The organism is Sporolactobacillus inulinus (assembly GCF_006539285.1).
GTDB lineage: Bacteria > Bacillota > Bacilli > Bacillales > Sporolactobacillaceae > Sporolactobacillus > Sporolactobacillus inulinus.
This window is the reverse complement of sequence record NZ_BJMS01000010.1, coordinates 1-56,742: the sequence shown is the minus strand read 5'-3', so window position 1 is coordinate 56,742 and position 56,742 is coordinate 1. Positions and strand designations below refer to the sequence as shown.

Annotated in this window: 55 protein-coding genes and 1 riboswitch; of the genes, 39 read left to right on the top strand and 16 right to left on the bottom strand. The window is 43.6% G+C overall.

Going from position 1 to position 56,742, the window contains the following annotated elements; genetic code table 11:
- Positions 1-49 precede the first annotated feature (49 nt).
- Positions 50-460 carry a DUF2871 domain-containing protein gene (locus SIN01_RS02340; protein WP_010027677.1) on the bottom strand — a complete coding sequence of 137 codons (411 nt, stop codon included), beginning with the start codon at positions 458-460 and terminating at the stop codon, positions 50-52.
- A 153-nt stretch (positions 461-613) separates the two neighbouring features.
- Here SIN01_RS02340 and SIN01_RS02335 point away from each other — a divergent pair, with 153 nt between their 5' ends.
- The 5 genes from SIN01_RS02335 (at position 614) to plsX (ending at position 4,873) form a co-directional block, all read left to right on the top strand.
- Complete coding sequence (locus tag SIN01_RS02335) at positions 614-1,513, top strand: ABC transporter ATP-binding protein (protein WP_010027675.1); 900 nt, start codon at positions 614-616, stop codon at positions 1,511-1,513.
- Entirely contained in the window at positions 1,506-2,750 is a 1,245-nt protein-coding gene (locus SIN01_RS02330) for an ABC transporter permease (RefSeq protein ID WP_047035612.1), read from the top strand. The genes SIN01_RS02335 and SIN01_RS02330 overlap by 8 nt, the downstream gene beginning before the upstream one ends.
- Positions 2,751-3,033: 283 nt before the next feature.
- Positions 3,034-3,363, top strand: coding sequence for a PadR family transcriptional regulator (locus SIN01_RS02325; RefSeq protein ID WP_029548310.1), 330 nt, complete (start codon positions 3,034-3,036; stop codon positions 3,361-3,363).
- Positions 3,363-3,680 carry a permease prefix domain 1-containing protein gene (locus tag SIN01_RS02320; protein WP_010026941.1) on the top strand — a complete coding sequence of 106 codons (318 nt, stop codon included), beginning with the start codon at positions 3,363-3,365 and terminating at the stop codon, positions 3,678-3,680. The genes SIN01_RS02325 and SIN01_RS02320 overlap by 1 nt, the downstream gene beginning before the upstream one ends.
- A 179-nt stretch (positions 3,681-3,859) precedes the next feature.
- Positions 3,860-4,873, top strand: coding sequence for a phosphate acyltransferase PlsX (gene plsX / locus SIN01_RS02315; RefSeq protein WP_047035614.1), 1,014 nt, complete (start codon positions 3,860-3,862; stop codon positions 4,871-4,873).
- 55 nt (positions 4,874-4,928) lie between these two features.
- Here plsX and metA read toward each other — a convergent pair whose 3' ends face one another.
- Positions 4,929-5,837, bottom strand: coding sequence for a homoserine O-acetyltransferase MetA (metA, locus tag SIN01_RS02310; RefSeq protein ID WP_010026448.1), 909 nt, complete (start codon positions 5,835-5,837; stop codon positions 4,929-4,931).
- Positions 5,838-6,178: 341 nt separating this feature from the next.
- Here metA and SIN01_RS02305 point away from each other — a divergent pair, with 341 nt between their 5' ends.
- The 7 genes from SIN01_RS02305 to SIN01_RS02275 all read left to right on the top strand — a co-directional run bounded on the left by SIN01_RS02305 (position 6,179) and on the right by SIN01_RS02275 (position 15,338).
- Positions 6,179-8,356, top strand: coding sequence for a methyl-accepting chemotaxis protein (locus SIN01_RS02305; protein ID WP_010023180.1), 2,178 nt, complete (start codon positions 6,179-6,181; stop codon positions 8,354-8,356).
- A 305-nt stretch (positions 8,357-8,661) separates the two neighbouring features.
- Positions 8,662-9,843: a branched-chain amino acid ABC transporter substrate-binding protein gene (locus tag SIN01_RS02300; protein ID WP_010023179.1), complete on the top strand. Its 1,182-nt coding sequence runs from the start codon at positions 8,662-8,664 to the stop codon at positions 9,841-9,843.
- 196 nt (positions 9,844-10,039) lie between these two features.
- A complete protein-coding gene (locus tag SIN01_RS02295) occupies positions 10,040-11,032 on the top strand; it encodes a branched-chain amino acid ABC transporter permease (protein WP_010023177.1) in 993 nt (330 codons plus the stop codon).
- A gap of 9 nt (positions 11,033-11,041) precedes the next feature.
- Positions 11,042-12,328 carry an ABC transporter permease subunit gene (locus SIN01_RS02290; RefSeq protein ID WP_039744262.1) on the top strand — a complete coding sequence of 429 codons (1,287 nt, stop codon included), beginning with the start codon at positions 11,042-11,044 and terminating at the stop codon, positions 12,326-12,328.
- Positions 12,325-13,101 (top strand): ABC transporter ATP-binding protein, encoded by a 777-nt coding sequence (locus tag SIN01_RS02285; RefSeq protein WP_010023175.1) that lies wholly within the window; start codon positions 12,325-12,327, stop codon positions 13,099-13,101. The genes SIN01_RS02290 and SIN01_RS02285 overlap by 4 nt, the downstream gene beginning before the upstream one ends.
- Positions 13,094-13,816 (top strand): ABC transporter ATP-binding protein, encoded by a 723-nt coding sequence (locus tag SIN01_RS02280; RefSeq protein WP_010023174.1) that lies wholly within the window; start codon positions 13,094-13,096, stop codon positions 13,814-13,816. The genes SIN01_RS02285 and SIN01_RS02280 overlap by 8 nt, the downstream gene beginning before the upstream one ends.
- Before the next feature lie 241 nt (positions 13,817-14,057).
- On the top strand, positions 14,058-15,338 hold the full coding sequence (locus SIN01_RS02275) for a condensation domain-containing protein (protein WP_010023173.1): 1,281 nt from the start codon (positions 14,058-14,060) through the stop codon (positions 15,336-15,338).
- 32 nt (positions 15,339-15,370) lie between these two features.
- Here the strand turns inward: SIN01_RS02275 and SIN01_RS02270 are convergent, their stop codons facing one another.
- The 3 genes from SIN01_RS02270 to gpmA all read right to left on the bottom strand — a co-directional run bounded on the left by SIN01_RS02270 (position 15,371) and on the right by gpmA (position 17,919).
- Positions 15,371-15,664 carry a hypothetical protein gene (locus tag SIN01_RS02270; RefSeq protein ID WP_010023172.1) on the bottom strand — a complete coding sequence of 98 codons (294 nt, stop codon included), beginning with the start codon at positions 15,662-15,664 and terminating at the stop codon, positions 15,371-15,373.
- Between the two features lie 153 nt (positions 15,665-15,817).
- Positions 15,818-17,107: an MATE family efflux transporter gene (locus tag SIN01_RS02265; protein WP_141305926.1), complete on the bottom strand. Its 1,290-nt coding sequence runs from the start codon at positions 17,105-17,107 to the stop codon at positions 15,818-15,820.
- A 110-nt stretch (positions 17,108-17,217) separates the two neighbouring features.
- The gene (gene gpmA / locus SIN01_RS02260) at positions 17,218-17,919 is read right to left on the bottom strand and encodes a 2,3-diphosphoglycerate-dependent phosphoglycerate mutase (protein WP_010023169.1); all 702 of its coding nucleotides are present in this window, start codon (positions 17,917-17,919) and stop codon (positions 17,218-17,220) included.
- A gap of 199 nt (positions 17,920-18,118) precedes the next feature.
- Here gpmA and SIN01_RS02255 point away from each other — a divergent pair, with 199 nt between their 5' ends.
- From SIN01_RS02255 to SIN01_RS02240, 4 genes are all read left to right on the top strand, one after another.
- Positions 18,119-18,619: an Lrp/AsnC family transcriptional regulator gene (locus tag SIN01_RS02255; RefSeq protein WP_010023168.1), complete on the top strand. Its 501-nt coding sequence runs from the start codon at positions 18,119-18,121 to the stop codon at positions 18,617-18,619.
- A complete protein-coding gene (locus SIN01_RS02250; RefSeq protein WP_010023167.1) occupies positions 18,619-19,785 on the top strand; it encodes an aminotransferase in 1,167 nt (388 codons plus the stop codon). The genes SIN01_RS02255 and SIN01_RS02250 overlap by 1 nt, the downstream gene beginning before the upstream one ends.
- A 641-nt stretch (positions 19,786-20,426) precedes the next feature.
- Positions 20,427-22,310 (top strand): molecular chaperone HtpG, encoded by a 1,884-nt coding sequence (gene htpG / locus SIN01_RS02245; RefSeq protein WP_010023165.1) that lies wholly within the window; start codon positions 20,427-20,429, stop codon positions 22,308-22,310.
- A 446-nt stretch (positions 22,311-22,756) separates the two neighbouring features.
- On the top strand, positions 22,757-23,596 hold the full coding sequence (locus tag SIN01_RS02240) for a fructosamine kinase family protein (RefSeq protein ID WP_010023162.1): 840 nt from the start codon (positions 22,757-22,759) through the stop codon (positions 23,594-23,596).
- 327 nt (positions 23,597-23,923) lie between these two features.
- On the opposite strand, the gene SIN01_RS02235 is transcribed toward SIN01_RS02240, so the two are convergent.
- Positions 23,924-24,199 (bottom strand): YrvL family regulatory protein, encoded by a 276-nt coding sequence (locus tag SIN01_RS02235; protein WP_010023160.1) that lies wholly within the window; start codon positions 24,197-24,199, stop codon positions 23,924-23,926.
- Between the two features lie 200 nt (positions 24,200-24,399).
- Positions 24,400-25,290, bottom strand: a complete 891-nt coding sequence (locus SIN01_RS02230) for an SDR family oxidoreductase (protein WP_010023158.1) — start codon at positions 25,288-25,290, stop codon at positions 24,400-24,402.
- A 199-nt stretch (positions 25,291-25,489) separates the two neighbouring features.
- Here SIN01_RS02230 and SIN01_RS02225 point away from each other — a divergent pair, with 199 nt between their 5' ends.
- From SIN01_RS02225 to SIN01_RS02215, 3 genes are all read left to right on the top strand, one after another.
- Positions 25,490-25,783, top strand: coding sequence for a hypothetical protein (locus SIN01_RS02225; protein ID WP_010023157.1), 294 nt, complete (start codon positions 25,490-25,492; stop codon positions 25,781-25,783).
- Positions 25,784-26,053: 270 nt separating this feature from the next.
- On the top strand, positions 26,054-27,037 hold the full coding sequence (locus SIN01_RS02220) for a YeiH family protein (RefSeq protein WP_010023155.1): 984 nt from the start codon (positions 26,054-26,056) through the stop codon (positions 27,035-27,037).
- A gap of 116 nt (positions 27,038-27,153) precedes the next feature.
- The gene (locus SIN01_RS02215; protein ID WP_010023153.1) at positions 27,154-27,672 is read left to right on the top strand and encodes a MerR family transcriptional regulator; all 519 of its coding nucleotides are present in this window, start codon (positions 27,154-27,156) and stop codon (positions 27,670-27,672) included.
- A 36-nt stretch (positions 27,673-27,708) separates the two neighbouring features.
- Here SIN01_RS02215 and SIN01_RS02210 read toward each other — a convergent pair whose 3' ends face one another.
- Positions 27,709-28,038: a GNAT family N-acetyltransferase gene (locus SIN01_RS02210; protein WP_010023152.1), complete on the bottom strand. Its 330-nt coding sequence runs from the start codon at positions 28,036-28,038 to the stop codon at positions 27,709-27,711.
- Between the two features lie 155 nt (positions 28,039-28,193).
- Between SIN01_RS02210 and SIN01_RS02205 the strand changes: the two genes are divergently transcribed.
- Together SIN01_RS02205 and SIN01_RS02200 are read left to right on the top strand one after the other, a co-directional pair.
- Positions 28,194-28,538: a hypothetical protein gene (locus SIN01_RS02205; protein ID WP_141305925.1), complete on the top strand. Its 345-nt coding sequence runs from the start codon at positions 28,194-28,196 to the stop codon at positions 28,536-28,538.
- 194 nt (positions 28,539-28,732) lie between these two features.
- Positions 28,733-30,280, top strand: a complete 1,548-nt coding sequence (locus tag SIN01_RS02200) for an amidase family protein (protein WP_010023150.1) — start codon at positions 28,733-28,735, stop codon at positions 30,278-30,280.
- A 166-nt stretch (positions 30,281-30,446) separates the two neighbouring features.
- Here SIN01_RS02200 and SIN01_RS02195 read toward each other — a convergent pair whose 3' ends face one another.
- On the bottom strand, positions 30,447-31,343 hold the full coding sequence (locus SIN01_RS02195) for a YitT family protein (protein ID WP_010023148.1): 897 nt from the start codon (positions 31,341-31,343) through the stop codon (positions 30,447-30,449).
- A gap of 214 nt (positions 31,344-31,557) precedes the next feature.
- Here SIN01_RS02195 and SIN01_RS02190 point away from each other — a divergent pair, with 214 nt between their 5' ends.
- The 11 genes from SIN01_RS02190 (at position 31,558) to SIN01_RS02140 (ending at position 40,782) form a co-directional block, all read left to right on the top strand.
- A complete protein-coding gene (locus SIN01_RS02190) occupies positions 31,558-31,881 on the top strand; it encodes a nucleotide pyrophosphohydrolase (protein WP_010023147.1) in 324 nt (107 codons plus the stop codon).
- A 19-nt stretch (positions 31,882-31,900) separates the two neighbouring features.
- A complete protein-coding gene (gene dapB, locus SIN01_RS02185; protein WP_010023145.1) occupies positions 31,901-32,713 on the top strand; it encodes a 4-hydroxy-tetrahydrodipicolinate reductase in 813 nt (270 codons plus the stop codon).
- 43 nt (positions 32,714-32,756) lie between these two features.
- Positions 32,757-33,170, top strand: coding sequence for a methylglyoxal synthase (gene mgsA / locus SIN01_RS02180; protein WP_010023143.1), 414 nt, complete (start codon positions 32,757-32,759; stop codon positions 33,168-33,170).
- A 36-nt stretch (positions 33,171-33,206) separates the two neighbouring features.
- Positions 33,207-34,421, top strand: a complete 1,215-nt coding sequence (locus SIN01_RS02175) for a CCA tRNA nucleotidyltransferase (RefSeq protein ID WP_010023142.1) — start codon at positions 33,207-33,209, stop codon at positions 34,419-34,421.
- Positions 34,379-35,368 carry a biotin--[acetyl-CoA-carboxylase] ligase gene (locus SIN01_RS02170; RefSeq protein ID WP_010023141.1) on the top strand — a complete coding sequence of 330 codons (990 nt, stop codon included), beginning with the start codon at positions 34,379-34,381 and terminating at the stop codon, positions 35,366-35,368. Before SIN01_RS02175 ends, SIN01_RS02170 begins: the two co-directional genes overlap by 43 nt.
- Before the next feature lie 340 nt (positions 35,369-35,708).
- Positions 35,709-36,200: a cell wall elongation regulator TseB-like domain-containing protein gene (locus tag SIN01_RS02165; RefSeq protein ID WP_010023140.1), complete on the top strand. Its 492-nt coding sequence runs from the start codon at positions 35,709-35,711 to the stop codon at positions 36,198-36,200.
- 39 nt (positions 36,201-36,239) lie between these two features.
- Positions 36,240-37,424 carry a pyridoxal phosphate-dependent aminotransferase gene (locus tag SIN01_RS02160; RefSeq protein WP_010023139.1) on the top strand — a complete coding sequence of 395 codons (1,185 nt, stop codon included), beginning with the start codon at positions 36,240-36,242 and terminating at the stop codon, positions 37,422-37,424.
- Between the two features lie 31 nt (positions 37,425-37,455).
- Entirely contained in the window at positions 37,456-38,748 is a 1,293-nt protein-coding gene (gene asnS, locus SIN01_RS02155) for an asparagine--tRNA ligase (protein ID WP_010023137.1), read from the top strand.
- Between the two features lie 144 nt (positions 38,749-38,892).
- Entirely contained in the window at positions 38,893-39,591 is a 699-nt protein-coding gene (locus tag SIN01_RS02150) for a DnaD domain-containing protein (protein ID WP_047034747.1), read from the top strand.
- Between the two features lie 14 nt (positions 39,592-39,605).
- Positions 39,606-40,283 carry an endonuclease III gene (gene nth, locus SIN01_RS02145; RefSeq protein ID WP_272947197.1) on the top strand — a complete coding sequence of 226 codons (678 nt, stop codon included), beginning with the start codon at positions 39,606-39,608 and terminating at the stop codon, positions 40,281-40,283.
- The gene (locus tag SIN01_RS02140) at positions 40,258-40,782 is read left to right on the top strand and encodes a YpoC family protein (RefSeq protein ID WP_010025068.1); all 525 of its coding nucleotides are present in this window, start codon (positions 40,258-40,260) and stop codon (positions 40,780-40,782) included. Before nth ends, SIN01_RS02140 begins: the two co-directional genes overlap by 26 nt.
- A 49-nt stretch (positions 40,783-40,831) precedes the next feature.
- On the opposite strand, the gene SIN01_RS02135 is transcribed toward SIN01_RS02140, so the two are convergent.
- Together SIN01_RS02135 and recU are read right to left on the bottom strand one after the other, a co-directional pair.
- On the bottom strand, positions 40,832-43,276 hold the full coding sequence (locus SIN01_RS02135; protein ID WP_141305924.1) for a transglycosylase domain-containing protein: 2,445 nt from the start codon (positions 43,274-43,276) through the stop codon (positions 40,832-40,834).
- 82 nt (positions 43,277-43,358) lie between these two features.
- The gene (recU, locus tag SIN01_RS02130; protein ID WP_010025071.1) at positions 43,359-43,961 is read right to left on the bottom strand and encodes a Holliday junction resolvase RecU; all 603 of its coding nucleotides are present in this window, start codon (positions 43,959-43,961) and stop codon (positions 43,359-43,361) included.
- A 236-nt stretch (positions 43,962-44,197) separates the two neighbouring features.
- Between recU and SIN01_RS02125 the strand changes: the two genes are divergently transcribed.
- Positions 44,198-44,497, top strand: a complete 300-nt coding sequence (locus SIN01_RS02125) for a hypothetical protein (RefSeq protein ID WP_010025072.1) — start codon at positions 44,198-44,200, stop codon at positions 44,495-44,497.
- A 119-nt stretch (positions 44,498-44,616) separates the two neighbouring features.
- Complete coding sequence (locus SIN01_RS02120) at positions 44,617-44,997, top strand: YppE family protein (protein WP_010025074.1); 381 nt, start codon at positions 44,617-44,619, stop codon at positions 44,995-44,997.
- 1 nt (position 44,998) lies between these two features.
- On the opposite strand, the gene SIN01_RS02115 is transcribed toward SIN01_RS02120, so the two are convergent.
- Complete coding sequence (locus SIN01_RS02115; RefSeq protein WP_010025075.1) at positions 44,999-45,202, bottom strand: hypothetical protein; 204 nt, start codon at positions 45,200-45,202, stop codon at positions 44,999-45,001.
- A gap of 75 nt (positions 45,203-45,277) precedes the next feature.
- Positions 45,278-45,733 (bottom strand): hypothetical protein, encoded by a 456-nt coding sequence (locus SIN01_RS02110; RefSeq protein WP_141305923.1) that lies wholly within the window; start codon positions 45,731-45,733, stop codon positions 45,278-45,280.
- Between the two features lie 257 nt (positions 45,734-45,990).
- Positions 45,991-46,087, top strand: a riboswitch (TPP riboswitch).
- Positions 46,088-46,190: 103 nt separating this feature from the next.
- On the opposite strand from SIN01_RS02110, the gene SIN01_RS02105 reads away from it, so the two are divergent.
- The 4 genes from SIN01_RS02105 to SIN01_RS02090 are packed head-to-tail and all read left to right on the top strand — an operon-like array spanning position 46,191 to position 49,824.
- Entirely contained in the window at positions 46,191-46,787 is a 597-nt protein-coding gene (locus SIN01_RS02105) for an ECF transporter S component (RefSeq protein WP_010025080.1), read from the top strand.
- On the top strand, positions 46,774-48,252 hold the full coding sequence (locus SIN01_RS02100; protein WP_010025081.1) for an ABC transporter ATP-binding protein: 1,479 nt from the start codon (positions 46,774-46,776) through the stop codon (positions 48,250-48,252). The genes SIN01_RS02105 and SIN01_RS02100 overlap by 14 nt, the downstream gene beginning before the upstream one ends.
- Positions 48,212-49,012: an energy-coupling factor transporter transmembrane component T family protein gene (locus tag SIN01_RS02095; protein WP_010025082.1), complete on the top strand. Its 801-nt coding sequence runs from the start codon at positions 48,212-48,214 to the stop codon at positions 49,010-49,012. Before SIN01_RS02100 ends, SIN01_RS02095 begins: the two co-directional genes overlap by 41 nt.
- A 44-nt stretch (positions 49,013-49,056) precedes the next feature.
- Positions 49,057-49,824 (top strand): SDR family NAD(P)-dependent oxidoreductase, encoded by a 768-nt coding sequence (locus SIN01_RS02090; protein ID WP_010025084.1) that lies wholly within the window; start codon positions 49,057-49,059, stop codon positions 49,822-49,824.
- A gap of 51 nt (positions 49,825-49,875) precedes the next feature.
- Here the strand turns inward: SIN01_RS02090 and mbcS are convergent, their stop codons facing one another.
- Together mbcS and spoIIP are read right to left on the bottom strand one after the other, a co-directional pair.
- Entirely contained in the window at positions 49,876-51,465 is a 1,590-nt protein-coding gene (gene mbcS, locus SIN01_RS02085; RefSeq protein WP_010025086.1) for an acyl-CoA synthetase MbcS, read from the bottom strand.
- A 103-nt stretch (positions 51,466-51,568) separates the two neighbouring features.
- On the bottom strand, positions 51,569-52,657 hold the full coding sequence (spoIIP, locus tag SIN01_RS02080) for a stage II sporulation protein P (RefSeq protein ID WP_010025087.1): 1,089 nt from the start codon (positions 52,655-52,657) through the stop codon (positions 51,569-51,571).
- Between the two features lie 223 nt (positions 52,658-52,880).
- Between spoIIP and SIN01_RS02075 the strand changes: the two genes are divergently transcribed.
- Entirely contained in the window at positions 52,881-54,599 is a 1,719-nt protein-coding gene (locus SIN01_RS02075) for a methyl-accepting chemotaxis protein (protein WP_010025088.1), read from the top strand.
- An 80-nt stretch (positions 54,600-54,679) separates the two neighbouring features.
- Here the strand turns inward: SIN01_RS02075 and pepF are convergent, their stop codons facing one another.
- Complete coding sequence (pepF, locus tag SIN01_RS02070; RefSeq protein ID WP_010025089.1) at positions 54,680-56,500, bottom strand: oligoendopeptidase F; 1,821 nt, start codon at positions 56,498-56,500, stop codon at positions 54,680-54,682.
- Positions 56,501-56,742: the final 242 nt, after the last annotated feature.

Sequence of the window (56,742 nt, the reverse complement as noted above, 5' to 3'; positions counted from 1 at the left end):
AAGACACGAGCCCACCACACATGGCTGGAGATTAAGGGCCGGGTGTAGCCTAGTTTTTCTTATCAAATAACCGATCTTTAAGAATAATGAAGAAAAGGATAAGCCCTATCGATAAAATAATATGTCCCATTCCTGCGAGTCCGGCGATTGCAGGTCCTGAGGCGATACCAAGCACGTCACATGTTCCATGAATCGCCATCAAAGTAATCGTCCAGACGACACCTATATTGTAGATCCAAAAAAAGAGTGAAAACCGTTTGTTCGTACTCAGATGAAACAGTTTTTCAAGGCTGATCAAAATAAGGAAAAAGAACATACCTAAAATCAGCAAATGTGTGTGCAAAACAGAGAGCATGGATTCGCCGCTAAAGTTCATCGCCTTCGTTAATTCCCGATAATAGATTCCGGAAAGAAGGCCGGCGATCATATACCCGAGTGCTGCCGCATACAATTTTTTCATCACTAATCCTCCAAATGATTCTAGTATTCCTGATTATTATAACGCGATCCGGTCATCCGGTTGCAAGAGAATAAGTGAAATTGGTAAACTATGAAAGAATATATAGCAACAGGAAAAATAAAAAGGTAAAAATATGGAGAAGCGAGGGAAAAAATGACACTGTCTGCAGAGCATTTAACAAAGCGCTTTCAAAACTTCTTAGCAGTTGATCATCTTAGTTTCAAGGTTGAAGAAGGAGAAATTTTCGGATTGATTGGTCAGAATGGTGCAGGCAAGACGACTACCTTTCGAATGATCTTAAGCTTGCTCGCACCAACCTCCGGAAAGATTAACTGGCGAGATCATTCGATTCGCGGATTGGAACGCGATCAAATTGGTTATTTGCCTGAGGAACGCGGGCTCTATCCGAAAATGCCTGTCGAGGATCAATTAATGTTCTTCGGTCAATTACGCAGCTGGCCTAAAAAAGTACTCAAAAAAGAGATTAGTGAATGGCTTGAACGATTTGATTTAATTGAGAAACGAAAAGTGCTTACGGAGACTCTCTCAAAAGGGAATCAGCAGAAAGTACAATTGATTGCCAGTCTGATTCATAAACCGAGATTACTGATCCTCGATGAACCGTTTAGCGGGCTTGATCCTGTAAATGCCGGATTACTGAAGGATGCGGTCGTTTCTCTGAAAAAAGAGGGGACCGTGATTATTTTTTCCAGTCATCGCATGGATCATGTCGAAGAGCTGTGCGATCATATTTGTCTGCTCAAAAAGGGGAAGTCACTATTCTCAGGAGCAATTCTCGATCTGAAAAAACAATACGGGAAAATAAACTTGACCATTCGCGGGCCATATGACAAGACTGAACTCGCAGCGCTTCCAGGGGTCCAGTCGGTTACGAAAGAAAAAGAAATGTATCGTTTGCGCTTGCACCATGAACATGATGCACGGCCGATCTTTCAAACACTTGCAAAGAACGGCTTTATCGAACGATTCAGCTTAGACTATCTGTCGCTTGAGGAACTCTTTACACGAAAGGTGGCAGGTAAAGGTGAATAAATTCATTCTGCTCTTCTCTCAATCCTACACGAATAAGCTAAAGGCCAAATCTTTTCTAATTACTACGTTGATTATGCTTGCCGGAATTGCCTGTTTTTTTATGTGGCCAACGATCAGCAGCTGGTTTTCTTCTGATGATAAGCCGATGACCGTTGCAGTCTCTGATCAGACGAATGCGCAGGCAGCAACCTATTTTCACAGCAGCAAACAGATAAAATTTACACCGACAACACGTTCTGTACATCAGGAAGAACAGCGCATCGTTAAGGGAAAAACGGATGCGCTGCTTGTGCTCTCACTGGATCAGAAAGGTGCCTTACAGGCAGAACTTAAGACGAAAAATCCGCTTCAATTAACAGATCAGCAAATGCTGGAAGAACAGACCCGTGCAGCAAACCAACTGTTTACGATCCAGCAGTTAAATTTAAGCGCCGAACAGGCACAGAAAATTATGAATCAAAAGATTGAACTCCATCAAAAAGTGCTGACCAAGAATGCTGAAAATGGAAAAACAAGCGGACAAAAGTCAACGGCAACTCTTGTTTCCTATGCGGTTGCGTTTATCATCTATCTGTTTGTATTATCCTACCTGTCGATTATTTCCTCTGAGATTGCGGCAGAGAAGGACTCGCGAATTATGGAGATTATCATCTCAAGCACGTCGCCGGTTACCCATTTATTGTCCCGCGTTTTTGGTACCTTGGCTTTGGCGATGACTCAGTTTATTGTATTGATCGGTGGTGCATTACTTATGGCACGCGCGTTCCAGGACGGTAAGTACTGGGACATGGTCAGTACTCTATTGAGCGAACTGACGCTGGGCTATACAGTTTTTGCGATTCTGTTTTTCTTTCTTGCCTGTCTGCTCTATACACTTGTTGGAGCAGTGCTGGGATCGCTCGTCAATAAAGTTCAGGATGTTGGTCAAGCGGTGATGCCGGTGACGATGCTGCTTATGGTTGGCTTTTTTATCGCAATCAGCGGAATGAGTAATCCGGATACGATGCTCATCAAAATCTTCTCGTACGTCCCATTTACAGCATCGATGATCATGCCGATGCGAATTGGGGCAACCGATATGGCGCTTTGGCAGGCCTTTGTCTCGCTTGTATTCCTCGTGCTTACGATCATTGGCTTGTTCCTGTTCAGTTTGCGTTTCTATCGTGGCTCAGTGCTCACCTATAGTAACGGCTCCATTATTAAGAAAATAAAACAAGCGATACTGCTTTCAAAATAAGGATACATTCATGGATCGGGAATTAGCCCGGTCCTTTTTAATAGGTAAAAGAAGCAAAAGATTGCGAGACCAACGCGTGGGTGCTCAAGTTCCTGTACAATCGCGCTTTGTTGACGAGACATGCTGGAGTAAGCCGAGGAAACGCTCTCGGTAGCCGGAGCATATTCATTACTTGTAAATGAGATCTGCATTCGATTATTTATCTATTACTTTGACTGACAGAGTAATTCATGCTATTATTGCTACATCAGATAGAGTAATTACCGATTAAGCGGGAGGCGGTATTATTCGCAGCGATATATTACGAGGGCATCTTGACTCAATCATTCTGCGACTACTTAAAGATGGCGATTCGTACGGCTACGAGCTTTCAAAAAAAGTAAGCCGTAAAACGGAAGGGCGCTTTGAAATTAAAGAAGCGACACTTTATGCCGTGTTTCAAAGACTTGAAAAGAAGCATTTGATTGACTCTTATTATGGCGAGCATTCCCATGGTGGAAAGCGAAAATATTACCAAATTACCACACTCGGAAAAGCCTATTTTCGAGAAATGATCGATGAGTGGCGCGAAGTAAAGGAAATTGTGGACTTATTCATGGAGGAGACTGATTGATGAAACGGCTGAACATGTATCTTGACAGATTATTTGAAGATCTGCCGAACAGTGAACAAACGGTAAAAGTTAAGGAAGAAATTACGCGTGATTTAGAAGAAAAAGTAGCAGACTTAATTGAGGAAGGAAAAACAGAAGAAGACGCAGTCAATAAAGTGATTGTTGAATTTGGAGATATTGAGGAAATTAAACGCGAGATGGATCTTCCGCAGAACACATTTAATCGAAAACGTGAATTAGCGCGCATCAATCTCAATTTCTCTATATGGGGTAGTGCATTGATTATCGCATTGGCTGTGTTTATTAATTTTTACTGACCTTCATTACTGTTCCAAAAAAACTGAATCATTTTCGAACATAAAAACTTTTTTGAAACATAGTTTGGACAGATCACGTATTTAATGTTAGAGTGAGTCGAGAATCAATTTATGAACATAGGTTTTATGAACTTAAGCAATTCGGCGTGAAAAGCTGTTCTTATAAAGGAGCGAATGTAATGAGGTTAGCAATTGATGCGATGGGCGGCGACCATGCACCTGATGCGATGGTTGAAGGAGCAATCAAAGCCCTGAAGGAATTTCCTGAGCTTGAGATTACGCTCGTTGGCGACAAGGAAAAGCTGAAGGATTTGGTAGGCGAACAGGATCGCATTGACATTCTCCATACCACTGAAAAGATAGAAGGAACCGATGCACCAGTAAAAGCGGTTCGCCAAAAAAAACAGGCTTCAATGGTTCTAGCAGTAAAAGAGGTTCGCGAAAAACGTTGTGCAGCAGCCATTTCTGCGGGTAATACCGGAGCGCTGATGGCATCAGGACTTTTTGGTGTTGGACGTATTAAAGGCATTGACCGTCCCGCTCTCGCACCAACCTTACCAACCATTCATCAAAACAAGGGATTCCTGTTCCTTGATGTTGGGGCAAATGCAGAGACAAAGCCGGAAAATATGTTGCAATACGCAATCATGGGCAATATCTATGCGGAAAAAGTCATGCATCGCCCAAATCCTCGCATTGGACTTTTGAACATTGGTGAAGAAGCGGGTAAAGGCAACGATCTCGTTAAAGATGCCTATAAGCTTTTGAGCAATGCACCGATTAATTTTGTCGGAAATATTGAATCACGCGAGTTGCTTGAAGGACCAGCAGATGTTATTGTTGCAGATGGTTTTTCAGGCAATATGGTCTTGAAAAGTATTGAGGGAACGGCGATTTCACTGATGAAGCTGCTGAAGGAAACCCTTGGCGGCTCGTTGTATACAAAAGTATTGACCGGTCTGATGTATGGCAAGTTAAAAGCAGTGAAACAACACATGGACACTTCTGCATACGGCGGTGCACTTCTTTTTGGCCTTGCCGCACCAATCATTAAGGTTCACGGCTCAGCAAAAAGTGAAGCCGTCTATACAGCAATTAAGCAGGCGCAGATCCTGATTGACGAAGATGTGGTCGGAATAATCGAACATACATTCCATGAGAAGCATTACGATTGGCTGAACAGCAAAGCATAAACTGACTTAAAAAAAGGCTCGGGCATCTGCCCGAGTCTTTTTTTAAGTCAGTTGGTTAATCCCATTGGTAAGGGGTTTCTTGGTAAACATAATAATTGAGCCAATTGGAAAACAAGAGATGCGCGTGCGAGCGCCAAGTGTTTAACGGTGTCCTTTTCAGGTCGTCATCCGGGAAATAGTGTGTAGGAAGATGCGGATGCAGCCCTTTCTTTAAGTCGCGTTCGTATTCCGTCGCAAGCGTTCCTGTATCATATTCCAAATGACCGGTAATCATGATTTGTTTCCCTTGGTTTGCCATTAAAATAAAAGGTCCGGCTTCCTCGGAACCTGAAAGAATACGGAGTTCAGGATGAGCTTGAAGCGCCTTTACGTCGCTATTCGTATAACGAGAATGCGGGGCAAAGAAAACATCATCGAAACCACGTAGCAGTTTTTCCTTTGGCTCATATAAAGTGTGGCTGAATACTCCGGATAATTTTTCCGGATAGGGAATTTTATCGACACCAAAATGATAGTACAGCGCAGCTTGAGCACCCCAGCAAATATGCAGGGTTGAGGTGACATGATCTCGGGACCAGTGCATCATTTCTTTTAATTCATTCCAATAATCCACACTGGAAAATGGGAGTTGCTCGACGGGTGCTCCGGTGATAATCATGCCGTCAAACTTTTTCTGCTGCACCTCATCAAAAATTGAATAGAATTGATCAAGATGAAGGTGGCTCGTGTTCTTTGACTCATGGGTTGCCATTTTCAGAAAGGTTACATTAACCTGCAAAGGCGTGTTTCCTAAATGACGAAGTAATTGCGTTTCTTCCATTTCCTTTTCAGGCATTAAATTTAGAATCAATATGTTTAATGGACGGATGTCCTGGGTCATTGCGCGATCTTCATCCATCACAAAGATGTTTTCGTTCTCGAGAATTTCTCTTGCCGGGAGCAGTTTTGGTAATTTTATAGGCATAACATCAGTTCCCCTCATGGTAAACTTTGTATTAATAATAGCATAAGTTTGATCAGTCGCGTGTATTTTCATAAAACCTAAAGATTTAGAAAAAAATGTCGAAACTATTAGTATAGAAATAAAGTAAATATTTTCGTCTATAGAAAACTTGGCTTTGCCAAGCCTCTGGCGAAGGCAAAGTCGCCGCCCGCGACGGCCATGGACGGCCTAGTGTTCGGTGAGCCGCAGGACGCGGCGTTCTACCGAATCACGTACACTCATTTCCTTAAATCGTTTCTTACCAGTGTAAAAAAGCCGCGAAGCGCAGAATGTTTTTAATTCCTTAAAAGGGGGACGTGTCCATGCTTGGCTCAAGGATGATGCATTTATTAAATCGTTCGATCGAGAAACAATCGGAACGTATTTTTGATGGGATATCAAGAGGACGTAAAAAAGCACTTGACAATTGGTTCCATGATCGATGGAATGAACTGGAAAATGTGAATCAGATTGCCTACAGCTATGATGAACGCGGTACAGAAATTAGTGAAGTGCTTAAACAACAATTGAAGAATAGTGATGCATTTATTGAATTTATGTTGCTGGACGAAACGGGTAAAGTCATGGTGTCCACGTGTACCAAGCATCTAGGTTTACAAATGACTGATTTGCCAAATTATACGCGCGGTCTTAATAAAGAGAAATTGATGTACGGCCCTTATATTGATCATCAAACGCTTGATCTTGATCTAAGCAGCGCACATTTTGCCGATGAGATCACGTTGATGTTTTCGACACCAGCGGTAAATGGTAAAGGCGTCCCGCGCGTATTCATGGGCCGTGTGCTCAATGACACAATGAGCAATGTCATTCAGAATGAGGATGCCCATGTCTATAAAGACTCTGGTGACAACTATCTATTTATGGTTAAAACGAAGCGCGATATACTGCCGGGAACAGCGATCTCGCGTAGCCGATTCGAAGATAATACCTATACGCTCGGGGACAACCTAAAAGCAGGGGTACAGACTGCAAAATGGGGCATCGTACAAATAAAAAAACATACTGAATTTGAAATTCGTTTTACAGATCCCGAAACAGGGGAGCTGCATCCTGGTATTCAAAAGACGATCGAACATGGGCACAATCTCGATACGTGGCCGGGTTACCCCGATTATCGGCATGTCATGGTTGGGGGGAAAGGTACGTTGATTCATCCCCCGTATTGTGATGAAGTCTGGGGAATGATGTGTGAAGGCGATATTCAAGAAATTTATCAGTTCAAAAGCTTAAGATTGCGGCTTCCCATTTACTTTTCATTTGGAACATTGATTGCAGCAGGGCTAAATGGGATCGGTTATTCCGTGTCCCTTTCGGCAGGAATCTGGTGCACAGCGGCAACATGGGTGCTCTTATCGCTAACCTTTCTGTTTGCTGCCAATCACATCGTTATTTCACCAATTCGAAAAACCGTCGCGATACTCCATGAAATTGCAGAAGGCGACGGTGATCTCACAAAGCGGCTCAATAAAAACACTCAAGACGAAATAGGCGAACTTTCCCGTTGGTTCAATAAATTTATTAACAGTCAAATGGAGATGATCCAACGCGTTGGTGCATCTGCTAAAGCATCACAAAGTGTTTCGTTTACAGCATCAAAGATGGCCAGCCGAATGGCAAGCGGCATGGATCTTGTCGGAGATACGGTTGATGAGCTGGTCGCTACCGCCGGCGAACAAAACATGGTTTTTCAAAATGCGCGCAATCATTTTAATGGACTTTTTGCTTCGATTCAGGAAATGAGTGCGCTCATAAACGAGGTAAGTATACATACTGATGATACGAAGAATCGAACGATTCAGGCGAATAAGGCATCTTCAGTAGCACTTAACATGGTACGCGAGCTTGAACAGGAAATGGATGCAACTATGAACCGCATCGACCAATTACATACACAATCTGAGACGATCACCAAAGCGGTTACGGTAATTAAGAACATTAACGAGCAGACGCAGCTTCTCGCACTTAATGCTGCAATTGAAGCGGCAAGAGCGGGTGAGGCAGGAAAAGGTTTTGCGGTCGTTGCTAAAGAAGTATCAAAACTTGCCGAACAAACAGAAATGGCGACAAAATCAGTGGCAGCCCTTGTACAGAGTATTCAAGATGAGACGAACCAAACCTTGAACGAAATAAAACAAACAAATGATAAAGTCAATCAATCCTCTACTCAAATCAAAGCGACAATCGGTTCGTTTAATCATATATCCAGCAATGTTAGCGAGATTTCTGAGAAAACCGATCAATTACTGGATATAACAACGAAAGAGAGCAGCGATTTGAATGATATTGTACAGTCGATTAATCGATCAGCTGATGAAATTAAGCGGAGAACGGCCGAAGACGCATCAAGCAGTGAAGCATCAATTAAAACACTGCATGAAGTCTCCTCGGAAATGGAACGCTTAAATCAAATAACCAATAGTTTGGACTATGTATCCAATCAATTGCAAAAAATGGTTGCATCATTCAAAACGGTTTGATGCATGAGGACCCCGCTTCTTATGGAGCGGGGTCTTCTATTTTTTTACTTAACGATCCGTAAATATAAGGATTATACAGGGTATAATTGTAATTTGAACTATTCGAAAATTAACAGGATTCAAAAAACCTCGTCGGAATATCTGACATAGATAGTGATTGTGGAAGAAGATTAAATTATTATAACATTATAGAGCCGCATTAATAGAGATAGCTTAGAAAGAGATAGCGGGGGGTGGACACTACATAAAAGACAGAGAATTGGGATTTATTCAAGTGTTTTGCTTTTATAAAAAGGAGGATGACAATGAAATTAAAGAGAGTCGTACCATTACTAGCAATTATTGCACTATTAATCGGTGCCCTTGCGGCCTGCTCGCCAAAATCAGGCGGATCAAATGGAAAAACAGTGATTGAGATTGGTAGTCAATCGCCTCTCTCAGGCGGCAGTGCAACCCTTGGAGATGCAATCCGGCTCGGTGCAAAATTAGCAATTGAAGATCGCCAAAAAGAGTTTGAGAAAAAAGGATTTCAAATTAAATTAAAAGATCTTGATGATCAAGGTGATCCGAAAAAAGGTGTGGCAAACGCTCAGATTCTTGCCTCTGATAAAGATGTACTTGCTGTTGTCGGCCACTTGAACTCGGGCGTTGCAATTCCGTCTTCTGAAGTTTATAACAAAAACAATTTAGCAATGGTATCGCCAGCTACTACAGCAACGGTTGTTACTGATCGTAAACTTCCTACGGTTAATCGTATCTGTGCTCGTGATGATTTCCAAGGTCCAGCAGGCGCAAACTTTGCAGTAAAAACACTCAAAGCGAAAAAGATATTTGTTATTCAAGATAAAACAGCATACGGTTCAGGTCTTGCTGAACAGTTTAGAGATCAAGCCAAGAAGCTGGGTGCTGAGATTGTCGGCTATGAAGGAATCACAGTTGGTGAGAAGGACTTTAACGGTGTTCTTAGTCAAGCTGTAGCGAAGAAACCTGATCTGATCTATTTCGGTGGTGTCTATGCTGAAGGCGGCCTGATCATTAAACAAGCGCGTCAGAAAGGCTTCGATGGCCCGATCATGGGCGGCGATGGTCTTGATTCATCATCGACAGTTCAGATTGCTGGGGACTCGGTTAAAGGAGTATACCTAACATCGGTTGCCGGAGATGTATCAAAAACAGAAAAAGGACAAGCTTTTGCCAAAAAATACAAGAAGGAATTTGGTAAGAACGTTGAATCTTATTCCGCTTATGGTTATGACGCAGCCGGCGTTATTCTGGATGGGCTAATGAAAGCGATCGATGGTAATGACGGTAAAAAACCAACCCGTGAACAAGTAACAAAAGCCATTCGTTCGGTTCAAAATTATGATGGTGTAACAACTAAAGTAAGTTTGGATGACAAAGGCGATAACAAATTCGCCAAAGTTTACATCTATAACTTCACTGAAGCTAAGTATCCGCCGGTTCAGAAAGCGGAAATCAGCCAATAATTGAACCCATGTATCAGTAAATGAAATCCAAGGACATTGATGAATAATTAATTGTGGACTAAAAGGGTATTGAGCAGCACGCTTATGCCCTTTTAGGATTTTATAAGCAGTCTTCACATAACATTGGACAGAAATTAGCTGTTCCAAAAAATAAAATACATCCAAACAAACAACTCGTGAGGAAAGTGGTGAGAGCATGCTTGCACATATCATTCAGAATTTGCCCCAAGTACTCATTGATGGCCTGACACTTGGCGTTGTCTATGCAGTCGTAGCAATCGGCTATACGATGGTTTATGGCATTCTTGAGTTGATTAACTTCGCACATGGCGACGTATTCATGACGGGAGCTTTTATTGGAGCAATTGTTCTTTTCTTATTAATGGGAATGGGATTTCTTGCAGCGTTACCGGCTATACTCGTATTTATCATCGTCATCGTAATTGCCGCCATCGCTACCGGACTTTTGGGGGTCGGCATTGAGCGGGTAGCCTATCGGCCGCTGCGAAAGAAAAATGCTCCGAAACTGATTGCACTGATCACTTCTATCGGTATCTCTTTTGTGCTTGAAGATTTGGTTCGTTTTATTGCGGAATTAAAAACAGGGAACTATATTGTGACAGCGCCGCCGATGTTTAATCACAAGTTTACGCTGAATCTCCATAGCGCCTTACCCTTTTTTAACAATGCAACATTCCAGTCATCGTTTTTACTCGTGCTTATTGTGACAATCATTATGCTTATTGCACTTGATCTTTTCGTGAACAAGACAAAATGGGGCATGGCGATGCGGGCGGTTGCACAGGATCGTGATACAGCGTCGCTGATGACAATTAATGTTAATCGAGTCATCTCAGTGACTTTCTTTATCGGGTCTGCTCTAGGCGGAGCAACCGGTGTGCTTTTCATGATCCAATACGGCACGATTGATCCCTATATTGGGTTTATACTCGGCATCAAAGCGTTCACAGCTGCTGTTCTAGGGGGCATTGGAAACATTCGAGGAGCTATGTTCGGAGGCGTCATGCTTGGACTGCTTGAGATGTTCGCAGCTTCAAACCTGTCCATTATTACCCATGGGGCAATGGGAGCCGAATATAAAGATGTGTTTGCCTTTATCATTTTGATTCTTGTCTTAATTTTCAAACCAGAAGGCTTATTTGGTAAAGCCGTCGTAGAGAAAGTGTAGGTGACAAGTTTGAGTGCATTCTTTGAAAAAATAGCGCAAAGCAAAAAAAATCAAATCATCCTGTTCCTCACTTATGTCATTGTGACTGGTGCTGGACTGTTCCTTTTGCCGGATTCAACGATTGCCTTCTTGCTGCTGCTTTTCTCAATTCTTATTTTGTATTATCTCAATTTGAATCTAAGAGCAAAATGGGTAACGGGAATTGTCATTCTTGCAGTAGTTGTACCATTTATTGCGAGCTTCAGTGATTCGTATCAAACATATATGGAAGTTGGGACATTGGTCGGCATCTATTGTGCTATGGCTTTAGGACTGAACATCGTCGTTGGTTTTGCTGGATTACTCGATCTTGGCTTTATTGCTTTTTTCGCGGTTGGCGCTTATACGTACGCCATTTTTGCCAGTGATCAAGCGTCAAAGTTTATGCCATTTGGTCATTATCCGCTTTCTGGCGGCACATTTTGGATTTTCATCTTTATTGCGGCGATTGTCGCAGCAATTTTTGGGATTTTGTTAGGTGTACCAGTTTTGCGTGTGCGCGGCGACTATCTAGCGATTGTTACGTTAGGATTTGGCGAGATCATTAGAATCTTACTGAACAATATGGATCATCCGATTAATATTACAAATGGTTCCATGGGGATTGCATCAATCACACCGCCGAGCTTTTTCGGAATCAGTATTGGTTCATCGAATCAGTTCTACTATATTGCGTTTGCGATTTTTCTCCTCGTCATCTATGTGGTTCGAAAACTTGAGTATTCGAAATTAGGACGCGCTTGGAAAGCGGTTCGCGATAACGAAATCGCCGCACAATCAATGGGCATTCCATTAGTAAAAACAAAATTAGCCGCATTTGCTATTGGTGCTTCATTCTCGGGAATGATGGGAGTTGTCTTTGCAGCGAAACAGATGTTTGTTGATGCAACCAGTTTTACCTACCTCGAATCGACTATGGTACTTGTTATGGTCATTCTTGGCGGAATGGGGAGTGTTCCGGGGGTTATTCTCGGTGCTGCTGTCGTCATCATTCTGAGAACACAGGTGCTTACCAATATCTCGAATTGGTTGTCGGCCATGAGTTCGAATTACGGCATCTCAATTCCACCAGCTTTGTCACCTGAAAAAATGCAGCTGCTTATCTTTGGAATCCTCTTAATTGTTTTCGCGCTTTATCGAACACAAGGGTTGATTCCGCATAAAAATCGTAAAGTCGATGTGGCCAAATTGAAAAAGGAGTCGGAACAAGCAGCACTGACGCGTAAAAAAACAGCATCAGGAGGTGCTGACTCGTGAACATTTTGGAAGTAAAACACCTGACAAAGGAATTTGGTGGCCTGACAGCCACATCAGATATTAATATGACGATTAAAAAAAATTCCATAACTGCTGTGATTGGACCGAATGGTGCCGGTAAAACGACTTTTTTTAATATGATTACGGCAGTATACCACCCCACGTCCGGCGACATTCTTCTCAATGGAAAATCGCTTGTCGGATTAAAACCGCATCAAGTTTCTCAGTTTGGTATTACGCGAACCTTTCAAAATATCCGTTTGTTCGAAAACATGACGGTTCTGGAGAATGTGTTGGTTGGTATGCATCAAAATCTAAAGTCTCATTGGATCGGAACATTGCTTCAATTGCCACATATTCGGAAGATTGAAGAAAATGCTAGAACTACCGCGTATGATATCTTGAACTATGTGGGCTTAGAGAACTATGTAAATGAAAATGCAGGCAACTTAGCCTATGGGGCACAGCGACGCTTGGAAATAGGGCGTGCGATCGCAGCAAAACCTAAGGTTTTGCTGCTTGATGAACCGGCCGCAGGAATGAATCCAAAAGAAACCGAACGGTTGACCAATCTCATACATGATATGCGTACGAAGCTTGATGTCACAATTATTCTAATTGAACATGATATGAATTTGGTCATGAAGATTTCCGATTCAATTTATGTGCTGGATCATGGTGAGCTGATCGCCTCTGGGAAACCCAATGAGATCAGGAATAACAAAAAAGTTATCGAAGCATATTTGGGCAAGGGGGCGGTTTCAAATGGCTGAAGCATCGAACCATTTCCTTGAAGTAAATCAAATTGACAGCTTTTATAGTCAGATTCAAGCATTGGAAGGTGTTGACCTTTATATTGATAAAGGTGAAATTGTTACCTTGATTGGCAGTAATGGTGCTGGAAAATCAACAACATTGAAATCAATCAGTGGGCAGGTTCGACCAAAAAACGGATCAATTATTTTTGACGGTCAAGAAATCAGCAAGTTTCAGGCACATAAAACAGCACTGCTCGGCATCGCACAAGTCCCTGAAGGACGGAGAATATTCCCACGGCTCACAGTCCGTGAAAATCTTCAAATCGGTGCTTTTTCCGTAAAAGACAAGCATGTCATTGCGGAACGCATGGAGCGTGTTTTCAACTACTTTCCAAGACTAAAGGAGCGTTTAAATCAAAGAGGAGGCACAATGAGCGGCGGCGAGCAGCAAATGCTTGCGATTGGCCGGGCACTTATGATGAAGCCAAAACTTCTCATGCTTGATGAACCTTCGATGGGTCTTGCGCCGATAATCGTCGAACAAATCTTTGATATTATCAAAGAAATGAACGAAGAGGGCATGACGATTTTGCTTGTCGAGCAAAATGCTTACCAGGCATTACAAATCGCCGATCGCGGCTATGTAATCCAAACAGGCTCCATTGTACTTGATGGCAACGGAGACGAGCTAATGAAAAATGAGCAGGTGAGGGCCGCTTATCTTGCTTGATTCTCAATTATAAAGAAACGTTTGAAATGCTTCATTTACTGTAGCCGGATCAGCATCTTAGCTGATCCGGTTTACTATTTATGATGTCGGCTTAGTGTTTCATATTTGATCGTCAAAGCAATCAAATTATATAATGAATTCATCATCATTTCTTGATCAGCAGTTTAATGATGGTCAGCCGGCTTCATCATTTTGACATATGAAAAAAATGCGAGAGAATGCAGGAGAAAGGGTGTTGTGAATGGCGACAAAACATAAGACTTTTGCAGCTGAGAGTTCAGATGTGAAGCACTTTATTTCCGGAATGAATAAGAAAAATGATCATTATCTGCATGCCGTCATTCATTTTGACACAACAATTGATGAACGCGTACTCATTCAGGCCGTACATGAGTCGCAAAAATTATTTCCGTTACTTTCATGCCGATACGTTGAAGCGGCTGAGAATGCCTATTGGGAAGAAAGCGATTGGAAGGCAAGCGACATGGTGCAAGTCGTTCAAGCGACGGACCGAGAACAGGCAGTTCAAGAGCAACTGACACGAAAGCTCAATGAGAAAGAAGGACCTCAGCTGAGTATAGCGATTATTAGAAAGGACAGGCGAGATTCTCTAGCTGTAATCCTCAATCACATGCTCTGTGACGGTGGAGGGTTTAATGACTACCTATCCCTCTTAAGCGCACAATATTCATGTTTCATTGATGGCAATACTTCCACACACCCGAACGCAGATCATCTCGGTTCGCGTAGCATAAAACAAGTGTTTGACGCGTTGAACGAGGTGCAATTGAACGAAGTGAAACATGCAGCATTGATGAAGCATGAACAAGATGAACGAGACTATCTTCCGCTTAAGGGGGACGAACGGCAGCCCTTTATTATGACGCATCAATTAAGTGCCAAAGCTTTTGATCAGTTGCGGGGTTACGTAAAGAGCAAGGGGGCAACCATTAACGATGCGCTTTTTGCAGCTTATGTCTGTGCCTTATCTCGAGTCATCAAGTCAGACCAAATTATTCTCGATTGTCCGGTTAATCTGCGCAACTATCTGCCAAAAGAGGCCAAACCAGGATTCTGTAATTTAACAGCCAACATTACTTGCATTGTTCCAAGAGATGAAGGAATTGGCTTTGATCAGGCATTAATGCGAGTGAAAAGGGTGATGGATAAGCAAAAAAAGAGCTTTGCGCCGCTGAAAGTTTACTCGGAGCTTGAGGAAACGTATCAACATCATACTCTGACCCAAGCGAAAAAACGGTTTCCAAGTATTTATCGTATTCCTGTTAATGGGATGACAAATATAGGGATCATCGATGAACACAAACTGCGCTTTTCGGGATTAAGCATTCGTGATGTTTTCATTTCCGGCTCGATAAAGTATGCACCTTATTTCCAAATTGCGGTGACCACGTTTCAGAAAAGAATGACGTTCTCAACGAACTTTTACGGAACAAACGAAGATAAAGCATTTATTGATTCATTCATCACAGACTTGATCAACCATCTTCCCATTCAATCATAAGAAAATAGAAAAGAGAGCCAATTTTGGCTCTCTTATTCGTTATGGAAACGGTACTGGTTGATTGCGGTGCTGCTTATGGTCAGTGTGTCTTGATCACCGATCGACTGTTGCACATGGATCTTATTAATCTGTCGATTCAGGGCACCAATTTTCACAGCAATTTGATTTAATTTCCTTTGATCCCATGCATCCTTGGTTGAGAAATGAGTTCGATCTTCCTCGTATTGCCAAACTCTTTTTTCTTGTTCCAGCGCTTTTAATTGGTTATATGTATTCTTTAACGACTGACCGGTAGTGATCACTGTACGAACCTGAGGCACCTGCATCCGTCCGTCCCACCTCTCCCGACTCTATTGACTTTATTATAGGTCAGGATCTTTTTATGAGAAGGGACGAATGATCTATTTTTTATCCAGTTCATTGCCCAAAAGAACCATCACTTATGGCCTAAAAAAGTATGCCCATACCATCGATAATCACTATTCGTTTTGAGTGCTTTTGATGCGCTTGAACAATTTACGGAAACAATAATAGAGAAACAATGCTTTTACCGTCAAATCAATCCCTTGGGCAATCCAAATGCCGGCGATGCCCATTCCGCCCTTTACCCCGAGCAGATAAATAAACAGAACGCGAATGCCCCACATACCGATTGCTGTACTATACAGCGGTGTTTTTGTATCACCTGCTCCTTGAAGCGCTCCGGCGAGTACAAGGCCGACGGCAAGTGGCGGCATGAAAAAAGCATCAATTCGCATCGCTAGTGTTATCATGGATGCTGTATGGACTTGGTCGGTAAACCATACTGCCATCACAGGGGTAAAAAAGAATAACAGGACCCCAGTTACACTCATGATTACAACAGAAATAAGCACGGATAATATGCCGTATGAGTAAGCGAGGGCGTAGTTCTTGGCACCAAGCTGCTTGCCGACGAGCACGGTTGCAGCGACACTTAACCCAAGTCCGGGCAGATAGGCAAAAGTCTCAATATTTTCTGCAATGGCGTTGGCAGCATAGATCTCTGTACCCATATGGACAATTAAACCAAGATAGACAACTTGACCCAGCCGCATAATCAGACGTTCGCCGGTTGCCGGAATGGATAATCGGATAATTTCCCAGGTCAGTTTTCTGAGTTCAGAAGGCGCATGCCGACATAATGAAAAGTGAACCGGCGATTTTTTCATCGCGACTACGAGCAGTGCAGAACCAATCACACGAGTTAGGACAGTCGCAACGGCGGCACCGCCGACTCCGAACCCGGTGAACGAAAAGATGCCGAAAATGAGCAGATAATCAAGTGCGATGTGAATCAGATTCATCCAGAAGCTAATCATCATGGGCGAGACTGTATTTCCAGAAGCACGCAAGACGTTGCCTAAATTGAGCATTAATGAAATGATGAACGACGGCGTGCCGACGATACGAAAATAGAGCGCGCCTTGACGAAGGACCTCACCGTCAGCGCCCATGAGTCTTAGCAAGGGTTCTGCAAAAACAAGCGTGAGCACGCCGAAGATAAAGCCCGTAATCATCGCAATCCATGTTGATCGTCGTGCTGCCTCTTGTGCCGTTATCAAATCACCCGCACCGATATGCTTCGCAATCAACGATGAAGTACCGATACCGATCGCCATGAAAACCGCGATATAGACTGCGAGCAATGTATTCGCCACGCCGACAGCGGTCACCTCAGCCAATCCAAGTCTTGCGACAAAAAGTGTATCAACAAACCCGACGACCGTTTGCAGGAGACTTTCAATCATTGCCGGTAACGCCAAAGCAAGTACAGTGCGGCATTTTGTCTTTAATGATGCATTCAAATTAAATCAACCAGCCTTAATACGACACAGCATAAGTCGCCGCATGAAATTAGTTAAGATGTTTCTTTGTTTAGCAGTTCTTTTTTTGAGATGATGTTCAGTGATTGATCAAATTCGAAGATTACCGGTACCCCTGTAGGAACGTCAACATGGACAATCTCTTCATCAGACAGATTTTCAAGATGTTTCACTAATGCGCGCAATGTGTTGCGATGACTGACCACAAGCACATTATTTCCGTCACGCAGTAATGGTGCAATGTGATCCGTCCAAAAAGGAAGGACACGATCCAATGTTGTTTTCAAACTCTCTCCTCCAGGAAGGGCGTGCGGGTCAACGTAATGGTACCTACGATCATGGATCGGGTGTCTGGGATCGGAAACATTCAGCATCGGCGGAAGCGCATCGTAACTTTTTCTCCAGCGATTGACGCGTTCTTTTCCTTCTTTTTCAGCTGTTTCAGTCTTGTTTCGCCGCTGCAAGGCGCCATAGCTCCGTTCATTGAGCCGCCATGACTTATATACGGGAATCCATTCTTGATGCAATCCTTCTAATATGTAGTTCAGTGATTTAATTGAACGCTTTAATACGGAAGTAAAGGCAGCGTCGAAAATCAAGTTCTGGTTTGCCAATAGAGCCCCAGCGTGTTTGGCTTCTTCAATACCTTTACTTGTCAAATCAACGTCTTCCCAGCCGGAAAACAGGTTCAATTCGTTAAATTCGCTTTCTCCATGACGTACGACAACTAATTTCATGCGTATACCCTCCATACCGCGATCAAAATCCGAAAAACTTGTTACTTGTTAGTATACTTTATTGAAAATGTTTTTCCAATTATCCCGGTGGTATCGATCTAATACAACCTGTATGATAAAAAAGTGGTTCATGCGCCCAGAACGTTATATAATGTTTTTAGCTTATTTATGCAGGATCATCAAGAGAGGGATGATTAAGGTGAAACTGACCGCAACGGAAATTGAAATCGCGGGTATTTTGGAGAAAGATGCACGTCTCACAAATGATGAGCTTGCAAAAATGACTGATCTGAGTGTAGATCAAATCAATCAAATTGTGAAAAAACTTGAAGATCAAAAGGTCATCGTTCGTTATGTATCCCTTGTTGACTGGACAAAGATCGACGGACATCAGGGTGTAACGGCAATGATTGATGTTAAAGTGACACCGAAAAGAGATGTTGGTTTTAATGAGGTTGCGAAACGGATCTATCGGCATAAAGAGGTTAAGTCCGTCTACCTGATGTCAGGAACATACGATTTGTCTGTTCAAGTGGAGGGGCAATCGGTCAATGACGTTGCACATTTTGTCAGTCAGAAATTATCCACAATTGAAGGAGTCATTTCAACAACGACTCATTTCGTCTTGAAGAAATTTAAGCACGATGGGACAATTTATGACTCGGATGATCGGGATAAACGAATTGTGGTGTCGCCGTAATGGTGCTGAAAACATCATATCTCGCAAATCATGTTCGAAACCTAAAACCTTCAGGAATCCGTAAATTTTTTGATGCGACAGCTGGGATGACTGATGTTATTTCGCTCGGTGTCGGGGAACCGGATTTTGTAACGCCTTGGAATGTGCGGGAAGCAGCCATTCTTTCATTGGAGGATGGTCATACTTCCTACACAGCTAATGCCGGCTTGCTGGAACTCCGTGAAGCGATCGCGAAATACGTTGACGATTACTATTGTGTTGCCTATGATCCAGAGCATGAGATTACCGTTACGGTTGGCGCAAGCGAAGCGATCGACATTGCGCTGCGCGCGATTCTCGATCCGGGTGACGAAGTATTGGTGGTTGAACCGTGCTTTGTTTCTTACGCGCCGCTCGTCACTTTAGCCGGAGGTACACCCGTTATTGTCGCAGCAGAAAAAGAGAATGATTTTAAGGTGCAAGCACGTCAGTTGGAAGACGCCGTCACGGAACGAACAAAAGCGATCATGATTTGTTCGCCAAACAACCCAACCGGTTCGATGCTGAGCAAGCAAGAAATGGAGCAGGTTGCCCGTGTTGCTAAAAAGCATGACCTGCTGATTCTTTCCGATGAAATTTACGCGGAACTCGTCTATGACGACCTTTATACGAGTTTCGCCGCAATCGATGGGATGCGGGAACGAACGATTTTAGTGAGTGGCTTTTCGAAGGATATGGCGATGACCGGTTGGCGGCTCGGTTTCGTCTGCGCGCCAGCAGAGATCACGCAGGGGATGCTGAAGATCCATCAATATGCTATTATGTGTGCGTCAACCATGGCTCAATACGCCGCATTAGAAGGTTTACGCAACGGGCGATCCGATATGGCGGAAATGCGTAAAAGTTACCGTTTGCGGCGCAACTTTGTTGTTGAGTCGTTGAATGAGATGGGGCTTGCTTGCTACAAACCTGAAGGCGCTTTTTATACATTCCCGAACATTGAATTAACCGGTATGGATTCCGAATCGTTTGCCACGCGTTTGCTTCATGAGGAACGTGTCGTCGTTGTTCCCGGCAATGCGTTCGGCGACAGTGGTGAAGGGTATGTGCGCTGCTCCTATGCGACGTCAATGGGTCAATTGAGAGAAGCGATGAAACGCATTCATCATTTTGTCGACAATCTTTAATCAGTAGGATTATCGGTTCGTCCGACTCTGTTAAATGGTGATCGCTTGAAAGAGGAGGTCTCACGAATTAATGAGATCTCCTCTTTTTGGTTTTCACGATTGCTTCCCTAAAATCTGTTTTAAAATTGGTCGATGCGTCCAATGTAACCAAGCCGAATTAATCATTTGCCAAGGTCCGTTTCGTGACACTGCACTTGGAACTTTGTCGATGCAGCTGCGTTATTGGAGGCAATAAAAATTTGTTGCGTCGTTTGTCAGGCACGCCCTTTATTGCTGCAGAAGGCGCTATCGAAATGGACGCCAGCTTTTCTAAAGCTAATTCCTAGGTCAATCACCAGATCTGAACCCCTTTTGTCAAAGGAAAATCTGCCCACTCTTGTGAGCAATTTAGCGAGTTTAATCGTGTTTCGCCATGGCGAACACAATAAAGTGTTTTCATCCATTCCCCCTCAATCTTAATCATTTTCTTTTGCGGTTGGTATCTTGGATAAGGTTTATTAGGGAAACGGCGCATCACCATTCATTTGACAAAACGGTTCGTATAGGCTATAAAAAGAGTGTTAGCACTCTTTGCTATAGAGTGCTAATCTTTGCGTAGGAAAACTCATTCACATAGAGGTTCACGAGAAAGGGGATTACTGATGGCAGTTAGAGAATTTAAGGCAGAATCCAAAAAATTGATGGAAATGATGATCCACTCGATCTATTCTCAGAAAGAAATCTTTTTGAGGGAGCTCATTTCAAACGCCAGCGATGCGATCGATAAGATCTACTATCGCGCGCTCACCGATGACGCAATTAATTTTGACAGAGACCATTACTCAATTGAAATCAAAACGGATAAAGAAAACCGCATGTTAAAAATCTCCGATACCGGGATTGGCATGACTGAGGAAGATCTGGAAGAAAATTTGGGTACGATTGCGCAAAGCGGTTCCTTAAACTTCAAATCGGAAAATGAATCGAAAGACGACCATGACATTATCGGTCAATTCGGTGTCGGCTTCTATTCGGCGTTCATGGTAGCTGATAAGGTAACCGTAATCAGTAAGGCTCTGGATAGCGATCAAGCATTTAAGTGGGAATCGCAAGGCATTGACGGGTACACCATCACAACTGCGGACAAGGACTCGGTAGGTACCGACATCATTTTGAAACTCAAGGAAGATACTGAGGATGACAACTACAGCGAGTATTTGGAAGAATACCGTCTGCGCGAAATTATTAAGAAATACTCAGACTTCATTCGCTATCCAATTAAAATGGAAGTTACCGAAAGCCGCCCAAAGAAAGATAACGACAAGGAATTCGAAGAAGTTAAAGAAGTTCAAACGATTAACAGCATGGTTCCGATCTGGCGTAAAAATAAGTCGGAGCTTAAACCTGAAGATTATGAAAACTTCTATAAAGAGAAGCATTACGGTTTTGATACACCGCTGCGTTACATTAATATTCAAGCAGACGGTATGATTCGCTATCATGCAATCCTCTACATTCCTGAAAACATTCCTTTCGATTACTATTCAAAGGAATATGAAAAAGGTTTGGAATTGTATTCAAACGGCGTCATGATTATGGAAAAATGCGCGGATCTGCTCCCGGACTATTTCAGTTTTGTCAAAGGAATTGTCGATTCTGAAGATCTTTCACTAAATATTTCACGCGAAATCTTACAGCAGGACAAGCAGTTGAAATTAATTGCTAAGAATATTAACCATAAAATTAAAAAAGAACTGCAAAAACTGCTGAAAGATGATCGTGAGAAGTACGAAACATTTTTTAAAGCATTCGGTCGCCAGTTGAAATATGGCGTTTACTCGGACTTCGGTCAGCACAAGGATGACCTTCAAGACCTGCTGATGTTCTATTCGTCAACAGAAAAGAATAGGGTTACTCTGAATGAATATGTTTCACGGATGCCTGAAGAACAAAAATATATCTATTATGCAGTCGGCGATTCAATCGAAAAAATCGGTAAACTTCCGCAAACGGAACTTGTAGCAGATAAAGGGTTTGAAATCCTCTACTTCACTGAAGATATCGATGAATTTGCGATCAAAATGCTTCAGAATTATAAAGAAAAAGCATTCAAATCCGTATCCAGCAGTGATCTTGGCATTGAGGATGACACAGAAAAGAAACAGGATGAAGCGGAAGAAAAGGCGAATAAAGGTCTATTTGATAAGATGAAAGAAGTTCTCTCTGATCAAGTGAAGGGTGTTCGTGCTTCGAAACGCTTGAAATCATATCCGGTTTGCTTTGCAACGGAGGGCGAAGTATCGATTGAAATGGAAAAAGTACTGAATCAAATGCCGAACAATGAAAACATTAAAGCGGATAAAGTTCTTGAAGTGAATACAAACCATGACGTTTTTAAAGCTTTAAAGGCCGCTTTCGATCTAAATGATCAGAAAAAGGTTACCCTTTATACGAGTCTTTTGTATAATCAAGCGCGATTAATTGAAGGGCTTCCAATTCAAGACCCCGTTGCCTTCTCCAAAAATATCTGTGAGTTAATGGGCTAAAAGCAGACGATCTCTAATTTAAGAAAGCTGTCGTTTCATGATCAACAGGAAACGGCAGCTTTTTGTGTTTCATAAAACGTTAGTTAATTCGTGTTCCGCCTGCCGCGAGTAACTTTTCAGTGCAAAGCATTGATTCTGTTATGATAGAATTGAGAGAAATAGATCTTATCTCACGGATCGAATCATTTTTTCGACCATTAAAGGAGTATAGCGACGGCATCCGTGGTAGAAGAGTCGGTTCTTAGCTCGCTTATCCATGCGGATGCAACCGTTGATCGGCAGGGAAGGCCGATTCACTCATTCTGCGACGCAATGAAAGCACGTCAAGCGGAGCACCCAGATGCGCAAATCGCTTTTTTGATGGATAAACTTGGGCTTAGCATGACGTAATCATCGTTTATATACCGTAGATAATTTAAACCTTGTGCAGACAGGAGGAACGACTCATGTTATCAAATCAAATCGTAACGCAGCTGCCCCTTAAATCGATTGATGGCGTTCAATCGGTACCTGGCGGCGACATCAATGATGCATACAGCATCGACTCAGGCGATCAACGCTACTTTTTAAAACTTCATAAGCACACCGACGACAACTTTTTCACCTCAGAGGCCACTGGGCTGGCACTGCTGGGAAGGGTCGCACGTACGCCAAAAGTCATACATAAAGGAGTGATCGGAACTCAGGATTACTTAATCCTTGAATGGATTGAACAGGGGACACGTCGGAATGAAGCAAAGCTTGGCCGCGTCCTTGCGCAAGTACATCGACAAACAGACCCGCTATTCGGCTTTGCATTTAATAGTTACGCCGGTAAGCTGCCCCAGGATAATCGGCGTGAAAAAGATTGGGCAACCTTTTATCTTGAACGAAAGCTGGGACCACTCATTGGTTATGCAGCAGAGCGCGGATATTGGAATGTTACGCGTCAACAGGCCTTTGAACGATTCGCCGAACGATTTGCCCAAACCTACAAAAACCGCACCGTGACGCCAAGTCTGCTTCATGGTGATCTTTGGGGTGGAAATATCATGTATGATCGAAACGGTGATCCGGTCCTGATTGATCCATCTGTTTTCTATGGGAACCGGGAAATGGATTTGGCGATGACGCTGCTTTTTGGAGGATTCGGATCTGAATTTTATCAGGCTTATCAAGAAGCGTATCCTCTTGAAGAAGGGTGGCGCGCGCGCGTTCCCTGGTATCAGTTGTACTATCTTCTTTGTCACTTGATCATGTTTGGCGAAGGCTATGGTGCTGCAGTTGATCATGCGCTTAGAAGTTAAACTACAGAAATAAAATTATGTAAACTCAATGATTTGAAAGCAAACGCTCTGCTAGCCGAATTGATGGTGTTGAACGAACGGATAACTGGCCGAATTTACACCAATCAATTACAGGTTTTTGGCAGGAGCATTTCAGCCTCCACTGATGATTCTGCGTTAGTACAGAATCATATTTTATCCCATTCCATCGCAAGATCGAGTGCTGCTAGGAACAATGAGACGATAAATTTGGTTTCCGGATGGATAAAGATTCCGGTCAATTGATCATCAAGTGACGAAATGATTGCTATATTTATGAAAAATGCAGTGAGAAAAAGAAAAATCCATTTAATCTGCCATTTTTTTTACCTTGAAGTAGTGAACGACATAAATAAATCCTTTGAGTACGACCTCACCGATGAGACTGAATGCGCAATAAAAAATCGTAAACATAAAGAGCGTATTGAAGTCATCGTAATGAATCCCTAATAAATTAAAAAGGCCAATAAACCCAAAATAAAGCGCACCAATGGTCATGAGAACCGTTGCAATAACGACGATTGTGATGAGCGAAATGATTAAAGCCTTTAAGCGCAAAGGCAGTTTTTTGGGGTTGTGTTTCACGCAAGACACTCCATAAATCTATGTATTCGTACAGCCATTCCAGCGTACTAAAAAAGTATAGCACAGAATGGCTAATCGAAAAGGATCAAACGCCAATTCCATTCAATTTTGATTGTGATGTAAGTGGTGAGGAGAGAAACACATTTAAACCCGCAGCACACTTTTGAAGCCGCGGGTTTAAAAGGATCGTTTTCTTTTGATTAGGCGATAGGGATACCGCCGGTGACGCCATAAACTTGTCCGGTTACATAACTGGATTCTGTTGAAGCAAGCAATACATATACAGCGGCTAATTCTGCAGGTTGACCGGCCCTTTTATAAGGTGCACTTTGTCCGAACTTTGCAATGTTTTTTTGTAATTGTCCGCCACATATTTGAAGCGGCGTCCAAATGGGACCGGGAGCAACTGAATTGACGCGGATTCCTTGATGAATTAACTGTTTGGCAAGTCCTTTTGTAAACGCAACGATGGCACTTTTTGTTGGCGAATAGGCAAGAAGATCCGGGTTTGGATCGTAGGCCTCAACAGAACTTGTGGTAATAATGGAAGCTCCTTTTGGCAAGTGCTTTAATGCCGCTTTTACAATCCAATACATGGAGAAAACATTGGTTGCAAAATGTTTGATCAGAACATCGGACGGGATATCACTAATGCTTTCGTATGCTTGCTGCATTCCAGCAGATAGAACAAGTGTATCCAAGCCGCCCAGTGCTTTAACGGTTTGGTCAATCATTTGCTGACAAAAACCTTCGTCTGCAAGATCTCCGGGAATCAGGACGGCTTTTTGACCGGCATTTTCGATGAGCATCTTTACTTCATCAGCGTCTGGTTGTTCATAAGGTAAATAATTAATGGCAACATCAGCACCTTCGCGCGCGTAAGCAATTGCAGCCGCTCGTGCAATTCCTGAATCTCCGCCGGTAATCAGCGCCTTTCTCCCTACTAGCTTTCCGCTGCCCTTGTAAGTCTTTTCACCGCAATTAGGGATTGGGGTCATGCGCGATTGCAGACCGGGAGCCGGCTGTTCTTGTTTCGGATAGGTGCCTGATGTGTATTCCTTTGTAGGATCATGAACGATAGTATTAACCATTTTTTCTCCTCCTTTTTAATGCTGCGTGAATGGTTAGAACGTTTTCGTTTATCCGTTATAGGATGAACCGTGCGGATCGTTTTTATGTAACATGACTTTGCCGGCAGTTACCCAGCATAATAAAGATGCACTGCAATAAAATGAAAACAAGCTTAACGCGTGGACTGCTACATCCTTAAGTTCAAAATGGGGGATTCGAATGAACAGAAAATGGAGTGTGCCTTTTCGATCTTGGATCATTAATAGTCTGATTTGTGTGCTTGCTGCCCTTGTCATCACCTTCATGGGTAAGCTGATTCATTTTAAAATCAATGCGATCGGTTTCTTGATGATATTAAGCGCAACAGCTCTCGGTTTGTTTCTTGTTTATCAAAACAAGATTCAATTTAAGTATTTTTTTCATGGAAAGCAGCGTAGAGCGTTGTCTGCAAAACAAACGTTTTGTATCATTGCAGTGATTGTTCTTCTCATTATCTTGGCACCGCTTATTTAGGATATAATTTTAACAGGTTCGACAAAGGAGCACTGATCACATGTCTCGGTCTCGGTGTATAATCAATCATTGGATTCATTGAATCATAATGGTTCAATAAAATAATTATGTAAACATAAACAGTTGCTCGTTTTGAAAGGGGATGTATGCTTGAGTCAGTTACGTTCAAACTTTAACTTTATAAGAGAAATGGTTACTGAGCTTACAGTTCGTCCTCCCTTTCAACGGTTTGCTTTATGTTTATTAGAAAAAGGGGAAACGATTTGATTTATGTCATCATTTATTGAAAAATTACCGGGTATTGGACTGGCGACCGTACTTGCCCTTCCCGCATGGCTGATCGGATCCTATTTTCCGATTGTCGGCAGTCCGGTTATCGGCATTTTGCTCGGTTTGATGCTCTCCTTTTGGAGGAAGCCGGCAGCTTTGCATCCTGGAGTTGTCTTCACGAGCAAGAAGGTCCTTCAGTATGCCATTATTTTAATGGGGTTCGGGTTAAACTTGTTCAATATCCTCCATGTTGGCGGACAAACACTGCTGCTGATGATTTTCACCTTGACTGCAGCCTTCCTCAGTGCATATTTAGCAGGGAGGCTGCTGCGGACTGAAGGGCGAACAACGACATTAATTGCTGTAGGAACGGCAATTTGTGGCGGATCGGCAATTGCGGCTGCCGCTCCGGTTATTCGCGCGAAAGATGAGGAAGTCGCGCATTCCATTTCAACGATTTTTCTTTTTAATGTCATTGCTGCTTTTTTATTTCCATTTCTTGGTCACCTCTTTGGCATGAGTAATGACCAATTTGGTTTATGGGCAGGAACGGCGATTAATGATACATCGTCTGTTGTTGCAGCAGGATATACATACAGTCATGATGCGGGCAATCTTGCAGTCATTGTCAAGCTGACGCGGACCTTGATGATTATACCGGTAACGCTGGCACTCGCATTTATTTTCGCGCGAAAGAGCAGCGACCAAGCCGGCTCCTATCGTTTTTCAAAAATTTTTCCTTGGTTTGTGCTTGGATTCACAGCTGCATCTGTCGTAACCACTGCTTTTTCATTGCCACAAGGTTTAACGACCGGTCTGACAGCAATCGGGAAATACATGATTGTCATGGCCATGGTCTGTATTGGCTTGAACACGAACCTTGTCAGGCTGATTAAAAACGGCATCCGACCCATCTTACTTGGATTGATTTGCTGGTTTGTGCTGGCAATTGTCTCACTATTTGTCCAACATTGGCTGTTTTAATCAAAAATCGTCGATAAGTTTTTGACGAATGATCGCAAAGCGAATAGGAAAAGAGCTCCTCAATGTTTAACTCTATAAGTAGCATATACTTATAGACTCATTAAGGAGGGACTTTAATGCGTGCGGGCGAGGAATCGATTGGTTTTTTCACAAAACTTGCTGCTGAAAAATTAGGAATTACCAAAAATAAACTCAGACATTTGACGATGGCTTTAGAAAAACATGGTTACCAATTTACACGTAATAAAAGCAATCAACGGATCTATTTCCAAGAAAACCTGGAGATGATTGAAAAGTTACTCCAAAAAGTGAAAAATGATGTGACCATTGATGAAGCTGCGCAATCGCTATGCGAGGGGAAAGAAAATAGTTATCCTCCTGCCGTTGAAGAGACCGTACTGCCTCAGGCGCGTAGAAACGTTTTTTTGCCCGATTCGCAAATTCACTCAATGATTGAACAAGTCGCGGCCTCTGCGGCTGAGCAGGCAGCAAATCAAGTGATGAAAAACTTTAGTACTGAACTTGAACGCAGAATTGAGCTTAGAGACAAGCAGCTGATGCTGCGCTTAAGAGAGATGACTGAAGAGAAGAAAAGGCATAAGAAAGGGTTGTTTGCCAAAATCTTAGGTCAATAAAAAAAGACAGGCTGGCAATGGCCAACCTGTCTTTTTTTATTCGTGATATTCAATTGCTGCATAGTCTTTATTTCGTTTGAAGAGCGCTTGTGCATAAGAACAAACGGGTTTAATTCTTTTTTGGTTGTTCATAGCGAGTGCAACAACTGCTTGAATTAATTGCTGCGCAATGCCCTTTCCGCGGTAATTCGAATCGACGAAGGTATGATTAATGCTCAGTACGGTAGGGGGATCTTCAGTAAAGGTGACTTCACCGATCTCTTTGTCACCATCAAGCATATAAAAACGGTTCGTTCCTTTTTTTAATTCCATTGTCAGCCCTCGATTCTCTTTTCTTTTATTGAACCATAAATGTATCCGCTTCATCAACTGAACTGCACCTTATTTGTTCGGAATCCTTTCGATGTGGCAAAAGCTCAAAAATTACGCAGATATATTGGATCCTTTGTCCCTAACCTTAAAACCATTGGCACATAAGCTATTTATGTAAGATCAATTAAGAATCAGGAAGGAGTAATTCTATGAGCTGGAATAACTTCGATTATGGAAACCAAGGGTGCGGATGCGGAAGAGACGATAATAACTACGGTGGTGACTATGACCGCCGAGATCGGGACCGCGATTGCGGCAAAAAGTTACTGGAAGGTATTTCAAAGAACGACTTTATTAAAGTCTTTTTGAAGAATTCAAAACCAGTTAAGGGATTTTTCGCCGGGGTTTCTAAAAATGTGTTGACTTTGTTTGACTGCGAGTGTCACTTTGTTTCCACAATCGATATCTGTCTCGATGATATCGTTGCGGTTAAATCATTCGAAAAGCGTGTTCATGACTCAGGGTGTTCACATGCACCGGCACATGATGACTGAATCCGTCAATTATGAACTGAACCGATAGGGTTCCGTTGATTGAACTTAAGGGGAATGCCTTAAGTTCTTTTTTTGAACTTAAGATCACGGGTATTGCCCATTCTTGCAAGTTTCGGTTTGAAACGGTAAGATGAGATTAAATTTGCAGACAGGCTTTTCATAAATTAAGCAAATCGATCAATGGAGTGAACCTCATGTCAAAAAAGAGAACGTTTGCCTTTGCAGCAGCCTTAACGGGTGCAGCCGCAGCCGCAGTAACTGCGGGAGTGTATCTTCGTCAAGAAGCCGCAAAACGAAAACCGTTTGAAATTGAAGAAATGACGATCAGCAGAATGCAAAAAGCGTTAAAGATTGGACAAGTGACTTCAAAAGAGCTGGTGCAGATCTACTTGGACCGTATTGAACGTTTTGATAAAGACGGGCCAACATTGAATGCTTTTTTAGAAGTGAATCCGGATGTACTGCATGATGCGGAAGCATGCGATGTGAAACGGTCAGTTACGAAAAATATTGGCCCTCTGTTCGGGATTCCTGTGATCGTTAAAGATAATATTAATACTGCCGGCGCGATGCACACGACCGCGGGCGCAATCGCTTTAGAGAACAATCATGCTGCAAAAGACGCTTTTGTGGTCACTCAGCTGAAAAAAGCGGGGGCAATCATTCTCGGAAAAGCAAATCTTACAGAACTTGCTAATTTTGTTTCAGAGGGAATGCCTAATGGTTACAGTTCGCTTGGTGGACAAGTCCGCAATCCATACGGCGCGTCCTTTGATGTTGGCGGCTCAAGCAGCGGAACTGCCGCCGCGGTTGCTGCCAATTTAGCCGCGATTGGCGTTGGAACAGAAACTTCCGGTTCGATCATATGCCCGGCCGCCTATCATTCACTAGTCGGCATAAAGCCAACGATTGGTGTGGTAAGTCGGAGCGGAATTGTGCCGATATCACACAGTCAGGATACTGCAGGACCGATTGCGCGAACCGTGCAAGATGCCGTGCTTTTGTTCAACGCGATGACGGGAATGGATGAAGATGACGAAGAGACGATTTGGAGCCAGGGCGATGTTGCCAAAGATTATACCGTCTTTTTAAAGCGCGGCGCGTTAAAGAATGCCCGTCTGGGGATTGATCGACGCTTCTTGGAATCAGTTAGTAATGAAAAAGCAACATTGATCGACCGTGCACTTGACCACATGCGTGATAAAGGCGCAGTTATTGTTGATCCGGCGGTTATCCCGTCAGCCGATTCATTAGAAAACCGCGAATCCTCAGTCATGCTCCAGGAATTTAAATATGATATGAATCGCTACTTACACCAACTGTCTGATGACGTTCCGGTACATACGCTCTCTGAACTGATTGCGTTCAATAAGGCGCACGCGGATCGGGCATTAGCCTATGGGCAAAGCCTATTAGAAAAGGCAGATCAGCGAAGCGGCGACCTGAGCGAGCGTCAGTATCTTGTTGATCGTGCGGAAGACTTGCGGCTATCAAGAAAAGAAGGTATTGATGCAGTGATAAAAACGCGCAAACTGGATGCGCTGATCTTCGCTGATTATCAGGGATCGGATATTGCGGCAAAAGCCGGTTACCCCTCGATTACCGTTCCCGCCGGTTACACCTCTGCCGGAGAACCGGTTGGAATCACCTTTGTCGGCATGGCGTACAGTGAACCGCGCTTAATCGAATTGGCCTATTCTTTTGAACAGACAGCAGAAATACGTGTAAAACCGCTTCTTTAACGAAAAATAGTTTTGATGCGCCTATGTGCACATGGGCTTCATGCGTTTAGGATTTGCCAAAAATTGTATACTTCTTATTTTGAGAGAACAAAAACAGATCGAGCGATCATGCTCGATCTGTTTTTCGTTAAACTGCGTATATATCTGAACCCTTTGATCATGCTTTTCATTCATTGTTTTTTTTAGGCTGCCGCTGATTTAATCCGTTATCGGCATCATTGATCGAAAATCCTTCTCCGAAGACTTCGTGAACGTCATTGACCGTAACAAAGGCATTGGGATCAATTTCATGGATCAAGCTTTTTAGACGGAACACTTCATTGGGGCTGACAACGCAATAAAGTATATTCATCTTCCTCCCCGTGTAGCCGCCCTTTCCGTCAATGAGCGTAACACTTCGATCGAACAATTGAATAATTTGATCTGCAATCTGATCGCTCTGTTTTGAGAAAATCATAACTGCTTTTGCGGCATAAGCGCCTTTTTGAATCACATCAATCATACGCGCACCGACAAACACAGCGACCAATGTGTACATCATTTGCCGATAGTCCAAGTAGCATAGTGAAAGAACAATGATGATCGCGTCAAGAACGAGCATCGTTTTGCTCATCGCCCACCCATATTTTTTATGGGTAATGCGCGCAATGATATCCGTTCCGCCGGTGGTTCCTCCATAGCGAAAAATGATGCCCAGTCCACTGCCGATGAAAGCACCGGCAAAGAGTGCAGCAAGGAGCAGATCATGCTTTAATGAAAAATCAAAGGTAATCCAATGCTGAAAGATAAAAAGGAACACTGAGAGGGAGAACGTTCCAATCAATGTATAAATAAATTCATTTCTCCGAAAGAATCGCCAGCCTGCGAAAAATAAAGGAATATTAATCACAATATTGCTTATTGCGGGATCAAACGATACTAAATTATATAAAATCAGGTTAATGCCGGTAACCCCGCCCTCGGCCAATGTATTTTTCATATTGAAATTCACTAACCCAAATGAAAACACGGCTGCCCCAAGCAGAATAAAGAGAATATTTTTTGCTTGTAAATTGAGTTTCATGTACCTACAGCCCTTTCGTATCAAAGTCGCAACCTTAATCATACGGTTTACAAAATAATACTTCAATACCCATGAAGCGGCAATGATAAAACAATTTCTTTGAATGATTTTCATCGGATGGAAAACAGTGGTATAATCCAACTGCAATCAGTGTTTTTTTGGCATACCGCTCTTTTTTTCGCTAAAATGGAAAAGCAGGGGTGAGGGGATTGTTATGGAACAGAAACCATTAAAAAAGTTTCAAGATGATGTCGACGCATACATCGGCCAATTTAAAGAAGGTTATTTTTCGCCGCTAGCGCTTACTGCTCGATTGACGGAAGAGCTCGGTGAACTGGCGCGAGAAATAAATCATTATTATGGCGAGAAGAAAAAGAAACCGACCGAAGCTGAAAAAACCGTTGAAGAAGAGCTTGGCGACTTGCTCTTTGTCGTCATCTGCATGGCGAACAGTCTGCATATTGATTTAGGACAAGCTTTGACAACGGTGTTGGATAAATTCCAAACGCGTGACAAGGATCGGTGGACAAGAAAATAAGGAAAGGAACTCAAATAACATGACTGAGAAAAAAGAACTTCGCATTATTGTAGCCGGACCGAGAGGACGAATGGGTTCGGAAACCATTCGTATGATCGAGAAGGCGCCCGATCTGACACTGGTGGCTGCGGTTGACCATGGTCATGATGGCGCACGTGTTTCAGAGCTGGTTCCAGGAGCAGAGGAAGCAAGTGCAAAGATTTATACGGACATTGACGCTTGTTTTTCGAATGAGCAAGCGGATGTCCTGATTGACTTCACCAATCCTGAGTCAGGAAAACGCAATCTTCAAAAGGCAATTGATTATGGCGTACGTCCGGTTATCGGTACATCCGGATTCAGCAATGATGAAGTTGCGGCATACCGTGCACAAATGGATCAAAAAAAACTTGGCGGCATCATTGCCCCAAATTTTGCAATCGGTGCCGTGCTTGTGATGAAGTTCAGTCAAATGGCTGCAAAGTATTTCCCCGATGCAGAAATTATTGAATTGCATCATGATAAGAAGAAGGATGCGCCATCTGGAACAGCTGTTAAAACAGCTGAACTGATGACAAAAACACGCCAAGCAAAAAAACAAGGTGCAGCCGATGAAAAAGAGACACTTCCAGGCGCACGCGGCGCTGATTATGAAGGAATGCGGATTCACAGTGTTCGTCTTCCTGGGTTAATCGCCCATCAAGAAGTCCTTTTCGGCGGTAAAGGAGAGCTGCTCACGCTTCGTCATGATTCCATGGATCGTGCTTCATTCATGAACGGTGTGCATTATGCGGCAGAGACAGTAATGGATTTAGAAACATTAGTATATGGACTTGAAAATATTCTTGATTAAATGACATGGACGAGCATCCAAAGGGTCGAGGTGTTCTAAACGCATGAAGATTGCATTGATTGCCCATGATAAGAAGAAACCGGAAATGGTCAATTTTACCATCGCCTATAAATCACTATTAAAAAAGCATGAATTGTATGCGACTGGAACAACAGGATTGAAGGTGATGGAGGCGACAGGCTTAACGGTTCATCGCTTTCAATCGGGACCGCTAGGCGGTGATCAGCAGATTGGTGCAATGATTGCCGCCAATCAAATGGATTTGGTTGTCTTTCTTCGCGATCCGCTGACTGCTCAGCCGCATGAGCCTGATGTTAATGCTCTGCTGCGATTAAGCGACGTATACCGTATTCCGCTTGCGACAAATCTCGCTTCAGCAGAGATTTTGATGTATGCATTGATGCATGGCGAGCTGCATTGGCGAGAGCTTCTGCATCAGAACAAAGAAAATAAATAAGCACAGTTTTTGTATTGAAATAAATGAGGTGTCCTTTTGCGTTTTCCTTTTAAGCAAGCTGCACAATTACTTGATCAATTAATCACACATGGATTTGATGCGTATATTGTTGGCGGAGCAGTACGCGATTATTTGCTTGGGCGACCAATCCATGATATTGATATTGCAACGTCGGCGCGGCCAGCTGACGTTGTCTCTCTATTTAAACGGACCATACCGGTTGGCATCGATCACGGTACGGTTGCCGTTCTTTCAGGCGGAAAAACTTATGAAGTCACCACGTTTCGTTCCGAAGCAGCTTATGAGGATTATCGCCATCCCAGTCAGGTTGCTTTTGTGTCCTCGGTGGATCAGGATTTGATGCGGCGTGATTTCACCATCAATGCTTTAGCAATGGATCGAACGGGAAAAATCATTGACTTATTCAATGGACAACGTGATCTGCGCATGAAACGCATTCGCACAGTGGGGTGTGCTGAGGAGCGGATCACTGAGGATCCGCTGCGCATCATGCGTGGGATGCGCTTTGCATCAGAGCTTGAATTTACACTTGGCAGCAGTGAGTGTCACGCTTTTCGCAAGCAGGCAGCGCTATTAAAAAATATTTCCATTGAACGGGTGAATCAGGAAATGACGCGTCTGCTTGCGGGAAAAGCGGTGACTCAAGCGCTCCGGCTGCTTTTTGAAACGCAGTGCATCCATGTACTGCCGCTGCTTGAGCAGGCAGATGCTAAGGAGGTCCTTGACGTTCATTTTACTGTGCTTCGTTCTGATGCTGAGCGATGGACTGCATTTCTTTCCGCACTTGGCATCAAGGACAGCCATGCCTTTGCAAAAGCATGGAAGTGGTCCAACCGCCTGCGACAGCAAACCGCCCGTCTTTTAGATTTGTTGCAACTGCGCAAGGCGCAAGCGTGGACGAGAGAAGCGGTTTATTCAGCGGGGCAGGACAATGCCAATGCTGCTGATCGTGTATGCGCTGCACTGGGAATGATTTCGCAAAGCAGCTTGGCTGATCGGGAATGTGACGTCAGGAGGATATGGGAAGCATGTCCGATTCATTCGCGAGCGGAACTTGCCGCAACTGGAAATGAATTCAAACAGTGGGCCAACAAACGACCGGGACCATGGCTTGCTCAAGTGATCAGTGAACTCGAGCGTGAAGTAGTCAATGAGCGGGTAAAAAATGAGACGGAGGAGATTCGATTATGGTTCAAAGAGTGGAGCACTCAACAAAAGGAGCAATTCTAAAACTGCTCTATACACACAATGATCAATTTCTTTCCGGACAATGGATCTCTGAACACATCGGCTGCTCACGAACGGCAGTATGGAAGCACATTCAATCACTAATCGCTGAAGGGTATCGGATCTCATCGGTACAAAAAAAAGGCTATAAGCTTATTGATGCCCCAATGGGATTAAGTGAAGCAGCGGTAAGCGCCCATCTAACAACAAAGGTAATTGGGCGACACATCTGTTTTTATGACTCAATAGGATCAACACAGAAAAAAGCGCTGCGCCTTGCTGATGAAGGTGCTGAGCACGGAACCGTTGTACTAACCAATGAACAGACAAGCGGGCGTGGAAGACTGGGGCATACGTGGCAATCGCAGCGTGGGACGAACATTGCGTTGAGCTTAATTTTGCGACCGGAGCTTCCGATCGACCAAACGCCGCAGCTTACATTACTAACCGCTGTGGCAGCGGCTGAAACCATTGAAAAACAGGCAGGCTTGTCATGCGGCATCAAATGGCCAAACGATCTATTGTTTGAAGGAAAAAAACTTGTCGGAATTTTAACTGAACTAATGGCAGAGGCTACTTATGTAAAAGCTGTGGTAATCGGCATCGGATTTAATGTCAATACAACTGCTTTTCCCGATCCAATAAAAAGCGAGGCAGCCTCCTTTGCATCGCTGACAGGAAAACAGTTTGCCTTAGCGCCGATTGTGCAGCAATTTTTCGCTTCGTTTGAGACGCTGTATCAGTTGTATTTGAGCGAAGGATTTAAAAAAATACGACCGCTTTGGGAAAAGCGTGCGCTGAATTTAGGAAAACAGATAAAAGTACGTCAACCTGGGGGACGCGTTCTCATTGGTACGGCATTGGGGATTAATGATGACGGAGTGCTGCGATTGAAAAAGACGGATGGAACCATTGCAAATGTATATTCTGCAGATGTTGAGTGGGATTAAAGCGTTTCAATTATCGCACAGAACGAGCAGCATTTTGTTATAATTATTTAAAAGGGTGGAATCACGCAGTTCGTGTATGAGGGCAACGGATGGTTCAAACAAAATGATCTTGCAATCTGCCGGCAGAATCGATACGATTATTTTGCTGAGCAAATGAAGATAAACCCGAAAGACCGGGTTTACCCGCAATGCATCAGTCGGTTTTCAGGAGCTTTTTTCCCATAACTGGGTAGGCGTAGTTTAAACGGAAAGGGTAAGGGTAATACCCGCCAGTATTTGGCAATGGCGGCACCGCGTGACGCGTGGTTCGCCAGATACATAAAGTGATTCGGGTGATTTTTTGAGAACAACACGAACATGGATTTATGGCACTGCTTTTACTGTGTTATTGATCTTGATTTTTGGTGCTTGGCATTTGTATTCAAGCAACATGAGTGATCAAACGCGTGACGCGGCAGCAGCGGTTGACAAAGCAAAGCAGCATTATTCCTTTGATCGCGTGCTTTCTGTTTCAGCGTATCATGGAACAGATGCCTATCAAGTGGTGAAGGCAAAAAGAAATGGGAAAACGGTCTATTTTTGGGTGCCCGACGATTCGAAAAAAGCTGCTTATATTGAACGCAGAGCAAGTGACGGGCTAACAAAGAATCAAGTCTTGGCCCTTTTTGAACGTCAAATGTTTGATGTTAAACGACTCATTTCCGTTCGACTCGGGGCAATCAATGGCAATCCGGTATGGGAAGTTACCTTTTTAAGCACGAATCAACATTATAATTATGTTTCATTTTATTTTGATTCTGGGAAAGAAGCACAACGAATTCTAAATTTGTGACCGTGCTGATTTTGATAAATGTTCAGGGAGGAAGAGAGAATGCAATTTGCAAGAAGAGCGGAGATGATCACTCCGTCAAGCACGCTTGCCATTACAGCGAAGGCAAATGAATTGAAAGCAAGTGGGTTTGATGTCATCGGGCTAGGGGCAGGACAGCCAGATTTTAATACACCTGAATTTATTATTGATGCCGCAAATGAGGCTGCACAAGCAGGACATACGAAATATACGCCTTCGGCAGGTCTTCCAGAACTGAAGGATGCCATTATTAAGAAATTAAAGCGTGATCAAGGATTTGACTATGAACGAAATCAAATTATTGTTGGAAATGGTGCGAAGCACGTTCTCTATTTGCTCTTCCAAGCCTTGCTGAATCCATCCGACGAAGTCATTATTCCCGCCCCATACTGGGTAAGCTACACGGAACAGGTTAAATTAGCTGGAGGCGTTCCGGTTGCAATTGAAACCTCCGAGCGCAGTCATTTCAAAATCACGGTTGCTGATTTGGAAAAAGCAGTCACTGCAAAAACGAAAGCAGTGCTGATTAATTCGCCAAGTAATCCGACAGGGATGATCTATTCTAAGGAAGAACTTGAACCGATTGCTGAATTTTGTGTGAAAAATGATCTTGTGATTATTTCAGATGAAATCTATGAAAAACTCGTTTATAATGGAAACCATTTCTTCTCAATTGCACAATTGTCTAAATCGGTGAAAGCACAGACGGTTGTTGTGAACGGAGTCTCTAAGTCGCATTCAATGACTGGTTGGCGCATCGGCTATGCGGCAGCGGATGCGGCCTTAATTCAAGCGATGACCAATATAGCAAGTCACAGTACATCAAACCCGGCGTCAGTGTCACAATATGCGGCAATTGCGGCGTATAATGGTCCTCAAGAAAGTATCGAAGACATGCGCCAAGCGTTTGAACAACGATTAAATACAATATACCCGAGATTGATAAATTTACCTGGTGTAACTTGCGTCAAGCCCCAAGGTGCCTTTTATCTCTTCCCAAATGTACGACCATTGAGTGATGCATGTGGTTTTACATGTGTTACAGATTGGGTCAAAGCATTACTAGACGAAGAAAAGGTTGCCGTGGTTCCCGGTGCAGGGTTCGGTATGCCTGATTATATCCGCTTATCCTATGCGACATCCTTAGATAATTTGGAAAAAGCGCTCGATCGCATCGAACATTTTATTAAAGAACATACAAAGTAATCAGTTATATGAATTCGGGGGTTGTGGAAAAATGAATGTAAGAATTTCTGAAGTGAAAAATCATTTAGGCGATGAAGTGACCATTGGTGCATGGCTGGCCAACAAACGATCAAGCGGTAAAATTGCCTTCTTGGAACTTCGGGACGGTACTGGATTTATTCAAGGCGTCGTTCTAAAAAATGAAATTAGTGAAGAAAATTGGGAAACGGCGAAAGAATTGACGCAAGAAAGCTCGCTCTATGTTACGGGGAGTGTTCGCGAAGATAAACGCGCGCCAAGTGGATTTGAGTTAACGGTCACTGACCTGGAAATTATTCAAATGGCGCATGATTACCCGATCACCCCTAAGGAGCACGGTGTTGAGTTCTTGATGGATCACCGGCATCTGTGGCTGCGTTCCAGTAGGCAGCATGCCATTTTACGCATTCGCAATGAAGTGATCAAAGCAACTTATGATTTCTTTAATGATCATGGCTTTATTAAAGTTGATCCGCCGATTCTGACCGGAAGTTCAGCAGAAGGAACCACCGATCTCTTCCATACAAAATATTTCGATCGTGATGCGTATCTCTCGCAAAGCGGGCAGCTGTATATGGAAGCTGCTGCAATGGCTTTTGGAAAGGTATTCTCGTTTGGACCGGCATTTCGTGCTGAAAAGTCGAAAACACGGCGGCATTTGATTGAATTCTGGATGATTGAACCGGAAATGGCCTTCTGCGATCATGAGGAAAATCTAAAGGTCCAAGAAAACTATGTGTCTTATCTTGTTCAACGTGTTCTGAACCATTGTCAACCGGAGCTTAAAGCGATTGGGCGTGACACGACAAGACTGGAGAAGATTAAAGCGCCGTTCCCGCGAATCAGCTATGATGAAGCGATTGACTTCTTAAAGAAAGAAGGATTTGACGATATCGAATGGGGCGACGATTTTGGTTCACCTCATGAAACAGCAATTGCTGAACATTTCGATGTCCCGGTTTTCGTTACGAAATACCCGACAAAAGTTAAGGCATTCTATATGAAACCGGATCCTGAACGTGACGATGTCGTTCTTTGCGCCGATCTTTTGGCACCGGAAGGCTATGGTGAAATTATTGGCGGAAGCCAGCGAATCGATGATCTGGACCTGATGAAGAAGCGCTATGAAGCGTTCCATCTTACGGATCCTGCGTACCAGTGGTATCTGGAACTTCGCCAATACGGCACGGTTCCGCATTCAGGATTCGGGTTGGGTCTAGAACGAGCAATCGCATGGATTTGCGGATTGGATCACATCCGTGAGACCATCCCGTTCCCGAGATTGTTGAACCGTATCTATCCTTAATCGAAGTTATTATGATGATCAGAGACTCGGGTGTTCCCGAGTCTCTTACTCTTTTTGCGGTGCAACTAGAGAGAATCTCCATCAGTACATGACCGCAGTCTGTGATGATCCATGCTATAATGGATAATGAGGTGTCATCGAATTATGGATATGAATTTCATGCTTGAACTCGTCGAGAAGGGCAGTGTCACTGTCCCGTCACTACTTATTGAAAACTATCATGGTATTGGTTTGAATGAGCAGGAATGTATGGTGCTGATTCAAATCCACTCATTTCTAAGTAAAGGTGACGATTTTCCAACGTTTGACGATTTGGCGAGCAGAATGAGTTTTGACGAAACTGCGTGCGCGGATTGTCTGCGTAGCTTAATCCAACGCGGCTATTTGGCAATCATACAAAAAAATGATCGTAAAATTTATTCTGAAGCATACTCTTTGGAACCACTTTGGAACAAGCTGATTCGCGCCGCTTACTCAAAAAGGGTGAGCAAGGTGTCAACAGAAAACGATGATAAGCTGTATACGTTGTTTGAAAATGAATTTGGAAGACCACTTTCGCCAATTGAGTGCGAGACGCTTGCGATGTGGCTGGATCAAGATCACCATTCGCCAACGTTGATCAAAGGCGCCTTGCGTGAAGCAGTTCTATCCGGAAAAATCAATTTCCGTTATATAGATCGAATTTTATTTGACTGGAAGAAAAACGGGATCAAAACATTGGATCAAGCCAAGAAACATGGTGAAAAAATCAGAGCCCACCAGCATCACAATACAGGGACCAATCAAGAAAAAAGCGATGTTCCGAAAATGCCGACGTATAATTGGCTAGGCAAACTCGATTAGGAAGGTGCAAACTCCTGAACCAAAAACAATGTGACTACATCTTAACGACGATCGCAGACATGTTTCCTAATGCTCATTGTGAATTAAACCATTCCAATCCTTTTGAACTGGCGATTGCGGTGATGCTTTCCGCACAATGTACCGATTCCTTAGTCAATCGCGTCACCCCGGGTCTTTTTCAAAAATATCACGAACCTGAGGACTATCTGGCTGTACCCATTGGAGAACTCCAAAATGATCTGCGCTCTATTGGTCTTTACCGTAATAAGGCAAAACATATACGGCAAATGTGTCAGATGCTGATTGAGAAGTATAATGGTGAGCTACCAACAACTCGTGACGAACTCATCAAACTTCCCGGCGTTGGACGAAAAACAGCAAATGTGATTGTCTCGGTAGCATTTGGTGAACCCGCACTGGCGGTTGACACACATGTTGAACGGGTAACCAAAAGACTGGGGATCTGCCGATGGAAGGACAGTGTCCTTGAAGTCGAGAAGACATTGATGCGGCGTGTTCCCAGGGAGAAATGGTCGGAAACGCATCATCGTTTGATTTTTTTCGGACGCTATCATTGTAGAGCACAGAATCCGAAGTGTCCGGAATGTCCGCTTCTTGACGTGTGCCGTGAAGGACAGAAACGAATGAGAAGAGGTGAAAGCAAGTTTGACAAAGCCATTTCCAAAGCTTGAACTGCCTCAATCGTTCCAAATTTTCCCATTTTACGAAAAGCAGCAGGTTATTGACGGTATGCTGTCGGAAAAAGCGGTTTATCAGATTCCCTTTCTCTATGATTTACTTTATATAAATAGGCCCAATCAGCTGGAAAAATGGCCCTGGCAGGAAGCGTGCAATTTTTTTCATGCCTATTGGAAGGAGCGCAGCGAAACACTTCGCGTGCTTTTTCGTCAGCGTGATCAAGCTTTGGTTCGAAAGCCAATGGTTCGTTGTATTGCTGCATTCATTGATCAGCTTTGCTGGTCTGCGGGCGCTCCGGTTTCCTCATTAGTTCATGACGATTTGATCCAACAGATCAAGGATGCCCCATGCGCACCATTGAACATTGAGGAACGACTTGGTTACTTGCTTCGTCAACCGGCGCGTTATCTGGCGTTTATTCAGTTGGATGAATTGGAGCAGGAATTTACCAAAAAAAGAGCAGCGAACATGCGCCGTCTTAAGAAAGATTAATGAAAGCAGAAAAAGCCCCCATCATTGTGATGGGGGCTTTTTCTAGCGATTAAGGCTGTGCACTGCCTGCAGGCGATCTGGTCGATCCACTGCTGCTGGTAGCCGCAGGTGACGCCGGTGGAGCAGAGGACTTAGGAGCTGAAGCAGGCGGTGCCGATGATGATGAGCCTGGAGGAGAAGCAGGTGGTACTGATGAAGATGAGCCCGGAGGAGAGGCAGGTGATGAACCTCCGCTGCTGCTCTCCGCAGGAACACTGCTTGACGACTCAGGAGGTACGGAGCTGCTGCTATCTTCACTACTACTGCTGCTTTCGCTGCTTGAAGAACTGCTTTGCTCACTGCTGCCTTCACTGCTTGATGCATCCGACTTACCCGAGCCGAAGTGATTCGTGACATTTGAATGCGCCACAGCCAATTCTCCGTTGCTCAATGGTTCAACGGAATTTGGTCTTGTGAAATCCGGAGCACCAACCATAAATTGAGCCATAATGTTTCTGAAAATGGTTTTTGCATATTGTTGTTCGGTCGGCCCGAGAAAAGTACCATAGTCTTTGTCATTTTTTTGCTCATTTTTAACTTCGTAACCCGTCCATACAGCGGTAGTCAATCGTGTATTGTAGCCGACGAACCAAGAGGCGAGGGCGCCATGACTTTGCTGTGCGTCTGATATCCCATATTGCTTCGCGTAATCATCAGGAATATTATGTGTGCCGGTTTTACCCGCCATGTTTGATCCGGCTATATTTGCACTGCGCCCGGTCCCTCGCGGATTCGTCATGACATCTTTAAGCATATCGGTCACCATGTATGCCGTATAGTCATGCATCGCAACACGACGTGTATGGTTCAGCTGAATCACTTCTCCGTCCGGTTTTACAATTTTTCGTACTGCGTAGGGCTGATTGTATATTCCCTTATTGCCAAAGGCAGCATACGCGCCGGACATCTCGAGCGGGTTGGAACTGAATCCGCCGCCGCCAATTGAATAGCTTTCGCCAAGCTTTTTAAGCGTTTCGCTTGGGATACCGAGCTTTTTGGCAAATGTACGAATACTACCTGTACCTTTCGCCTGATCAACCTTCTGGAAGGTTTGCAGAGCAGGAACATTTCGTGACAGGTAAAGCGCTCGGCGCATTGTCATTGGGCCAAGGAAACGATGGTCAAAGTCATTGATCTTTTTTCCCCAACTGTATTTAACATCCGGTGTATCGTCGACTTGAAAGTCGGTTGGCCATTGTAAATAGTCGATGGCTGGACCATAATCCATAATTGGTTTGGCAGTGGAACCGACATTGCCGCTTCCCGCTGTTTTATAAGAGCGGTTGTTGTTCATTAAATAGGTGTAGTTGCGCCCTCCGCCAAGGGCACGAATCGCTCCAGTTTGCGTATCAATCACCGAAACGCCGGCGTTGAAATTCTTTTGTACAACCGGGAAATTTTGTTTATTATTCAGCACGTCTTGCGCCTGATTCTGAATCTCCGGATCCAAAGTGGTGTAGATCTTCAATCCTCCCGAATTGAATTCCTGTTCCGTAATTACTTTTTTATCCTCAACCAGTTCTTTGCGAACGAAATCAAGAAAGGCGCTATATTTGCGATTGCTGACCTTAATTTTCCGATGTCCTTTTGTCATTTGCTTCATCGAAACGGTTTTTGCCTTCGCTGCTTCTTCCGAGGAGATGGCATGATTGTGCACCATCAAGTCGAGAACCAAATCACGGCGTGTTTTTGCCCGATCAGGATGCTTGATCGGGTCATAGTAGCCGGGGTTCCGGGTCATCGCCGCAAGCATTGCTGCTTGATCTAAAGTGACATTCTTAACATTTTTGCCAAAATAGCGTTCAGAAGCAGCGGCTACACCATAAGTGGGTCCCCCGCCGAGATAGATTTGATTTAAGTAAAACTCAAGAATCTGCTTTTTGGTGTAACTTTTCTCCAATTGAATCGCTAGATACATTTCTTGAATCTTACGTGTAAAGGTCTTATTCTGAGTGAGCATTGCATTACGAACGACCTGCTGTGTGATCGTACTTGCTCCTTCAGATTTATCCCCCTTCGTAAACTGGGCGACGCCTGCACCCATGATTCGAATCGGGTCGATACCGATATGCTTATAGAAACGAACATCCTCTGTGGCTATATAAGCATCTTGAATACTTTTAGGGATGTTATCGATATCTGTATACATGCGATGCTCGCCGGAGTCGACATCTGTTGCTTTCTTATCATTTTGATCATAGAGGACCGATGATATTTCATTATGCAACGCATTCGCCTTTAATTCCGGCGCCTTACCGATCACAGCGAAGACGAAAATCGTCCCAGCCAAGATCAAGAATAAGAAAACCAGCAATAAAAGAATGAAAGTCCGTTTTACCCAATGTTTTTTTCCACCGGATTTCTTTTTCTTTTTTGCAGGTTTATGTGGTTCGTTTTTCTGTTTTTCTGCTTCGGCTGCGCGCCGTCTTTCCATTCGGGTATGGTATTCAACCATGACTGATCCTACCTTTCCAAAAAAACCTGTCCCATGGTTTACGTGACATAGTATTCGAGAGTTCCCGCTGATTATGACTTAATTAAAAGTAGACTTCACACACATTTTGAAGATAATCGACACGTGGAAGATACTTTTGCGGAATCAATGAACCATGATCCTGAAAGATTCGTTTCGGGATTGACTTGCGGCCGCCGTTTAAAGATTCGTCCCAAGCTGCCGCTAAATAATCCGCATCAAGCAGGAAAATCTCCGAACTCTTTGTGAATTTGACAATGATAAAACCAATACCGCCGTGTCGTTTAATCCGTTTCATATGCTCGACTTGATGGCGATGAAAATTTTTTAAGGGAATATAGTTCTCGTGCGTCGTTTCCTTTGCCTCAAAGTCTATGTATCTCCCTTGATAGATGCCGTTGTAGTCGGTAGTAGAAGCTTTACGAAAATAAGCTTCCGTAATCTTGGCAGCGCTTCGCTTCGGATAGTCTACATGGACAATTTGTATTGGTGTCGGCTTTTTGTAAATCACTGCCTGATCCGTTTCGATGTAATAACGGTTTGTCACGTTCAAATCTTCTTCTAATGACATGCCGCGGTGCCCATAGACGACATCCGAAGCGGGGGCGGATTGGACCGCTTGACTTTTTCCCTTATAGGGCTGTCCATTGGGATAAAAGACGTTCATGATGCGGCTGCTCCTTTCCATTCATTAAAAGCAGTGTAGTCTGCTCTATTCTTAGAACAGTATACCAAAGTACGCTGCGAAGGGGTTAATTTTATTTAAAACGATCCAATCGATCGAGGTTGCTTGCGAGAAAGGGCTAGTTTTGAAAGTTTGCTGCTAGTTTTGTCGAGTGTGCAGGTGATCTCTCTCTTTTATTGAACCTCTAAATTAATCAAACTATGAGAGAAGGGACGTCCATGCACTCAGTAAAAAGCCTTGGTATGTCGGTTCGTGAACTGAATTTTCGGATGGATTATTTAACCTTGCAACTGGAACAATTGGATCAAAAAATTATGCGCAATAATAGTGAGTTAATTGAACAACAGTTGGATTTATGCAAAAGAAAGATGGACCATTCAAAAAGGAAAATGAATCAGGTGGATCGGATGCTTGAAAAAGCGGCTCGTGGTACAGAAATCTACTATTCAGACCGACTAGAGTCGATATTATTTAAACCGAACACAAACGACTCTAAGGATCAGAACCGTTCAGCCTGAATGATGCAACAGGCACGCTTGGGATGACGTTTCATCAATCACAATGAGCAGACTTGGTGAATTGACAATTTGGTCATGATACACTAAACCTAATCAACTTGTTTATGGAGTGAATCAGTGTGCCTATTGAATCAGAGTCCCGGCTGCATCAGCTGACGGTAAAGCTGAGGGAGTTCAACCAAACCGCCTATCAACAGTATGCGGAACAAACACAGGATGAAGCGTATCAGACCGACTTTTATGGCAAGGTCAAGCCATTTGCCGATGCAATGCAAAAGCTTGTTGATGAATGGCGTCCATTAGCGGAACATTGGGTCAGAAAGTGCAAACCAAGATATGTTTTTCCGATACAAATTAAGGATACTAGCGATAACTTAACAATTATCTGTGTTACGGCATTTCAGAAGGACACGCGCAGACGGCGATTTTATGAAACCATTAAATCGATTGACTATGTTTTGGAAAATATTCAAGAGCAGTTGGAGCAGGACCTAAAGTGAATCATGCTGCCATCCGGATAAATGAGATCAGAACAAAGATGAAATAGGGGATGCCCAGAAACAGAATTGCATAGTACATGATTTTTGTGACCCATTCAAAGCATTCTTCAGCAGAAAGGTGCTCAATTTTTTGTCTGAGCTGCTGCAACGAATCATTTAATGGATCATTTTTTTTGGATAATGGTGTGGTATGTGTTTTTTCCATGAATGCTTCCCCCTAATTACTGACTTTGATAGACTATATGGCTTGTCCGATGAAAATATGCATAAGGTGGAAGATTCAGTGAAGCATTGGTCTTACCTCAGCAATCGTTTTGCCATTGAATGTTTTAAACCCTTCATTCAGTGCAATTAATTTCCCAGCATAAACCGGATAGACGGCGGCAAATCCTCCATTTAGGATATAGTGCTGCGTCTGGCTGTAGGATTTCAAAAAAAGAAGGTAATCTCCGTCGGCGAGCGGTCCTGTATAGAGATTATTTAGAGGATCCGACGGCTGGGGAAGTGGATCGATCCCGGTCGTCAGCAGTTTAACCGGCTCCTGAACGCTGCCTTTGAGCACTTCATGAATCTGCAGCAGTTGTTCTGCATTGACAAAGTGCGCACCGGAAGGCAATCGTTTTCCGGTATTCCATCTTTTGATTGATTGATTCAGATGCGCGTATACGATAAGGTCCGATTGTTGGACCATTTGCTGACTGTTTTCGGGTTGAACGGTTTTGATAAGTTCATTCATTGATTCTGCGTGTATGTGGGTAGGATGGCAAATAAGACTGGATAGCAGGAGAACAGCGACCAGCAGTGTGCGGGAAGAACGACCTAGCAGCATTTGCGACAGCTCCGATCTTTTTTGTTTAGCTTAATTCACAGCGCTGCATTCTATACATGGGAAAGCATGATGGATTGGACAATTGATGATCATTCAAGGGGTTAATCTTGAACATTTCGTGAAGGTATAGTATGGTTAATCTGTTAGAAAAACTAAATGATTCGTTCGTCCACTAGGGGTGCTGTTTGCTGAGAGGGCATGGTCCCGACCCTTGGACCTGATCTGGTTAATACCAGCGTAGGAAAGTGGTAACTTAAACGTTATTCAAACCGCTTTCGTCGTACAATGAAAGCGGTTTTTTGAACTTTTCAAACAAGGTGACCGGATGAATGGGGGAACAATCAAAATTAAAGGGGGAACAGATATGGCTCATGAAAAAAGCCGTAATCTGAAGCTTAATTTAACCGATATTCTTGTAACGATCGTGATTGCACTTGTTTTTGGACTGGTCTTTCGTTTAATGGGACCTGTCTATGATTTGGTACAGCCGCTCGGAATACATCTGGATGCGCTTCTGTATGGAATTTGGTTTATAGCGGCACCATTTGCTGCACTTTTAATTCGTAAACCCGGTGTTGCATTTCTGGCAGAGACCGCTGCAGCGCTCGCTGAAATGCTGTTTGCGGGTAGCGGGGGCGTCATCAACCTCTATTATGGTTTGCTTCAAGGGGCATTTTCAGAAGCGATTTTTGCCGCATGGCGCTACAAGAAATTTTCGATCGGCGTTGCTTCATTGTCCGCATTCGCTGCATTAATTGCATCAATCATTCTTGATGCCGGCTACGCATACCTGCCTTTACTCGCCGGATGGAATCTGATCTTATACATCGTTTTTCGTTTAATTGGTTCCATTTTACTTTCAGGTTTATTTCCATATGCTTTGGTTAAAGGACTTGAGAAGACCGGTGTCACGCAATCGCTTCGTCCGGTAACCAAGGAAGATTACGATGTCCTTAAGTAGACGGGAAGAGTGGGGCGTTGATAATCTGCGTCTGGCATTCCCAAAGAAAAAATCGATGTTATTTAAAGATCTTTCCTTTCATTATAGGAAAGGTGAGCGAGTATTGCTCTTAGGACCGTCAGGGTGCGGAAAGTCCACACTGCTTCAAGTTCTTTCTGGTCTCATTCCAAACAGTATCCAATTACCGATGCGCGCAGAACACTGCGTGATACCGGAAAACTGGGGGTATATTTTTCAAGACCCTGACACTCAGTTCTGCATGCCGTATGTTGATGAGGAGATTGCATTTGTTCTGGAAAATCGACGTGTACCCCGAGAGCAGATGCCGTCTCTGATTCAGCACTATCTGAACTTAGTCGATCTGAATTTGACCGATAATCATCGGTTGATTCGTACGCTCTCAGGAGGGATGAAACAGCGGTTGGCCATTGCCAGTATTCTCGCACTTGAACCGGAAGTACTGTTCGTGGACGAACCGACTGCATTACTTGATCCATCCGGGACCCGCAAGCTGTGGGAGACCGTGCAACAGATTGGAAATGACCGTACGCTGATTATCGTTGAACATAAAATTGATCACGTGCTTGACTTTATTGATCGCGTCGTTCTCTTCAACGAACAAGGAGCCATTTTTGCCGATGGCCCAAAACAGGAGATTCTGTCCCGTTACGAAAAAAAGCTGGATGAATATGGGATCTGGCATCCGAGAAGCTGGATGAACCACCACATTCACCAGCAAAATGATTCAAAGAAATCCATTCAAGGCGAGCGTCAACTCAGACTTCATAACTTTGCCGTGCTCAGGCAAAGGGAAGTTAAATTCTTTGCTGCATCTTTAAACATTGACAAAGGGGAATGGATTGCAATCATTGGTGAAAACGGAGCAGGGAAAAGCACGATGATCGAAGGCATTATGGGACTTCTTAAATCAAAAGGTAAATGCGTCTGGTCCTTTGGAGATCCTGCCGAACATGTACAATTCGTCTTTCAAAATCCTGAATATCAGTTCGTTACCGATTCGGTCCAGGATGAACTTGCGTTTGGCCTTCGGGTTAGAAAGCTGGATGAGCCTGAATGTGCCGATCGTGTTGAAGACCATTTACGCCTTTATTCTCTTGAACAACAGCGCCATCAGCATCCGTTTCAACTGTCGATGGGGCAAAAGCGGCGGTTGAGTGTCGCATCCGCATTAATCACTTACCCGGATGTGCTGATCTTGGACGAACCGACATTCGGACAGGATGCCAAGAATACGTTTGCACTACTCGATTTATTTCAAAAGCTCCAACAGAGGGGAACGACGCTGATCATGGTGACTCATGAGATGGAGATCGTACGACACTTTGCCAGCCGTATCCTAAAGGTTGAGAATGGATCCATTGTGATGGATACACAAGATGAAGGTGTAGGAAAGGAGCAGGGGCATGGATACGGTTTGGGGAAACACGAACAAATTATTTTTTAAAGTGAATCCAAGTCTGAAATTTCTCCTTGTCTCTTCGCTGTTCATCTTGTATCTGTTCGTCACGAATCTAAATACAATGATTTGGACAGCACTCTTGTTTTTCATCCTGTATTTTTTTGTCGGCGGGTTATCAGGCAAGTGGTCGTTTTGGTTTGTGATTCTGACCTTAATCGTCTCGCTGTTTAGTGCGTCGGCGATGATTTTTTTCGGAAAAGGCAGTTCAGTCCTTTTTCAAAAAGGACTGATCCTCATTACACGGGAAAGTCTGGCTCGAGGAATACTGCTCGGTCTTCGAACGTTTACGTTTAGCTTAATCGGCATGGTTTTTGCAACAACGACGCAGCCGGTTCCGTTTTTCTATTCATTAATGCAGCAGCTGAACGTTCCAGCCCGATACGCTTATGGGTTTATGGCTGCTTTTCGCATGATTCCAATGATGGCAGAGGAATTTGTGAAGATCCGCCAGGCGATGCGTGTGCGCGGGATGAACCGTCAAAAAGGACTTAATGAGTTCTGCAAGCGTATGACCCGTTATTGCATTTCCATGCTCGCTCAATCGATTCGCCGTGCACAGCGCACGGCAATTGCAATGGAAGCAAAGCGTTTTTCGATGACTGCGGAACGAACCTATTATTATAAAATCAACTGGAGCAAAAAGGATATTTACTTTGTGCTCATTATTTTTTGTACGGTAACACTCGGTTTTGTTCTTTCGAATGTTCTGCCGATTACCCCGTATACGAATGTTCTTGATCATTGAGTCTCAACAGTGCATGATTGGTGTAGGATGTTGGGAGGGATAAAGTGGTCAAAACAATATTAATTACGGGAGCTACAAGCGGGATCGGCAATGCTTTCGCAAAATTGTTTGCTCATGAACCGGTGCACCTGATCCTTGTATCACGCAACGAAAAGATGATGGGCAAGATGAAAGATGAGATGCCGCATCGGAACGTTACGATCATCAAAAAAGATTTAAGTGCTGTGAATGCCGCTCGCGAGGTTTATCAGGAGGTAAAGCAGAGGGGGCTGGTCGTTGATCGGCTCATTAATAATGCAGGGTTTGGGTTAATTGGTCGTTTCGATCAAGTGCCGATCGAACCGATGAGTGACATGATCCGACTTAATTGCAGCGCACTGACCGAACTCAGCTATTATTTTCTTGCCGACATTAGAAGTCGATCAGGAAAGATCATGAATGTCGCAAGCACGGCTGCTTATCAGCCTGGCCCATATATGACGGTGTATTTTGCAACGAAAGCCTTTGTCCTTTCTTTTTCCGAGGCACTGTCTGAAGAACTGAAGGGAAGCGGGGTGACGGTAACTGCGCTATGTCCTGGACCAACGCATACAAATTTTGGAACGACCGCACACGCGGAAAATGTACGGCTCTTCAGCCGCTCGATGGATGCGCATCGGGTAGCAAAGCTTGGCTATCAAGCAATGGAACGGGGGAAGCGGGTTGTTATCCCCGGTGCGCTTAATCAATTCGGTGCTGTTGCTGCAAAATTTCTCCCAAGAATTTTGGGCGCGAAAGCTGTGAAGATGGCAGTGCGACCAACAAAGCACTAAAAAAATCCGAAAGGTCATAAGCACCTTTCGGATTTTTAATGCAGCAATTTTTTAGTTTTGCTGTTCTTTTGCCCGCTGAAGTTCCAAATCGCGCAGCGCGGAACGCATAATTTTGCCTGATACAGTCTTAGGCAAATCGCTAACAAACTCGATCGCCCTTGGATATTTGTATGGAGCGGTATTTTTTTTCGTGAACTTCTGCAACTCCGGTATCAAAGCCGGACTTTCTTTGTAGCCTTCTTTCAGAATAACAAAGGCTTTAACAATGTTTCCACGGACTGGATCAGGGCTGGCGACGACGGCACAATCTTTAACCGCCTCGTGCTTCAGAAGTACATCCTCAACTTCTGAAGGCCCGATTGTATAACCCGAGCTGATGATGATATCATCACGTCTGCCTTTGAACCAGAAATAGTTGTCCTTATCCCTTGACGCACGATCACCGGTTAGGAAGTAATTACCGATAACTGATTTTTGATACCGCTCCGGCTGCTGATAATAGGTTTTGAACAGTGCTGGAAAATCGCGGCGAACAGCAATGTTTCCGACAACGCCTTCAGGAACCTCATGACCTTCTTCATCAATGATCGTGATAAACTCATCAAGGATCGGCTGTCCCATTGAGCCAATGCGAATATCTTTACCAACGAGCGTACCGATCAGCAAGGTGCTTTCGGTCTGACCATAGCCATCTTTGAGCTGAAGATCAAACGTATTCTTGAATACATCGATGACGCCCCGATTCAACGCTTCTCCTGCAGAGCAGGCGGTATGAAGCTGGGAAAGATCATAGTGATCCAAATGGTCGACTTTGGACATCAATCGATATTCGGTTGGTGTGCAGCAAAGGACATTAACTTTGTAATCTTGAAGCAGCTGAAGCTGTTTTTCCGGATGGAAGCGTCCAAAATAAACGAGACCGGTGACGCCTTTTCCAAGCACGGAAAGGAAAGGACTCCAAATCCATTTCTGCCATCCTGGACCTGCGGTTGCCCATACCGTATCTCCTTCACGTACATCAAGCCAACGTTCGGGAGCAATTCTCAGGTGAGCATAAGCCCATGCATGGGTGTGCACCACGCCCTTAGGCGTGCCCGTTGTTCCGGAGGTGTAGGTGAGAAAAGCCATATCATCTTTCTCTGTATCAACAGTTGTATAGGTAGTCGGCGCTTGATCCATTAGCCGGTCCATTGAAAGCCATCCGTTTGATTCGCCGGCAACGGAAATCTTATGTTGAAGAGATGGCATCGTCTCATCGATGTGATCCACCTGTTCGGTGAATGCTTCATAAACGACAATTGCTTTTGCTTCACCCTGATTAATGCGATAACTGATATCTTTGGAGCGCAGCATCTCAGAGCCTGGAATGACCGCAATCCCTGCGCGCAAGGCACCTAGATAGATGACGTAAGCGTCGATGATTCTCGGCACGATCGTCATGATTTTATCGCCTTTTTTTATACCTAAATGGTTGAGTACATTGGCAAATTGCTTTCCTTTTTGAATGAGTTCATGATAGGTAACGGTTCGTTTTTCACCCGCTTCATTTTCCCAGTACAAAGCGATCCGATCTGAATCAAACCGATCAATTTCATTTGTAAGATTGTATTTCTGTGGTGCAATAAGGTCTGTGAGTTCCATTTTTTTCGCCCATCTCCCTATAAGGTTCACTTTTGAAGTAAGCCATTCAAAAGTGGTGTTATAGGTTAATATTAATACCTGGTGCTAAATATTACAACTCTTTTTAATTATTTTGTTTGATGATCTTAGCCAAGGCTTCGGCGAATGCTTGAGAACTGCGCGTGATTTCCTGTTGGTTATTATCGATACCGCCAATTTCAACCAAAAGGGCATTCTTTGACAAATCCTGATTGTATACCCCGTTTCCCGTTAACTTTGTTTTGCCGACAATTCCACGAACTAGATCTGGATAACGCTTATCAAGCTCGGATTTTACTTTTTTAGCCAGATAAAGGTTGGCAGAATAATTTGGATTCGCTTCACCAATGATGATACTGATGCGTGCAAATGAGGTGCTGCCGATTTTCATGGTCGTGACGCTTTTTCCAGAAGAATCACGATGAATGTCTATGAGATAGTTGAGGCTTGATGTTTTTTTCAATTCCTTTTGAACCATCGCTCGTGAACTTTGATATGCCTCATTATAGCCCCATCCTTGCTTGATCAGATGGACATAACCAATTCCGTTTTGCGCAAGCACTTGGCCGACTTCTTTTCCATCGATGGCGACACTCTTATTCGGATCGGTTGTGGTGACCTGTCCATTGTTGATTGGATTATACGACTCCCATGGGTGCGTATGATAGAGCAACACCGTCTTTTTTAGCTTCTCATTGCTTTTATTGGGTTCATCTTGTTTCGGTTCATCAGGCTCAGGCGTTTCGATATTAATTTGTGGCGGCGGGGGATTATCTTTGGGGAGATTTGTATAATTCAGTCCCTTTCCGGCGACAAAAATTCGTGTATTATAAATCGAAAAGCCTGGAAGCTCAGAGCCAAACAGGCTGCGATTGTCATCAAAATGTAGCTCCGTGATTGCTTCAAAGATAACATGAGAAAGCGATTTGGGACGTTCTTGCTTGTCCAATGCATGGTTAAAGACGTTATTTTCATTGCCAAAGGTTTCAGTGAGCAGTACCTCGGCAGGCCAGTCAGCTTTTTGCATTGCGTCTTCAACGGCGCCAATTTTGAATTGGCTGATACTGATCAAAATCGCCAAACCATAAACCAAAGTGATAAAAAAAAGGTAGTGGAAGAGGAGCGATGGTTGGGCTGTTTGCTGCATTTTTAGTGTTGGATTGATTTTTTTCAAGCTTGTCCCTCCCGATTTTGCTGCATGCTGCTCTATTAATCTATGATCCGAAGGGGACAAGATAGAAGTATTTTTTCAAGCGTAGCCGATAAATGAATCCGTCAAAAAGAAAGTGTAAAGATAAATTTACATTCCTTTAACGTTTTACCTCTTTATTTGCGTTCGATTTGATTGAACACTTATAGAGTAGGAAACGACACAGGTCAATGGAGTGTGTGAAACGATGAATCGAATGCGCAAACTGTGGGAGAAAAGTACAATCAGCATGAAATTTTCAGTTGGCTTATGGGTAGTCATCATTCTGATGTTTCTCTCAGCTGCAGCATCAACACTTTTACTTTACCAGTCTATGAAAGGAGCAGAGGAAGCACGTGCGGCGGGTGAACGTGCGGCGCAAATTACTGAAATTGGAACACTATTTAAATCAAAAGATGCGCGCATCATTGATTATCTTCTCGAACCTGGGGACCGATCTGTGAAGCTGTACACGCAAGAGCAGACCAAACTCAACCAAGCGGAAAAGAATTTAAAGCCTTATATGAATACACCCGATCAGAAAAAATGGTTTTCTCAGATTATAACTGATGATTCACGGCTGTTTAATCTTTTTCAAAGTGAATTTGTGCCTGCGGTTCTGATGAATCAGAAAAAGGAACTTTCAAGAGTGCATCAAGAACAGAATGCGATTCAAGCAAGAAGCATAAAGCGCATTAATCAATTGCGAGATTCAGTCATTGATGAACAGCAACGGGCGATGGATCTTGTTCGAAAACAAGTCGTCGGGGCGATGCTTTTTCTAGCCGTGAGTATCGTCGTGACGCTTTTAATCAGTTGCGCGATTACATGGCGCGTCAGCAAAGAAATGAAGCACTCATTCAGATACGTCATTGGACTTACCGAACGGATCGCTGGCGGCGACTTAACCGAACATGAGAAAGCAAAAACAAATAAAGATGAACTCGGCTTGATTGCAGATTCCATGGAAAAAATGAAAGCTGATCTGCTCGGACTGATTCGGATGATGGTTGAGGCAGCGAAAAGATCTAAAGCAAGTGGACAAGCGTTAATTCAATCGACCCAGTCCGTCTCAACGGAAAGCAAAGAGATGATCCGAATCATGGATCAACTCGCCCATGGTTTTGATCGGCAAGCGGCAAATACCGTCCACATCGCACAGTTCACTGAGAATTTTAGCGAACGCTTAACCAAGGAAGTTGCCATGCTTTCCTCAGTGCTCCATCAAGCACAGGACGCTTCAGACTTGACGGAAACCGGACGGTCAATGATTGAAAACTCGCAGCAGCACATGAAGACGATTAAATTGAGTGTGAACGACTCAAGCCGCAAAATGGAAGAGTTTAAGCAGCAATTGGCACAACTGACTAAATTCATTGAATCCATTGGCCACATTGCAGGGCAAACCAATCTATTGGCGTTAAATGCGGCGATCGAAGCGGCGCGAACAGATCAAGAGAGCAGTGGATTCAGTGTAATCGCCGATTCGATACGAAACCTGTCGAATCAAACCTCTGAATCGACAAAGGAGATATCCCTGATGCTCAGCGCGGTGTACAAGGGATTTGATCGTGTCAAGGATGCGCTAAATGCGAGTCAAGAACAGGTGGCGAATGGCGTCCAGCAGATTACAAATACTGGGGAAGTATTATCAGTCATTAATCAGGATGCACTTGATATACGATCAAGCTTAACGGATGTATCGTCAAACTTGAATGAGGTCAGCTTGATCGGTGTGCAAATGAAGCAGTCAATTACTGAAGTTGCTGCAGTCTCTCAGCAATCTGCGGCAAGTGTTGCTCAAGTGAATCAGTCGATGAACAAAATTGAGCGATCCATTGGTCGATACATGAAGGAAGCAAAAATGATCGAAGATACGTCCAATCAATTTGAAAAGGTGATTCAGCGCTTCAGACTAGAGCATTAATATTTTCCAGTCAAGTTCTGCAAGCGATTCATTTATCCACATAAAAAAAGAGCTGCCGATGTGATTGTCGGCAGCTCTTTTTAAACAGTTGCTCTGTGTTCGTTGGGCGGAGCAGTCTGCATAGCATCTACAAGTGAGCTAACATAACCAACGGCAGAGCGAATTGTTTCCGGATTTGTGATGTCGACATGCGCTTTTTCGATCAATTGCTGCGGGGTAAGTCTTGAACCTGCTTTTAGAACAGAGAGCCAACGATTGATTGCTGGCTGACCGTCTTTTTCAATCTGAGCAGCAACTGCCGTTGCAACCGTTAGTCCTGCGGAGTACGTGTACGAATACAATCCTGAGTAATAATGCGGCTGCCGCATCCAGGTTAATCCATCACGTTCATCAAGTGCAACGGCATCACCCCAAAACCCTTTGAGCGTCTCATTGAATAGCCTGGTCAGTACTGAAGCTGTTAATGCCTCGCCATTTTCGGCCAGGCAGAATACTTTCCGCTGATAAACACCTTCCAGAAGATGGGTAACAAAATTGTGATAGTAGGTACTCAAAAGACGTTCGGTGACCGATCGTTTCATTTCATCTGATTTTGCTTGCTGTTTCAGATAACGGGCGAGAATCAATTCGTTCATCGTAGAGGGTGCTTCAATAAAAAATAGGGAAGGGCGGTAATTCGCTAACTTTTGATACTTTTGAGAGAGCATAAAGTGTCCGGCATGTCCGAATTCATGGGCAAGGGTGAGAATGTTGCGGATGTCTCCGGTCCAAGTCATTAAGATATAGGAATGCGCACCGTATGGAGAAGAACAGAAGCCGCCGGTTGATTTTCCAATATTATCGCCGTAGTCCACCCAACGGTTATTGAGACCTTCTTCAATGATTGCATGATATTCCGGGCCCATTATTTCTAAGGCTTCAAGAAGCACTTTTTTACTATCCGTAAATGTCGTTTGTGGGGCGGAGGTATCGATCGGAGCAAGCAGGTCGGCATAGGTCATGCGATCCAGTTTAAGAGACTTTTGTTTTATTTTTGCGTAACGCCGCATATGCGGTGCCAGTTCTTTGTAGATAATATCCAATTGGTTCATGTACATTGATTCGCTTACCTGTTGTTCTTGAAGCATATACTCCGTTGCTGATTTGTAACCGCGCAGTTTGGCAAGTGCAATCGTTTTTGCAACTTCGGCAGCATACACGGCAGCAAAGGTATTCGTATAGGTGGCAAGGGTTTCGGTAAATGATGCATAGGCGTTTCTTCTTAACGTGGTATCACGACTCGATGCGTATCTGTTTTCATAAAGTGTGAAAGACATAGGCAATGATGTGCCCTTGCTGTCAGTAACCGGATGAAACTGCATGTCGGCAAGCTTACTGCGTGAATAGATTGTATAGGGAGCATCAAGCACTTCCGAAAATGCCTTAATCGTTTTTTCTGCTTCTGGATGCAGGCGATGTGGTTTTCGAAGCAAAAGCTTATCAAAATACGGTGCGTATTCCTTCAGTTCAGGCGTGGCTTTCTCAAAATCCGCCAGTTTGTTTTCATCTACAGCCATCAATTGATCCTCAAAAAAAGACAACTGCGTTTCAATTTCAGTAATGACCGCATCAACGCGAGCGGCATCCGCTTGGTTTTCGGCGTTGCTGCTGTCGGCGGATTGCTTCAGGCTCACGTAAGCAGATAGACGCCAAAGCCGACCTTTTAAAGCGAAATAGGTTTCCAAGGCTTGATAGAGCGCCTTGCTGCTGTTGGTCATGCTGCTTTTTTGTGCAATGATTTTCGCTACTTCAACATTCATATCATTAAGTTCTGCTACATAGGCTTCTTGGGTAGGAAACAGATCCTTGAGATTCCAAGTCTGTTCTGTTGGCACTTGCTCTCTTTTTAACCGTTGTTCCAATGCTATCCCTCAATTCTCATCATTCGTTCTCTATAGTTTAGCATATAGCCAGCAAATCTGTAGGTTATGGCGCACGCAATCAAAAGAAAGCCATTCCATAAGACGACCCACAATCGTTTAAGCAAAAAGAAGACTGAAAAATTCAAGTTGGTCATTCATTTGTAAATTGGCACAAAGGCAGGATTTTCAGGGTTTAGCGAATTTAAGTACTCTCTAAAAAGTGATCTTACCTTTAATAAATT

Coding starts and splice junctions, on each gene's coding strand:
- SIN01_RS02270 (WP_010023172.1), bottom strand. CDS start 15,664: ATGCAGGTGCCTCAGGTTCGTACAGTGATCACTACCGGTCAGTCGTTA.
- SIN01_RS02200 (WP_010023150.1), top strand. CDS start 28,733: ATGTCAAAAAAGAGAACGTTTGCCTTTGCAGCAGCCTTAACGGGTGCA.
- recU (WP_010025071.1), bottom strand. CDS start 43,961: ATGAACGTCTTTTATCCCAATGGACAGCCCTATAAGGGAAAAAGTCAA.
- SIN01_RS02265 (WP_141305926.1), bottom strand. CDS start 17,107: ATGATTGAAAGTCTCCTGCAAACGGTCGTCGGGTTTGTTGATACACTT.
- SIN01_RS02230 (WP_010023158.1), bottom strand. CDS start 25,290: ATGGTTAATACTATCGTTCATGATCCTACAAAGGAATACACATCAGGC.
- SIN01_RS02170 (WP_010023141.1), top strand. CDS start 34,379: ATGGTTCAAAGAGTGGAGCACTCAACAAAAGGAGCAATTCTAAAACTG.
- SIN01_RS02210 (WP_010023152.1), bottom strand. CDS start 28,038: ATGAAGCGGATACATTTATGGTTCAATAAAAGAAAAGAGAATCGAGGG.
- htpG (WP_010023165.1), top strand. CDS start 20,427: ATGGCAGTTAGAGAATTTAAGGCAGAATCCAAAAAATTGATGGAAATG.
- SIN01_RS02160 (WP_010023139.1), top strand. CDS start 36,240: ATGCAATTTGCAAGAAGAGCGGAGATGATCACTCCGTCAAGCACGCTT.
- SIN01_RS02335 (WP_010027675.1), top strand. CDS start 614: ATGACACTGTCTGCAGAGCATTTAACAAAGCGCTTTCAAAACTTCTTA.
- SIN01_RS02105 (WP_010025080.1), top strand. CDS start 46,191: ATGGCTCATGAAAAAAGCCGTAATCTGAAGCTTAATTTAACCGATATT.
- gpmA (WP_010023169.1), bottom strand. CDS start 17,919: ATGAAATTAGTTGTCGTACGTCATGGAGAAAGCGAATTTAACGAATTG.
- metA (WP_010026448.1), bottom strand. CDS start 5,837: ATGCCTATAAAATTACCAAAACTGCTCCCGGCAAGAGAAATTCTCGAG.
- SIN01_RS02115 (WP_010025075.1), bottom strand. CDS start 45,202: ATGGAAAAAACACATACCACACCATTATCCAAAAAAAATGATCCATTA.
- asnS (WP_010023137.1), top strand. CDS start 37,456: ATGAATGTAAGAATTTCTGAAGTGAAAAATCATTTAGGCGATGAAGTG.
- SIN01_RS02240 (WP_010023162.1), top strand. CDS start 22,757: ATGTTATCAAATCAAATCGTAACGCAGCTGCCCCTTAAATCGATTGAT.
- SIN01_RS02320 (WP_010026941.1), top strand. CDS start 3,363: ATGAAACGGCTGAACATGTATCTTGACAGATTATTTGAAGATCTGCCG.
- SIN01_RS02095 (WP_010025082.1), top strand. CDS start 48,212: ATGGATACGGTTTGGGGAAACACGAACAAATTATTTTTTAAAGTGAAT.
- SIN01_RS02150 (WP_047034747.1), top strand. CDS start 38,893: ATGGATATGAATTTCATGCTTGAACTCGTCGAGAAGGGCAGTGTCACT.
- SIN01_RS02250 (WP_010023167.1), top strand. CDS start 18,619: ATGGTGCTGAAAACATCATATCTCGCAAATCATGTTCGAAACCTAAAA.
- plsX (WP_047035614.1), top strand. CDS start 3,860: ATGAGGTTAGCAATTGATGCGATGGGCGGCGACCATGCACCTGATGCG.
- SIN01_RS02110 (WP_141305923.1), bottom strand. CDS start 45,733: ATGAATGAACTTATCAAAACCGTTCAACCCGAAAACAGTCAGCAAATG.
- mgsA (WP_010023143.1), top strand. CDS start 32,757: ATGAAGATTGCATTGATTGCCCATGATAAGAAGAAACCGGAAATGGTC.
- SIN01_RS02215 (WP_010023153.1), top strand. CDS start 27,154: ATGCGTGCGGGCGAGGAATCGATTGGTTTTTTCACAAAACTTGCTGCT.
- SIN01_RS02220 (WP_010023155.1), top strand. CDS start 26,054: ATGTCATCATTTATTGAAAAATTACCGGGTATTGGACTGGCGACCGTA.
- SIN01_RS02135 (WP_141305924.1), bottom strand. CDS start 43,276: ATGGTTGAATACCATACCCGAATGGAAAGACGGCGCGCAGCCGAAGCA.
- SIN01_RS02295 (WP_010023177.1), top strand. CDS start 10,040: ATGCTTGCACATATCATTCAGAATTTGCCCCAAGTACTCATTGATGGC.
- SIN01_RS02275 (WP_010023173.1), top strand. CDS start 14,058: ATGGCGACAAAACATAAGACTTTTGCAGCTGAGAGTTCAGATGTGAAG.
- SIN01_RS02280 (WP_010023174.1), top strand. CDS start 13,094: ATGGCTGAAGCATCGAACCATTTCCTTGAAGTAAATCAAATTGACAGC.
- SIN01_RS02340 (WP_010027677.1), bottom strand. CDS start 460: ATGAAAAAATTGTATGCGGCAGCACTCGGGTATATGATCGCCGGCCTT.
- SIN01_RS02305 (WP_010023180.1), top strand. CDS start 6,179: ATGCTTGGCTCAAGGATGATGCATTTATTAAATCGTTCGATCGAGAAA.
- dapB (WP_010023145.1), top strand. CDS start 31,901: ATGACTGAGAAAAAAGAACTTCGCATTATTGTAGCCGGACCGAGAGGA.
- SIN01_RS02225 (WP_010023157.1), top strand. CDS start 25,490: ATGAACAGAAAATGGAGTGTGCCTTTTCGATCTTGGATCATTAATAGT.
- SIN01_RS02100 (WP_010025081.1), top strand. CDS start 46,774: ATGTCCTTAAGTAGACGGGAAGAGTGGGGCGTTGATAATCTGCGTCTG.
- SIN01_RS02300 (WP_010023179.1), top strand. CDS start 8,662: ATGAAATTAAAGAGAGTCGTACCATTACTAGCAATTATTGCACTATTA.
- mbcS (WP_010025086.1), bottom strand. CDS start 51,465: ATGGAACTCACAGACCTTATTGCACCACAGAAATACAATCTTACAAAT.
- SIN01_RS02190 (WP_010023147.1), top strand. CDS start 31,558: ATGGAACAGAAACCATTAAAAAAGTTTCAAGATGATGTCGACGCATAC.
- SIN01_RS02205 (WP_141305925.1), top strand. CDS start 28,194: ATGAGCTGGAATAACTTCGATTATGGAAACCAAGGGTGCGGATGCGGA.
- SIN01_RS02195 (WP_010023148.1), bottom strand. CDS start 31,343: ATGAAACTCAATTTACAAGCAAAAAATATTCTCTTTATTCTGCTTGGG.
- SIN01_RS02075 (WP_010025088.1), top strand. CDS start 52,881: ATGAATCGAATGCGCAAACTGTGGGAGAAAAGTACAATCAGCATGAAA.
- SIN01_RS02125 (WP_010025072.1), top strand. CDS start 44,198: ATGCACTCAGTAAAAAGCCTTGGTATGTCGGTTCGTGAACTGAATTTT.